Annotated in this window: 46 protein-coding genes and 7 pseudogenes (1 of these 53 running past the window's edge); 20 read left to right on the top strand and 33 right to left on the bottom strand. The window is 39.4% G+C overall.

From position 1 onward, the window contains the following. From IPK31_12715 to IPK31_12675, 9 genes are all read right to left on the bottom strand, one after another. A protein-coding gene (locus IPK31_12715; GenBank protein MBK8088728.1) for a TonB-dependent receptor crosses the window boundary here: on the bottom strand, nucleotides 1-758 show its start. It extends 1336 nt beyond the left edge of the window; only the first 758 of its 2094 coding nucleotides appear in the window; it begins with the start codon at nucleotides 756-758; the stop codon falls past the left edge of the window. A gap of 104 nt (nucleotides 759-862) precedes the next feature. Beyond that, nucleotides 863-1888 carry a carboxypeptidase-like regulatory domain-containing protein gene (locus IPK31_12710; GenBank protein MBK8088727.1) on the bottom strand — a complete coding sequence of 342 codons (1026 nt, stop codon included), beginning with the start codon at nucleotides 1886-1888 and terminating at the stop codon, nucleotides 863-865. Between the two features lie 275 nt (nucleotides 1889-2163). After that, nucleotides 2164-3048: a hypothetical protein gene (locus IPK31_12705; protein ID MBK8088726.1), complete on the bottom strand. Its 885-nt coding sequence runs from the start codon at nucleotides 3046-3048 to the stop codon at nucleotides 2164-2166. Between the two features lie 42 nt (nucleotides 3049-3090). Beyond that, entirely contained in the window at nucleotides 3091-3534 is a 444-nt protein-coding gene (locus IPK31_12700) for a RagB/SusD family nutrient uptake outer membrane protein (protein MBK8088725.1), read from the bottom strand. Nucleotides 3535-3759: 225 nt separating this feature from the next. Beyond that, on the bottom strand, nucleotides 3760-5202 hold the full coding sequence (locus tag IPK31_12695; GenBank protein MBK8088724.1) for a TonB-dependent receptor: 1443 nt from the start codon (nucleotides 5200-5202) through the stop codon (nucleotides 3760-3762). Nucleotides 5203-5245: 43 nt separating this feature from the next. Then, entirely contained in the window at nucleotides 5246-5530 is a 285-nt protein-coding gene (locus tag IPK31_12690) for a hypothetical protein (protein ID MBK8088723.1), read from the bottom strand. Next, the gene (locus IPK31_12685; protein MBK8088722.1) at nucleotides 5520-6878 is read right to left on the bottom strand and encodes a TonB-dependent receptor plug domain-containing protein; all 1359 of its coding nucleotides are present in this window, start codon (nucleotides 6876-6878) and stop codon (nucleotides 5520-5522) included. The genes IPK31_12690 and IPK31_12685 overlap by 11 nt, the downstream gene beginning before the upstream one ends. A 147-nt stretch (nucleotides 6879-7025) precedes the next feature. Continuing rightward, nucleotides 7026-9023, bottom strand: coding sequence for a helix-hairpin-helix domain-containing protein (locus IPK31_12680; protein ID MBK8088721.1), 1998 nt, complete (start codon nucleotides 9021-9023; stop codon nucleotides 7026-7028). Nucleotides 9024-9068: 45 nt separating this feature from the next. Beyond that, the gene (locus tag IPK31_12675) at nucleotides 9069-9887 is read right to left on the bottom strand and encodes a hypothetical protein (protein ID MBK8088720.1); all 819 of its coding nucleotides are present in this window, start codon (nucleotides 9885-9887) and stop codon (nucleotides 9069-9071) included. A 158-nt stretch (nucleotides 9888-10045) separates the two neighbouring features. Between IPK31_12675 and IPK31_12670 the strand changes: the two genes are divergently transcribed. The 4 genes and pseudogenes from IPK31_12670 to dprA all read left to right on the top strand — a co-directional run bounded on the left by IPK31_12670 (nucleotide 10046) and on the right by dprA (nucleotide 14719). Continuing rightward, the gene (locus IPK31_12670) at nucleotides 10046-10924 is read left to right on the top strand and encodes a bifunctional 5,10-methylene-tetrahydrofolate dehydrogenase/5,10-methylene-tetrahydrofolate cyclohydrolase (GenBank protein MBK8088719.1); all 879 of its coding nucleotides are present in this window, start codon (nucleotides 10046-10048) and stop codon (nucleotides 10922-10924) included. A gap of 68 nt (nucleotides 10925-10992) precedes the next feature. Next, nucleotides 10993-11589, top strand: a complete 597-nt coding sequence (locus IPK31_12665; protein MBK8088718.1) for a radical SAM protein — start codon at nucleotides 10993-10995, stop codon at nucleotides 11587-11589. Between the two features lie 106 nt (nucleotides 11590-11695). Next, nucleotides 11696-13600, top strand: a complete 1905-nt coding sequence (locus tag IPK31_12660; protein ID MBK8088717.1) for a PD40 domain-containing protein — start codon at nucleotides 11696-11698, stop codon at nucleotides 13598-13600. 16 nt (nucleotides 13601-13616) lie between these two features. Continuing rightward, nucleotides 13617-14719 (top strand): annotated as a pseudogene (dprA, locus tag IPK31_12655) (DNA-protecting protein DprA). A 41-nt stretch (nucleotides 14720-14760) separates the two neighbouring features. Here dprA and IPK31_12650 read toward each other — a convergent pair. Further along, complete coding sequence (locus IPK31_12650; GenBank protein MBK8088716.1) at nucleotides 14761-15330, bottom strand: hypothetical protein; 570 nt, start codon at nucleotides 15328-15330, stop codon at nucleotides 14761-14763. Between the two features lie 186 nt (nucleotides 15331-15516). Between IPK31_12650 and guaB the strand changes: the two genes are divergently transcribed. From guaB to IPK31_12605, 9 genes are all read left to right on the top strand, one after another. Beyond that, nucleotides 15517-17013 carry an IMP dehydrogenase gene (gene guaB / locus IPK31_12645; protein MBK8088715.1) on the top strand — a complete coding sequence of 499 codons (1497 nt, stop codon included), beginning with the start codon at nucleotides 15517-15519 and terminating at the stop codon, nucleotides 17011-17013. An 82-nt stretch (nucleotides 17014-17095) separates the two neighbouring features. After that, nucleotides 17096-17587 (top strand): hypothetical protein, encoded by a 492-nt coding sequence (locus tag IPK31_12640; protein MBK8088714.1) that lies wholly within the window; start codon nucleotides 17096-17098, stop codon nucleotides 17585-17587. Then, nucleotides 17545-18693, top strand: a complete 1149-nt coding sequence (gene lnt / locus IPK31_12635) for an apolipoprotein N-acyltransferase (protein MBK8088713.1) — start codon at nucleotides 17545-17547, stop codon at nucleotides 18691-18693. Before IPK31_12640 ends, lnt begins: the two co-directional genes overlap by 43 nt. 200 nt (nucleotides 18694-18893) lie before the next feature. Then, nucleotides 18894-19727, top strand: coding sequence for an alpha/beta hydrolase (locus tag IPK31_12630; protein ID MBK8088712.1), 834 nt, complete (start codon nucleotides 18894-18896; stop codon nucleotides 19725-19727). 100 nt (nucleotides 19728-19827) lie between these two features. Continuing rightward, nucleotides 19828-20241, top strand: coding sequence for a DUF1801 domain-containing protein (locus IPK31_12625; GenBank protein MBK8088711.1), 414 nt, complete (start codon nucleotides 19828-19830; stop codon nucleotides 20239-20241). A 68-nt stretch (nucleotides 20242-20309) separates the two neighbouring features. Further along, on the top strand, nucleotides 20310-20750 hold the full coding sequence (locus IPK31_12620) for a VOC family protein (GenBank protein MBK8088710.1): 441 nt from the start codon (nucleotides 20310-20312) through the stop codon (nucleotides 20748-20750). A 110-nt stretch (nucleotides 20751-20860) separates the two neighbouring features. Next, a complete protein-coding gene (locus tag IPK31_12615) occupies nucleotides 20861-21484 on the top strand; it encodes an NUDIX hydrolase (protein MBK8088709.1) in 624 nt (207 codons plus the stop codon). A 170-nt stretch (nucleotides 21485-21654) separates the two neighbouring features. Next, nucleotides 21655-22497: a hypothetical protein gene (locus tag IPK31_12610; GenBank protein ID MBK8088708.1), complete on the top strand. Its 843-nt coding sequence runs from the start codon at nucleotides 21655-21657 to the stop codon at nucleotides 22495-22497. 59 nt (nucleotides 22498-22556) lie between these two features. Further along, nucleotides 22557-24194 (top strand): hypothetical protein, encoded by a 1638-nt coding sequence (locus tag IPK31_12605; protein MBK8088707.1) that lies wholly within the window; start codon nucleotides 22557-22559, stop codon nucleotides 24192-24194. Nucleotides 24195-24262: 68 nt separating this feature from the next. Here IPK31_12605 and IPK31_12600 read toward each other — a convergent pair whose 3' ends face one another. Further along, nucleotides 24263-24931: a LamG domain-containing protein gene (locus IPK31_12600; protein ID MBK8088706.1), complete on the bottom strand. Its 669-nt coding sequence runs from the start codon at nucleotides 24929-24931 to the stop codon at nucleotides 24263-24265. Between the two features lie 46 nt (nucleotides 24932-24977). Further along, nucleotides 24978-26540: a pectate lyase gene (locus IPK31_12595; GenBank protein MBK8088705.1), complete on the bottom strand. Its 1563-nt coding sequence runs from the start codon at nucleotides 26538-26540 to the stop codon at nucleotides 24978-24980. Nucleotides 26541-26873: 333 nt separating this feature from the next. On the opposite strand from IPK31_12595, the gene IPK31_12590 reads away from it, so the two are divergent. From IPK31_12590 to IPK31_12575, 4 genes are all read left to right on the top strand, one after another. After that, on the top strand, nucleotides 26874-27218 hold the full coding sequence (locus IPK31_12590; protein MBK8088704.1) for a cupin domain-containing protein: 345 nt from the start codon (nucleotides 26874-26876) through the stop codon (nucleotides 27216-27218). A gap of 277 nt (nucleotides 27219-27495) precedes the next feature. After that, on the top strand, nucleotides 27496-28749 hold the full coding sequence (locus tag IPK31_12585) for a divalent metal cation transporter (GenBank protein MBK8088703.1): 1254 nt from the start codon (nucleotides 27496-27498) through the stop codon (nucleotides 28747-28749). 74 nt (nucleotides 28750-28823) lie between these two features. After that, nucleotides 28824-29582 (top strand): SDR family NAD(P)-dependent oxidoreductase, encoded by a 759-nt coding sequence (locus tag IPK31_12580; protein ID MBK8088702.1) that lies wholly within the window; start codon nucleotides 28824-28826, stop codon nucleotides 29580-29582. Nucleotides 29583-29773: 191 nt separating this feature from the next. Beyond that, nucleotides 29774-30262: a hypothetical protein gene (locus tag IPK31_12575; protein MBK8088701.1), complete on the top strand. Its 489-nt coding sequence runs from the start codon at nucleotides 29774-29776 to the stop codon at nucleotides 30260-30262. A 99-nt stretch (nucleotides 30263-30361) separates the two neighbouring features. Here IPK31_12575 and IPK31_12570 read toward each other — a convergent pair whose 3' ends face one another. The 21 genes and pseudogenes from IPK31_12570 to IPK31_12470 all read right to left on the bottom strand — a co-directional run bounded on the left by IPK31_12570 (nucleotide 30362) and on the right by IPK31_12470 (nucleotide 53038). Continuing rightward, complete coding sequence (locus IPK31_12570; GenBank protein MBK8088700.1) at nucleotides 30362-31537, bottom strand: O-succinylhomoserine sulfhydrylase; 1176 nt, start codon at nucleotides 31535-31537, stop codon at nucleotides 30362-30364. Between the two features lie 214 nt (nucleotides 31538-31751). Then, a complete protein-coding gene (locus IPK31_12565) occupies nucleotides 31752-34334 on the bottom strand; it encodes a TonB-dependent receptor (protein MBK8088699.1) in 2583 nt (860 codons plus the stop codon). Nucleotides 34335-34583: 249 nt separating this feature from the next. Continuing rightward, a pseudogene (locus IPK31_12560) lies at nucleotides 34584-36100 on the bottom strand (TSUP family transporter). Between the two features lie 12 nt (nucleotides 36101-36112). Next, a complete protein-coding gene (gene hemB / locus IPK31_12555; protein MBK8088698.1) occupies nucleotides 36113-36877 on the bottom strand; it encodes a porphobilinogen synthase in 765 nt (254 codons plus the stop codon). Next, nucleotides 36805-37107: a hypothetical protein gene (locus tag IPK31_12550; GenBank protein ID MBK8088697.1), complete on the bottom strand. Its 303-nt coding sequence runs from the start codon at nucleotides 37105-37107 to the stop codon at nucleotides 36805-36807. Before IPK31_12550 ends, hemB begins: the two co-directional genes overlap by 73 nt. Next, the gene (gene hemC, locus IPK31_12545; GenBank protein ID MBK8088696.1) at nucleotides 37068-38594 is read right to left on the bottom strand and encodes a hydroxymethylbilane synthase; all 1527 of its coding nucleotides are present in this window, start codon (nucleotides 38592-38594) and stop codon (nucleotides 37068-37070) included. Before hemC ends, IPK31_12550 begins: the two co-directional genes overlap by 40 nt. Continuing rightward, the gene (hemA, locus tag IPK31_12540) at nucleotides 38539-39783 is read right to left on the bottom strand and encodes a 5-aminolevulinate synthase (protein ID MBK8088695.1); all 1245 of its coding nucleotides are present in this window, start codon (nucleotides 39781-39783) and stop codon (nucleotides 38539-38541) included. Before hemA ends, hemC begins: the two co-directional genes overlap by 56 nt. Before the next feature lie 238 nt (nucleotides 39784-40021). Continuing rightward, nucleotides 40022-40933, bottom strand: a complete 912-nt coding sequence (locus IPK31_12535; protein MBK8088694.1) for a bifunctional molybdenum cofactor biosynthesis protein MoaC/MoaB — start codon at nucleotides 40931-40933, stop codon at nucleotides 40022-40024. 3 nt (nucleotides 40934-40936) lie between these two features. Beyond that, complete coding sequence (locus IPK31_12530; protein MBK8088693.1) at nucleotides 40937-41377, bottom strand: molybdenum cofactor biosynthesis protein MoaE; 441 nt, start codon at nucleotides 41375-41377, stop codon at nucleotides 40937-40939. Then, nucleotides 41377-42501 (bottom strand): HesA/MoeB/ThiF family protein, encoded by a 1125-nt coding sequence (locus IPK31_12525; GenBank protein ID MBK8088692.1) that lies wholly within the window; start codon nucleotides 42499-42501, stop codon nucleotides 41377-41379. The genes IPK31_12530 and IPK31_12525 overlap by 1 nt, the downstream gene beginning before the upstream one ends. Before the next feature lie 2 nt (nucleotides 42502-42503). Beyond that, a complete protein-coding gene (locus IPK31_12520) occupies nucleotides 42504-42731 on the bottom strand; it encodes a MoaD/ThiS family protein (protein MBK8088691.1) in 228 nt (75 codons plus the stop codon). A 30-nt stretch (nucleotides 42732-42761) separates the two neighbouring features. Next, nucleotides 42762-43498: pseudogene (locus IPK31_12515) on the bottom strand (sulfite exporter TauE/SafE family protein). A 5-nt stretch (nucleotides 43499-43503) separates the two neighbouring features. After that, complete coding sequence (locus tag IPK31_12510) at nucleotides 43504-44682, bottom strand: molybdopterin molybdotransferase MoeA (GenBank protein MBK8088690.1); 1179 nt, start codon at nucleotides 44680-44682, stop codon at nucleotides 43504-43506. Nucleotides 44683-44722: 40 nt separating this feature from the next. After that, entirely contained in the window at nucleotides 44723-45331 is a 609-nt protein-coding gene (locus IPK31_12505) for a nucleotidyltransferase family protein (protein ID MBK8088689.1), read from the bottom strand. Next, nucleotides 45321-46478 (bottom strand): XdhC family protein, encoded by a 1158-nt coding sequence (locus tag IPK31_12500; protein MBK8088688.1) that lies wholly within the window; start codon nucleotides 46476-46478, stop codon nucleotides 45321-45323. Before IPK31_12500 ends, IPK31_12505 begins: the two co-directional genes overlap by 11 nt. Nucleotides 46479-46518: 40 nt before the next feature. After that, complete coding sequence (locus tag IPK31_12495) at nucleotides 46519-46941, bottom strand: cytochrome c (protein ID MBK8088687.1); 423 nt, start codon at nucleotides 46939-46941, stop codon at nucleotides 46519-46521. Nucleotides 46942-47008: 67 nt separating this feature from the next. After that, nucleotides 47009-49264 (bottom strand): annotated as a pseudogene (locus IPK31_12490) (xanthine dehydrogenase family protein molybdopterin-binding subunit). Between the two features lie 57 nt (nucleotides 49265-49321). After that, a complete protein-coding gene (locus IPK31_12485) occupies nucleotides 49322-49648 on the bottom strand; it encodes an antibiotic biosynthesis monooxygenase (GenBank protein ID MBK8088686.1) in 327 nt (108 codons plus the stop codon). A gap of 110 nt (nucleotides 49649-49758) precedes the next feature. Beyond that, nucleotides 49759-50216: pseudogene (locus tag IPK31_12480) on the bottom strand ((2Fe-2S)-binding protein). Nucleotides 50217-50463: 247 nt separating this feature from the next. Continuing rightward, a pseudogene (locus tag IPK31_12475) lies at nucleotides 50464-52637 on the bottom strand (xanthine dehydrogenase family protein molybdopterin-binding subunit). After that, nucleotides 52571-53038, bottom strand: coding sequence for a (2Fe-2S)-binding protein (locus tag IPK31_12470; GenBank protein MBK8088685.1), 468 nt, complete (start codon nucleotides 53036-53038; stop codon nucleotides 52571-52573). Before IPK31_12470 ends, IPK31_12475 begins: the two are co-directional and overlap by 67 nt. Before the next feature lie 332 nt (nucleotides 53039-53370). Between IPK31_12470 and IPK31_12465 the strand changes: the two genes are divergently transcribed. From IPK31_12465 to IPK31_12455, 3 genes and pseudogenes are all read left to right on the top strand, one after another. After that, nucleotides 53371-54009, top strand: a complete 639-nt coding sequence (locus IPK31_12465) for an SAM-dependent DNA methyltransferase (GenBank protein ID MBK8088684.1) — start codon at nucleotides 53371-53373, stop codon at nucleotides 54007-54009. A 1-nt stretch (nucleotide 54010) separates the two neighbouring features. Beyond that, nucleotides 54011-55546 (top strand): Eco57I restriction-modification methylase domain-containing protein, encoded by a 1536-nt coding sequence (locus IPK31_12460; protein ID MBK8088683.1) that lies wholly within the window; start codon nucleotides 54011-54013, stop codon nucleotides 55544-55546. Further along, nucleotides 55547-57671, top strand: a pseudogene (locus IPK31_12455) (DEAD/DEAH box helicase family protein).

The following is a 57671-nucleotide window of genomic DNA, read 5'->3' as shown; positions in this document are numbered from 1 at the left end:
TACCCTAAAGACACTTTGCTATATAAACTGTTTACTATTTTCTTTTGATAGTCCCGTGTGCTTATTGGGCGTGAAACTGAAGCTCCAATATCAAAAAAGTTAGCTGAGCTTAAACCGCCCTGAGCTGCCTGATATAATTTACTGTAATTTTCCTGGCGATTGTTTGCACCAGCCAAGGCATCTACAGTAAATTCACCAAACCTGTTTTTGTAAATCAGGTTGGTTTCGTAATTCATTTCCTTATATTGATTCTGCAGAATTTCATAGCTGTCAAGATTTAATCCGCCAGTCGCAACACGATAATCATTTTCGTTGCTGTAACTGTTCATCCTGGCATTCGACTGCAGATTCAAATGGCTGTTGATTTTTATGTTCAAACCAACATTACCAACTAACCTGTTATTTTTCTTAGTTCCGTAGTTTTCTTTAATTACAAAATATGGATTGTCCCAATATTGTGGTGCACCATATACATCCAGATCACTGGAAAAATTCGGATCACCAATATTCCATGAGTTAAGACTGCCATCAGGCTGGCGATAAGTCTTCATTTTTTTCATATCCAGCTGGCGTTGATACCATTGGTTAAAATTCTGAGTTACATTTAAACCATCCAATCGGTAACCTTCTAAAGGCTGTCCCTGGGTATTGGAAGTAGTATAGGTCATATCTGACGACACAGTTATAAATTTCCCGATGTCATACGACCCGTTTATTCCAAACTGATGTTGATCACGGTTTGCACCAGGGATAATCAATGTTCTGTTTTGATTACCTTAGGTCATTCTGAAATTATAATCTACGTCAGAGTTTGTAAAAGAAATACTGTTATTCAGATTAGTACCGGTTTGAAAAAAGTCTTTCACGTTATTTGGCTGAGCTGTAAGAGCGACAATTGGCCAAACTCAGCACCCGGATACCATGAGTAGTAAGGGCGGTACATTTGCCCGTTAATTTTAGGACCCCAGCTTTCATCGGCACCATATTCAAGCATACGTTGTCCATTAAAAGAGGCCCAGCTTGCAGGGTGAACTGCTGGATTATATTTGAAAATATAAAAACCTTCGCTATCAAGATAACCTGCACCCAATGAAGCACTGCTTGTATAAGAAGACGAATATCCTCCGGCATATTGATTCTGGTAAGGTGGGATGATTGAAAGTTTTTCAAATGTTACACCAAGATTTACTTCAACACCTGATGTTTTTTTGCGAGTCCCTTTTTTAGTTGTAATAACAACTGCACCATTGGCAGCACGTTGCCCGTACAATGCCGTTGCAGCAGGTCCTTTTAAAACGGATACGTTTTCAACGTTATCCATAATCACTGCCGATTGGTTGGTTATTGTTCCATCAACAACAAAAATGGGAGCCGCTACACCTAATCCTGTTACTCCTCTGATAATGATATCAGCATTATCAAAAGTAGAACTGGGTGAACCTACCAGCTGAACTCCAGAAACCTTTCCAACAAGAGAAGAACTTACATCAGTTGACTTAGCTATTGTGAGATTTTCTCCCTTTACCTCCTGAATTGAATAACCCAACGCTTTTTTATCTCTTTTAATTCCCAAAGCTGTTACCACAACTTCGCTCATGCTTTTTGCATCATTCGCCAGAGAAATTGAAATATTATCAGACGCAATTACCTCTTTATCTTCAAAACCTGTTGCGGAGATAATTAATGTGGACCCAAGTTTTACTGTCAATTTGAAAGTACCATCATTTGCGGCCATTGTACCGTTTGTTGTACCTTTTTCTTTGATAGAAGCTCTTGCTACAGGATCTCCTCCTGCATCCAATACCTTTCCCGAAATAGTAGTTTTTTGTGCTACGGCTGTATTAAAAATACAGGCACATAATAGCACCAGAAGTGATAGTTTTCTCATGTCTTTGTTGATTTGATTTAAAAATACTCTCAAATATAGGGTTTCTACTTAACTGACAAAAAAATGTTAAAATAGTTTTTTTGACCCCTAAGCAACAAATGACAACATTTTCTTAACAATTGCTGCATTCGTTCAATAAAGTAACCAGGATTTAAATCCTTCCTTCAAAAAATTGAGTTTTGCAAATTCTGAACACTCATTTTATACCTATTAAGCAAATTATTAATAATATGACTTCATTATTTCTCATATACTTATTTTTTGTTTGTTATTAATCAAAATATGAATTTTAATTTCTTGCGTATTAAAAAGGCCGCCTCTTTCGAGGCAGCCTTTGCAATTATACTTTTCAGATCAAAGATTATCTCCAACCTGCATTTGAAGTTCCAATACCATCTGCTTTCGCTTCCGTTCCAAATGTGTAAAATGGAGGATAAACGGAACAATTCCAATATCTTGGCTGGAATTGGGAAATGCAAAGGTGTACCTTTTTGAAGAAGATTCAACTTGCGCATTTCAAAGAATTGCACACCCATGCCAGTTGTATAAAGTTCAACATGTCTTTCATGATGAATTGCTGCTACAATATCAACAAGGTTTGCTGCTACTGGAGCCATACCACCCCTAGTAACACGGGTTCCAGCATTGATAATTGCCGCTGCACCAGCTAAATCGCCTGTATAAGCACGGGCTTCAGCTTTGAGCATATCATTTTCAGCTTTCATTACTTCTGCTTTTTCTCCAATTGCGGCTACATAAATCGCATCGTAACGGGAATTTCTGTAATTAGAGAAATGGTAATAACCCCTCGCAGCAAGAAAGTCATTTGAAGCAAGATATTCAAAATCAGTATTCAACCTGTTGTCAATTGGGCTGGTTGATGCCGGAGGATGAGGAAAGGAAGCCACATCATCCCAATGCTTTGGTTGAGTTGGATCCATCATATTTACAACATACATATCTGTACGACCCCAACCTGGGTAAGTAAGGTAATCACCTCCTTCAAAATACCATGTAGATGTACCATCCATTACAATTTTCCAATCAGAAGTGATACCATTGTCTGCATAAGTTTTCACTTTTGCCCAATCAACAGCAGCTAATTCTGTCTTGTTTCTTGGAACATAAGAAAGTATACGTGCAGCTGCTGTATTACACATCTTTTTAAAATCCGCACTTGAAATAGCCGCAGGCGTACCAAATCAACTTGCAGGGATTGTAAAAGTAGAATTAGCTTCGATAATTGCTTTGTCAAGATAAGAAATTGCTGCAGTAGTAACCTGCTTATAAGTCAATGCCGTTTCAAGAACACCATCCACAGAAGTGACCTCATCTACAACATGAGCTTTATCGAATAATAAAGCAAGATTGCCATAAGCTATTCCCTGAATAAAACGGGCAACCGCAATAGATCTGGCATTCCCTGAACCATTATCACCGATGTCAACTCCCCCATCAACTGCTTTTATTACTTTATTAGCAGTTGAAATAGCAGAGTACATTTTATCGTAAGTAGCTTTTAAAGATGGTCCATTAGTGTAACTGGGAGCGTTATTCCAGGCGGAATTGCGTGGTTCCCAAGACATATCTCTCATACCTGCGTTACCCCAAGAACATGTTGCATGGTCAGCCGCTACAGCTGTCATCATTTCAACACCAGTAAAATCATGTTCGCCATGAAAAACTGTATTGAAAAGACTTGCTGCAACATTTTCAACATCCTCGCCTTTGCATATACTTTCAAAAAATCCGGGTCATTTTCATTGGGAACATCCAACAGGTTTTTTTTTACAACCCGCCAGCCCTACAGAAAGCAAGGCTATAAAAAATAGGTATCTGTTAATCTTTTTCATATAAAAAAGTTTATGTTTTTAAAAATTAAACGAAAGTGAAAATGCAATATTCCGATAAATTGGATTAGCACTAATGCCATCAACAGGGAATCTGATTGTACCAACCTCAGGATCATATCCGGAATACTTAGTAAAGGTTAACAAGTTTCTACCTACAACTTTTGCATTGATTCCTTTTACAAAGCCATTAAAGATGCCGCTTAATGTTTTAGCAGGCACTGTATAACCTAAAGAAATTTCACGAACTTTTAAGTAACTGGCGTCTTCAACCCAATAAGCATTGGCATTATTACCGTCATACATACCGGCACCCCAGTAAGCAGCTGCTTTTTTCTCAGCTGCAGGAACATTAGTCATATCTTGTTTTGCACTGATGTAGTTAAATACAAGACGTTGTTCTTTACCATTGTAGACATCACCTCCTTGTTTCCAATCCAGTAATATATAAAACTGAAAGTTTTTGTAAGTAAAAATATTAGATATCCCTGCTACAAAATCAGGATTACCATTACCTATTTTACCATACCATAAAGAACCATCTGCATTCAACCTCTTAATTGGCAACTCTGTAGTTTTACCCTGTGTTCCCTTTGGAATAACATACCCTTCGCTGTTTACTTCATAATCAGCAATTGTCTTTCCTGCAGGAAGCTGGGTAGACATTTCGTCTAATGTACGTACCATTTTATACCCATAGATTGCTCCATACAACTCCCCTTCTTTAATATAGAATATGTTCTGATCACCATTGAAATCCTGACCACCAGCTAAATAAGGAGCAATTGGCAATTCTGTGATCCGTTGTTTCACTCTTGAGAAAACCACATTGGTTTTCCAGGAAAAATTCTTGTTCTTAAGCCACGTTGCTCCAAATGTAAATTCAAGAGTATTAGATTTTACAGTACCGGCATTTTGCCACTGACTGTTAAATCCATCGTTCAGGAAAGGAATCAAAGGCACATTCAAGAACTGATCTCTTGTTACTGATTCTGCGTAAGTTATCTCTAAACTCAATTTTTTCAAGAAATCGACATTTAAACCAATTTCTTTTTCTTCGGTTGTAGAAGGTTTCAACAATGAATTACCTTTTTGACTTGCTACTGCATTGCCATTTGACAAATCATATACCTCATACTGCCAATCAAACCCAGGGCGAATACCCGCTGTACCATATGCGGCTCTGATTTTCAATTCATCAATTCCTTTGATTTTAAAATCTTCAGAGATACGATAAGCAGCTGAAGCTCTGTAATAAGGGTTCCAACGTGCCTGGGATCCAAATAAAGAAGACCCATCGTAACGAAACATACCGTCAAAAAGAATCTTCTCTTTCCAGTCCATACCTAAGATTGCAAAATAGTTTTGAGCTTTTTCATTCTCAATGTAAGAGGATGCATCGTTGATGCTTGAAAAATTTTCAAAGTTTTCAATACCTGAAATTCTGAATTGAGAAGCACTGATGAAATTGCTTTCGTAACTTCTGTTTTCGTAGAGATATGATAATTTACCTCTGGTGGAAAAAAATTACCAAATTTTGAGCCAGATTAAGGGTTAATTGAGTATTACTTGTTTTTGATTCGTTGGTTGATTGGGACATACTGCCTCCAGAGTAAGACATACCCATTGTTGCAGGTGTACCACCAGATCTTGTCCACGTATTTTGCGGGTTAATGGTAGACGAACGATTGGTTTGGATTTCCATTGTTTGTGTTACATCCAGATCTGCCCAACTGGTAAAACGGATATTCGCATTATAATTTGCTAACCATCTGCGTGAGTTAGAAGCCACCTTTTGCTTTATATAACTGATATAACGGGTTGGTAACTTCTGCATTAAAATTGTTAATACGCAAATAATATGGTTGGTCATCCGGGTTTAACCCACTCAGGTTAACATCCTTCTCCATTCTGGCAATGTTATAAAACAGGCCACTTGCGGCACCAGCCGTACTTGCGGTTCTGTTAATATATAAATTTGAAGCACTGAAACGTAACCAGGGTGTAATGTTCTGATCGATATTAAATCTGAAGTTTTGTCTTTGATAACCGTCTGTAAGTTTTACAACACCTTCCTGCTTATTGTTTTCAAAAGAAAGGTAAACGTTATTTTTTTCTGTACGATTTGCTACAGATATAAAGTTTACAATATTCATCCCTGTTCTGAAAAACTCAGCTTGCGGGTTACGGTAAACACCAAACGGATTATCCATATACCCATCTGTATCAATACCTCTGCTTCCCGCAATACCAGGATTGAAACCGGCACCAATGTAATTGGCCGGGTAAGTAACACCGGCATACTTTGTATATTTTCCCTGGGCTGTTTGCCAATCGCTTGCTAAAGCATAGTAATGAGATTCCGATGTTTTCAGGTAATGTGACAAATCCTGCATACCAACCTCATTTCTTACTGTGATTACTGGTTTATTGGCTGCAATTCCCTTACCTCTTTTAGTAATAACAGAAATTACACCATTACCAGCTCTTGAACCATATAAGGCTGATGCGGCTGCACCTTTAACCACTTCTATTGATTCTACATCATCAATATTGATATCTGCAAGACTACCAGACATAATAATACCGTCTACAAGAATAAGTGGGGCAGAACTAATATTCAAGGCATTATCACCTCTTAACAATAAATCAGCCCCTTGTCCGGGGTTACCGTTTACAGAAGATGTTTTTAATCCGGCCACTTTCCCAGCCAACGCATTTGCAGCAGAAGATGCGGGTACAGTCTGTAATTGTTCTGCACCTACTTTGGTAACAGATACTGTCATTTTCTTCCTTGTTGTTGCACCTGCAACACCAGTTACAATTACTTCAGACATTTCCTGTCCGGAAGAAGCCTTTAAACTGACTGAAAAATTTGTACTTGAACCGATACTGATTTCTTCATTGTCGAATCCGACCGCTGAAATGACCAATGTTCTGGCATTGGCAGAAATGGCTAGTTCAAAACTACCCGTAGCATCGGTAGATGTACCTTTAGTGGTACCTTTTACTAAAACAGAAGCTCCGGGGACAGGGTTTCCTGAACCATCGGTCACTTTACCGGAAATCTTTTTTCCCTGCGCCATTACGAATAGCGAGGCAAAGACTGCTCCGAAGAGTAGCAATACAATTTTTCTCATGTTGTTTGGTTTAGTTTAAAAAATACAGCCCCAATTTAAGCGTTTCCTGAGTACTGCCAAAAAAATGTTAAAAGGTTTTATCGGTCAATAAAGATTATGACACCCCTTTTTTATCAATTGCTGCTTTATGACAGGAAAGAAAAACAATTAAAAACTCCACATCATCTGCATTTTCAGTTCTGTACGCCTGTTTCCGGCTATTTCATCCAATCCAGACCCAACTATTCTTCTGTCAGCGAACAGTAATTGCGTCCAGCGAAACCAAAAACTGATTTTTTCCGACACATCATAATTAATATTCATGTAATATTTATACCCCTTTCCTGAAAAGGCCGGAATTGAAAATCCATACAAAACATCATTTTCGTAGGCATAAATACGGCTGTCATAATTATCTGTTTCAAAATATTGCAGCCGGATATTTCCGGCAAATGGTTTTAGTTCGGGCTTGTAAAAAATGTCAAAAAAGGTAAGGAACCCCCTGCTTTCCAGCGGACCATTTAAGTCATACCACATCGCATCCAGTCGGTAGCGGAGCGAAACAGTGGGACTGACCTTATATAGTATCTGCGTTCGCCAGTTTTTCCGTGATACAGGAGATACAAGAGCAGTATTCAATTCTCCATCGGCAGTATAATTCAAGGCTTTACTTTCCTGCCGGTAGCGGGTATAGATTTCGATTTGTTTGTTGGGACGATGTGTCAATTGAACAAGATAATCGGCTCCATTTGATGGCGCATCCACTCGGTACCTAAGAAAAGGAAAACGATAAATGTCCATATAAGCATCGAGTTTCCATTTTGAACTTGGTTTGATGGAAGCCCCTGCAAATAACCCTTTTTCATTTGTCGGGAACGTGCCTTCAGTAAAAGCATTTCCAAAAATGGACTGGTAGCCAGTTTCAATATTCCTGTAAACAACAGACAGATCAATTTTTGGATCAACAGCCATCAGCAACCCACTCATCAGTGCATAGTAACTGCTGTTATGACTGGCTGCCTCGCCAAACCAATGCAGGTTTCGCCAGGTGTATGACCAGTCAACACTGAGATTGGACAGCTTCTTTCCACGGAAAGCGAAGTTGTTGTAAGGCTGAGAATCCCTGTTGTACGGTGGGTTGAACTGAAAGTGAACAGCATTCAATCCAACATGCAGGTTATTTACATTATAACTGAAGTTGCCGCCAAATGAATTCATCTGCACAGCATTTCTGTCAGCCTGTTCATTTTTGGTTCTGTGTAATCCTGAAGTGATTAGTGATGAAAAATAATCTTCAGCATTCAGCGTATCAGTAAAAATATTTCCACTCACTTTCCTGAAAGAAGCAAATCCCGTTAACTGAAAATGATTCTTTTCAAGAGTAATACCAACTCCACGGTTAAAGAAATATTCGCTGGTAGAATTGAATGGACGAAGAATGGAAGCCTGCCGTTTTATATTCGTGATCTCAACACTTTTCCTGAATGCAAGTGATTGCCACTGCATCAAACCCTGACCCATATTGACTGTGTAGTCACCAATTGCAAGGTTTTTAATAATACCAACATTCCTTACAAACAGATGAGCAGAATAATAATCAAACCCATATTTCTGTGCTCCTTTAAACCATTGTTCGCCGGGATCTTTTTCTACAGTTATTCCATATTGCAACAAATTTCGGTAGATATATTTATACCTGAACAGCAGCCTTTCTCTACCTCCCGGATAAAAACTCGTAGCTGAAGTATCGTTCTTTCGGCGAAACCCTTCAGACTTTTCCAGCACATAAGTAAGTCTTGATAAAACAGAGTGTTCTCCTCCTGAGAGCCGCAGCCTGAAATCCTGTCGAGCAGTTATCGCAGAACCTACAATTATATAAGGAAGGAATTTTTGAATGGTTTCTTCATCCCAGGAAGGAACTGCCTGCAATTCATACAGGTTAATCAACCTGCCAAACAGTTTACGGTAATTCAAAAAATTTGCGATCTGTAACGGAGAAAGAAAAGGAAAATCTTTCAGTTCTGTTTCTGTTGCTGTATTCAGATTCAGTTTATTCTTTTTATAATGCTGCAGAGATTGCAGATAAGAATCGTCTTCAGTTTCTGCCTCATCAACTTCGGTGAGGTTTTCAATTTGCTGTTCAGCAGTTGGAATTTCCTGCGCCACAGAAATCAATCCTGCAAAAAAGAAATGATATCAGCAATAGCTTTCTCACTCTTTATTGCTTTCCTTTTGTTTAAAATCAAAGAGCAGCATCACAGCAGGTGAAACACCTAACTGCTGATGATAAGAAGTAGCAACATCAACCCTGAACTGCCCAAACTTTAAACCCACTCCCACAAAAGGTTGTGTATTTACGGTGTTGATTCCTGCTCTTATCAAGAGCTGTTTTACCAATACATATTGAAAAGCAGCATTCACACCAACATTCTTATTTTCTTCTTTAATCAGTTCAGCACTGATAAAGAATTTTTCTGAAGCTTCATACCCGATTCCACCACGATATACCGATGCAATTTTTTCATTAGCAGTTTTATTCAATACACCACCAACAGGATTGAATACACTGAAGCCTGCATGCAATTTTTCACTTAAGTGCATTAGCACACCTGCTTCGAAATGAAAGGTTGATGCATTAGCATAAGCGGGTATCCGTAAGTTGTAGTAATTGAATTTCACACCTACATCAATCTTACTGCCTAATGAACGGGCATAGCCCAAACCAAGCTGCGTTTCATTATAATTGCTGTATCCAAAATAATCAGCCTGTAAACCAAATGTGCCTGATTTGGTTTGAAAACCTGCAACTGCTGTGTATTGACTGAAAGCATTCAGTAAAAACCTTCTTTCACTGTAAACACCTGCTCCACTTTGTTGCAAATTGGAAAGTGCTGCGGGATTAATAATAAAAGAGAACTGATCTGTTGACTGTTTGCTGTAGGCTCCAAGCCCCGGATAACTGCTCATCAACGGCTGCCTTACCGTTTGTGCATTTGCATTACAAATACAAAAATGACGAGAGTCAGGCATTTTTCGCTTAATTTTGCCCAGATGCCAAAATCCTGTCCCAGGCATTTTTTCAAGCAGGCAGTTTTTGATTCAGAAAAATAAGTGTTTGTTTTTGCTTCTGCAACGGATTAATTTTTTTAGCCTCATCAACCAATGCTTCTGTACGTTATTTTTGCAGCATGCAACTACTCGACGGTAAACTGGCAGCCCAGGCCATTAAAGAAGAACTTAAAAAAAAGACAGCATTAATAAGAACAAGCGGAAAAAGGGTACCACATCTTGCTGCTATTTTGGTCGGTACAGATGGTGCCAGTGAAACCTATGTGGCTTCTAAAGCAAAGAATTGTGAGGAAATTGGTTTTCAATCAACCCTGAAACGTTTCCCTGAAACCATCAGTGAAGAAGAATTGCTGCGTGAAATTGACAGGCTGAATAATAATGATAATATAGATGGCATCCTGGTTCAGCTCCCTTTACCGAAACATATCAGTGATGATAAGGTGATCAATAAAATCAATCCTTCAAAAGATGTGGATGGTTTCCACCCGGTAAACCTGGGGAAAATGGTGATCGGCTCCCCCACTTTTATTCCGGCAACTCCTTATGGAATTTTATTGCTGCTACAGCATTATAAGATAGAAACAAAAGGCAAGCATGCCATTGTTATTGGCCGCAGCAATATTGTTGGTACGCCCATGAGTATTCTGCTCAGCAGGAAAGCGAATCCGGGCAACTGCACGGTTACTACCTGTCATTCTGCAACCACCAACCTCAAAGAAATTTGTTTACAGGGCGATATTATAGTTGCTGGATTGGGCAAGCCCGAATTCTTAACAGCCGATATGGTGAAAGATGGTGCGGTGATCATTGATGTTGGTATTACAAGAGTAGCTGATGCTTCCAAAAAAAGCGGCTTTGCATTAAAAGGCGATGTAAAGTTTGATGAGGTTGCTCCCAAAAGCAGCTATATCACCCCTGTACCCGGTGGTGTGGGATTAATGACCATTGCCGGTTTATTGATGAACACCTATAATGCTTACCAGCAAAAGAATTCCTGAGCATCTATTTACCTTTGCAAAGAATGACTGAACAATTGATTGATACAACTCAACAGGTATTGCCTGTAATGGAATCTTTCTATACCCTGCAGGGAGAAGGATTTCACCAGGGCAAAGCAGCCTATTTCATCCGTCTTGCCGGATGTGATGTTGGTTGTGTATGGTGCGATGTGAAAGACAGCTGGGATGCGGAAAAGCATCCCCGCTTCAGTATTGAGGAAATTGTTGAGAAAGCCAAACATGAATCGGGTAACAGCAAACAGCAAATTCTTGCAGTAGTAACAGGTGGAGAACCTTTGATGCATGATTTGACTCAACTTACTAAGGCATTGCATGCAGCGGGATTTCAAACCAATATTGAAACCTCAGGATCAAGCCCTCTGAGTGGTGAGTGGGATTGGATCTGTCTGTCACCAAAAAAATTCAAAGCCCCGTTGCCGGAGCTTGTTCCGCATGCACATGAACTGAAAGTAGTGATCTTTAATAAAAGCGATTTTGACTGGGCCGAACAATATGCAGCACTTGTTTCACCGCAATGCAAACTCTTTCTGCAACCCGAGTGGGATAAAGCTTCACAGGTAACACCACTCATTATTGAATACATCAAAGCAAACCCTCAGTGGGAATTGAGCTTGCAGATTCACAAATACATCAATGTTCCTTAACAACTGAGTAATCTTCTTAAACAGGTATGCCATACCTCAGAGGTATGGCATACCTAAACAACATCGGCCATCTTTTTTCGTTATATTGAAGCTCAAATTCAATACATTGAAAAGATTCTTTACGATTTTAAGTTTACTTGTCTCCCTTTCAGTTTCAGCGCAGTGGTACGACCCAACAAAAGTTGAGTTGAAGCTTGGCTATAAATATGGCGAAGCGCTGAACGAAGCAAAAATCAGGAACTATACAAAAGCACATCAGTTACTTGATGAATGTATTGCAAAGGATTCAAAGTTTGTTGATGCATGGTTAAGCAAAGCAGGCATTTTTTCTGAGCAGAAAAAATACAAACAATCAGTTGAAACTTATCGTAAAGCATTCAATCTGGATTCAGTTTATTTTAAAACATTTCTTCTTCCCTATTCAATTGCACTGGCAGGCAACGGTGAATTTAATGAAGCGTTAACTGCTGTCACTACTTTCTTACAAAAGCCAAATCTCAATGAACGTTTACAAAAATCTGCAGCATACAGAAAACGCTGTTATGAATTTGCAGTTGATTATCAAACAAAATTTCCCGTTGGTAATTATGTATTCACTCCGCAGAATTTAGGTGACAGTATCAATACCAAACAGCTTGAATATTTTCCATCGATTGCCATTGATGGAAACTCACTGGTGTTTACAAGAAGAATTGGACAGGAAGATTTTTTTGAAAGTGAAAAGAGAAATGGTGCATGGAGTAAAGCTGAACCTTTACCCGGCAATTTGAATACAGAAGAAAACGAAGGTGCACAAACCATTTCGCAGGATGGAAAGATGCTCATCTTTACCGGTTGCAATATGCAGGATGGTGAAGGAAGTTGTGATCTCTACTTTTCTTATCTCACAAAAAATGGCTGGGGCGAACGCATCAACATGGGCCGCATCATCAATACAGAATACTGGGAAAGTCAGCCAAGTTTATCGCCTGATAAAAGAGCATTATATTTTGCAGCCCGTGATCCATCCGGTTTGGGAGGAAGTGATTTATTTGTGAGTTATCTCCAGCAGAACGGAACCTGGGGAACACCGCAAAATATGGGACCGGGCATTAACACTACTGCTGATGAAAGTTGTCCTTTCATTCATGCCGATAATCAAACATTATATTTTACATCCAAAGGTCATCCCGGATATGGCGATGCTGATTTATATTTTGTAAAGAAGCAGGCCGACGGAAGCTGGGGCAAACCACAGAACCTGGGCTATCCCGTAAATACAATTGATGAAGAAAGTTCACTGATGATTTCCAGTGATGGTAAAACAGGATTCTATGCCGGTGATGGTGCAGACAGTCGTGGTGGTTTGGATATTTACAGTTTTGAATTACCGGTGCAGGACAGGCCAAACAAAACATTATGGGTTAAAGGGAATGTATTTGATGATAAAACAAAACTCGGTTTACCTTCTGCTGTTGAGCTCATCAATTTAGCAACTGCACAAACCATCAGCAAAGTACAAACCGATGAAGAAGGAAATTATCTCATAACACTTCCTGTTGGTAATGATTATGCCTTCAATGTAAACCGAAAAGGATATTTATTTTATTCAGGGAATTTTTCACTGAAACAGCATTCAACTGATACAACTTATACCATCAACATTCCATTGATCCCAATTGAAGTAAATGCAAGTATTGTACTGAAGAATATTTTCTTCGATACCAAACAATCAGAATTAAAACCTGAATCAATGATTGAGCTTGACAAAGTGATTCAGCTGCTGAAAGACAATCCCACTATTAAGATTGAAATCGGCGGCTACACCGATAATGTTGGCAAGCCTGCCGACAATCTTGTACTATCAAACAGCCGTGCAAAATCGGTCATCAACTATTTTTTGTACAAAGGAATCCCCATTGGGCGTTTAACTTCAAAAGGTTTTGGCGAAACCAACCCGATTGCTGATAATAAAACAGAAGAAGGCCGGGCAAAAAACAGGCGCACAGAGTTGAAGGTATTGAGTAAATAATGTATTTTGATCATGAATGAACGCCGACCTTTTATACCAGCTCGCCTTAACACAGGTGCCGAATATCGGTCTTGTGCATGCAAAAATCCTTGCTGAAAATTTTGGCACAGCTGAACAGATCTTCAAAGCAAAAAAATCAACACTTGAAAAAATTGAAGGCATTGGTGAAGTAAGGGCCAACAGTATTAAACGTTTTGCTGCTTTTACTGAACAGGAAGAAGAAATGAAGTTTATTGAAAAGTACAAGATCAAAACCCTGTTTCTTTCGGATGATGATTATCCCAAACGTTTACTGCATTGTTACGACCCTCCCACTCTTTTATTTTACAGGGGCAATGCCAATCTCAATACGTCAAAAATCATTTCTGTTATCGGCACAAGAAGCAGCACAGACTACGGAAAGATGATGGTTGAAAAATATTAGAAGAACTTGCTCCTCATCAGCCATTGGTTGTAAGCGGTCTTGCTTATGGTGTGGATGCTCTTGCACATAAGTATTGTGTAAAAAACAATCTTCCTACTGTTGCTGTGCTTGCACATGGGTTGGATAAAATTTATCCATCACAACACACAGCGCTTGCAAAAGAAATGATCATCAATGGCGGAGGGATCTTAACAGAATTCAGAAAAGAAATTAAACCCGACCGGCATAATTTTCCCGAACGCAACCGGATTGTTGCAGGTATGTGCGATGCAACAATTGTTATTGAAACCGGAATTAAAGGAGGCAGCATGATCACCGCTAATCTTGCATACAGTTACAACCGGGATGTATTTGCAGTGCCCGGCAAAACAACTGACTCAAAAAGTGAAGGCTGTAATTATTTAATACAAAGTAATAAAGCTGTGCTCATCCGCAATGGTGAAGATATGATTGAACAGATGGGCTGGCAACCAAAACAAAAAGACAGCAAAGCAAAACAAAAACAACTGTTCATTCAGTTAAACGATGAAGAAAAAATCATTGTTGAACTGTTACAGCAAAAAGAATCCATTTCAATTGATGAAATCAATCTTACCTGCACCCTCAACAGCAGTTCAATTGCCGCTGCATTGCTTACACTGGAATTACAGGGAGTTATTGCAAGTCTGCCGGGTAAAATGTATGCACTAACATAAAAACGGCACTCCTGTACCGGAGTGCCTGTTTGCAAAGAATTTTATTTCTCATTTGAGCCTTCCGCTGGAATTTTAAACAATTCTGTTACCTGTGTATAACTCATTGCCTTTATCTGTTCAATTGTATAACCTGCTGCAGCACCACTGGTAAATCTTCCGCCTGATACTCCACCCGGCACAAGGATATATCGAAACCGTGTTGTTGCAAAACTGGAGATGACAGCATCTGTAGTATATCTCATTTTGATTGTTCCAACTACTGATGAATAACTCATTTCAGATACACCAAATGAGAAAGGAAGCTGATATAAGGTACCTGCAAACTCCCAATACACCAGTATTATCCCCTGATTATAAATAGTTGTTGTAAGACCGGGTGCTGAAAGATTATAATTAATGACAGCTCCTCCTATACCAGACCATTGAGCTTGAGTAACAGTTGTCCATCCTGAATAAATCACATTTGCTGAACCTGTTACGCCGGCAGGGCCTTGTGGCCCGGTTGCTCCTGTTGCACCCGTTGCTCCTGCAGGACCTGCTTCGCTTTTACAAGCTGAAAAACTAATAATTATACTTAAAATAACAACGCCTGTTGAAATAAAATTTTTCATACTTTTTTCTGTGTTTAATGATTATTGTACAAAGCTATCACCACATAAACTCAGAATCAATTACACAAAAGGGTAAGCTTTATACAACCAAACAGTTATTAATACTTGCAGAAGCTTACCAAATGCTGATTATTGCCATACAATATGCATATTTGTTTTTTTTACACGGCCACCTTACCTTTGCTCATGGCAACAAGAAATAATTCCTCTCTCAGCAAGGCTGTTCTCAACAAATTTTTCGGCGAAGGTTATACGTTTGATGATGTTCTCCTTATGCCCGCTTATTCCCAGGTTTTACCGAGGGAAACAAGCATTACCACTCAACTTACCAAATCAATTCAGCTCAATATCCCCATGCTTTCAGCAGCAATGGATACTGTAACAGAAGCCGGATTAGCCATTGCATTGGCAAGAGAAGGCGGCATTGGTATTCTGCATAAGAATATGAGTATTGAAGAACAGGCAGCACAGGTACGGAAAGTGAAAAGAAGTGAAAGCGGTTTGATTCTTGACCCCATCACCCTTCATGTAAATGCAACATTAGCTGATGCGTTGCAGTTGATGAAAGAAAATAAGATTGGTGGTATTCCTATTGTTGATCTCAAAAACAAACTGGTCGGCATTCTCACCAACCGTGACCTGCGTTTTGAAACAAACTATAAAAAGAAAGTAAGTGAGGTAATGACATCAACCAATCTTATTACTGCACCGGAAGGTACTGATCTCAAAAAGGCACAAACCATCCTCAGTCATCATAAAATTGAAAAACTTCCGGTTGTAAAAAAAGATGGAACGCTTGCAGGACTTATTACTTACCGTGATATGCTGCAGGTGCAAAGCCATCCAAGTGCAGTAAAAGATTCCTTCGGACGTCTACTCGTTGGTGCTGCCTTAGGCATTACTGCCGATATGCTCGACAGGGCGGCAGCTTTACAGCATGTAGGTGTGGATGTAGTAAGTCTCGACAGTGCACATGGTCATAGCAAAGGAGTGATTGATTCATTGAAGAGTTTGAAAAAGAATTTCAAAAAGCTGCAGGTCATTGCAGGTAATGCAGGAACAGCAGCTGGTGCAAAAGCATTGGCCGATGCAGGAGCAGATGCAGTGAAGATTGGTATCGGTCCCGGTTCTATTTGTACAACACGTATTGTTGCAGGTACAGGTGTACCGCAACTCACCGCTATTATGGAAGCAGCACATGCCATGAAAACAAAAGGCATTCCTGTTATTGCAGATGGCGGCATCCGTTATACAGGTGATCTGGTAAAAGCGTTGGCAGCAGGTGCATCAAGTGTAATGATGGGAAGTGTATTTGCAGGAACAGAAGAAAGTCCCGGCGAAACCATTATTTATGAAGGAAGAAAATTCAAACAATACCGTGGTATGGGTTCCATTGGTGCCATGCAGCAGGGAAGCGGCGACCGTTACTTCCAGGATGTGGAAGATGGAATTAAAAAATTAGTACCTGAAGGAATTGAAGGCCGTGTACCCTTTAAAGGAAATGTGAGTGAAATTGTTCACCAGTACACCGGCGGACTTCGTGCCGGGATGGGTTATGTGGGTGCAAAAAATATCAAAGATTTGCAGGGAGCACAGTTTGTAAAGATCACCAATGCAGGCATGAAAGAAAGCCATGCACATGATGTGATTATTACAAAAGAAAGCCCGAATTATTCCAGGTAATTCTAACAGTATTAGAATCTTTTAACATAGAGAATGCCGGAAATATCAGTCCGGCATTCTTATTTTTACAAAAACCATTTACTTGAAAAAGTTTCAGCCACTTCTGCTTTCCATTCTCTCCGGTTTATTATTATTCATTGCGTGGCCAATGACGAATATTACCGTTGCCATCTTTATTGCATTCATTCCATTATTCATAATAGAGCGGCTCAATTTATCAGGTCTTAAGTTTTTCGGTCTTGTTTATTTGGCACTCTTCACCTGGAATATTACAACTACCTGGTGGATATGGAATGCATCCATGATTGGTGCATGGGGTGCCATTTTTGTAAACAGTTTGCTCATGTGCATTCCATGGATGGGCTTCCGATTTATGAACAAAAGGTTTGGTGCACTCATCGGTTATTCATCATTCATTATTTTCTGGCTTGCATTTGAATATCTGCATTTGCAGGATTGGGGATTCAGCTGGCCCTGGTTAACACTCGGAAATGTTTTTGCCGGAAAAACAGATTGGGTGCAGTGGTATGAATGCACAGGAACAAGCGGGGGAGTTTATGGATATTACTGGTGAATGTGTTGTTGTTCAAAACCTTTCTTGATGTAAGAAGTACGATGAATGATGTACGAAAGTGGAAAGCGGTTGCTGTATCAGCCGTATTACTTTTACCATTCGCTATCTCACTACTCATTAAAAATAATCAGAGTGACGTACATCGTACATCTGACATCGAACGTGAAACATCAAATATCGTTGTCATTCAACCCAACATTGATCCTTACGAAAAACTGGCAACAGGAACATTTGAGATGCAGCTGCAGAAGCTGATTCGCTTAAGTGAATCAAAGATCGACAGCAACACCACTTTACTGGTATGGCCCGAAACAGCTTTGTATATAGCCAATGGTTTTGATGAGACCCTGATGAAACGGAATTTCTTTCTTGTTCCCTTATTTGACTTTTTGCGCAAACATCCAAAGCTGAATTTATTTACAGGTATTGAAAGCTATCGTCTCTTTGATAAAAAAGTTTCGCCTTATGCAAGACTGATTGAAGGAATGGGCATGTTTTACGAAGTGTATAACGGCAGTGTATTACTCGACAGCAGCGGCCCAATCAGCTTTTATCATAAATCCATGCTGGTACCCGGAGTGGAAACACTGCCCCGTTTTTTCATGTTCCTCGGGCCAGTGTTTGAAAAATTAGGTGGCACAGCCGGTGGATACGCCAGGCAGAACGAACGGACTCCTGTAAAAACGAAAACCGGCTATGTCATAGCTCCTGCAATCTGCTATGAAAGTATTTATGGAGAATACATGAGTAAGTTTATTGACAGTGGTGCCAATATGATTGCAGTAATCACCAATGATGGCTGGTGGGGAAATACTCCCGGCTACAAACATCATATGCTTTATGCAAAGCTCCGTGCCATTGAAACAAGAAAATGGGTGTTACGAAGTGCAAACACCGGTATCAGTTGTTTTATTGATCCGGCAGGAAATGTATTTGAACAGCAACCCTGGTGGACAGAAGCCGCCATTAAAATGCATATACCCATCGACAATAAAAAAACATTCTATGTACGGTACGGCGATCTCATCAGCAAACTGGCACTCATACTTTCTGCGTTAATGATCTTACTTGGATTCTATAATAAGTTTCTGCAAAAAAAGAAATAAACACTATTTGCTGCCGGAAAGACGGGAAGGACAAAAAGATAACCCTAAATGCATTTTAATTCTTCCCGCCCTAGTGGCTTATCCCTGTAATCTCAAAAAACAATCCCGTTCATACATTTATTCTGCTGCTTCAAACAAAAACTCACTTTCTTATTATCCACAAGCAGATTCGTACAGTTTCTTTTCTGTAACTTTCTGAAATGCAAAAAAGCCTTACAACAGGAAACAGCACCCTCTCCTACTCAATACATGGAAATGGTGAACCGATTGTATTGATTCACGGCTTTGGTGAAGACAGCCGCATCTGGAATCAGCAGGTTGAATACTTACAAAATAATTACCGGCTTATTGTTCCTGATCTGCGTGGAAGCGGCGGTTCAACACTGAATGAAAGTTTCCTTAGCATTGAATCAATGGCAGAAGATATCTGTTTGATCCTTGACGAAGAAAAGATCAGCAATTGCATCATGCTTGGTCATTCAATGGGTGGATATATTACACTGGCCTTTGCAGAAAACTATCCTTCTTACTTAAAAGCATTTGGTTTAATTCATTCAAGCGCTTATGCTGACAGTGATGAAAAAAAAGAAGCCCGTCGCAAATCCATTGCATTCATTAAAGAACACAGTGCGTTTGAATTTATGAAAACAACAATTCCAAATCTGTTCGCAGCAGGTTTCAATCAATTGCAAAAAAACAAAGTGGATGAACTGGTGGAACAAAGCAAACAGTTCAGCAGCGAAGCTGTGATTGGATATTATGAAGCAATGATTGCAAGGCCCGACCGCACAATCGTATTATACAATACAACTGTTCCCGTTTTGTTTTTCATTGGTGAAGAAGATAAAGCAGTCAATCCCGGCGATGCAATCAAACAATCTGCACTGCCCGCCATTTGCAAAGTAAAATTGGTAAGCGGCATTGCACATATGGGAATGCTGGAAGCAACAGACGAACTCAATAAAGCCATTGCTGAATTTATCAACACTGTACAGCAGCTTGCCTATCTTTCTGATCCCGTTTCAGCACAATAAAAAAATTGTCCTTGCAAAAGTCTTGAACGACCCTTTCTTTGGCCATTTTACAACTTGCACAATTCAATGATTACTGTATTTTAGTAATCAAATCTGCAATATGGCAAAATCAATCAAACTTACAGACAGTGAACAGGTAACTGAGCATATCAAAAAGCTGGAGCCTGCATTTGGAAATGTCATTGAAGCCATCAGGCAGGTGATTTTAAAAAGCGACAAGGAAGTTGGCGAACACATCAAATGGAATAACCCCAGTTTTTATTATACTGGTGAAATGAAGCCATTTGATCCAAAAGAATATAAGCGGGATATCATTGTGATGAATCTCTATAAGGGAAGGATCATGCTTGTTTTTCCCAGCGGTGCTAAAATAAAAGACACATCAGGATTGCTTGAAGGTGATTACACAGATGGCCGCAGAACGATGATTTTTACAGACCTGAAAGATGTGAAAGCCAAAGAAAAAGCTTTACAGACCCTCATAAAAGAATGGCTGAAAACTGTTGAGAAATAACAAATAACTAAACTTAATTTCTGTTGTCCGCATCATAATTGTAAATTCTAACATTAAAACTTTACATCATGGCAAGAGTAAGCACCTATCTCAACTTTCCACGCAATACGGAAGAAGCATTCAAATTTTATCAATCAGTATTTGGCGGCGAATTTGCAAGGGGCGGTATTGCACGTTTCCGTGATATCCCGCCATCAGACGATGCTCCACCCATTGCAGAAGCCGATAAAGACCTGGTGATGCATATTGAATTACCCATTGCCGGTGGTCATATACTGATGGGAACAGATGCACCCGAATCAATGGGCTTTAAAGTAAACAAGGGCAACAACGTACACATCAATATTGAACCTGATTCAAAAGCTGAAACAATTAGATTATTTGATGCATTAGCTGATGAAGGAATCATTACTATGCCACTGCAGGATATGTTCTGGGGTGCTTACTTTGGAAGCTGTATTGACAAGTTTGGAATACAATGGATGTTTAGCTTTAAAGAAAGCAAATAAAGCGGCGAATTACTCAACGCTGAAATAATATATCTTCATACCGGGGCCTGGTTTACCAACTCCGGTTTTTTTATTCCATTACACATAATATTTAAAGATGAAAGCTGCATATGAACGTACATGATCAACTGAATTTATTGAAACGGATTAAGGCAATTGCTGATACTGGTTTACTGTACAGCACCAATGAATATGATAAAGAACGCTATACAGAACTCCAGGAAATCAGTTTTCAGCTACTGCAGCAAATCAGCGGACATCCACTTGAAACATTAAAGGAACTATTTCCAACAGCTAATGATTATCCTACAGTAAAAGTTGATATTCGTGCATTTGTTCTTTCTCCCGATCAAAAAATATTATTGGTGAAGGAAACAACAGATGGCAACTGGTCATTACCCGGAGGCTGGGCCGATATTGGATTCAGTGCGAAAGAAATTGCGGTAAAAGAATGTAAAGAAGAAACGGGGCTTGATGTGATTCCTGCAAGATTGCTGGCAGTGTTTGATAAGAAATATCATGCTAATCCTCCCGAACCCTTTTATGTGTACAAAATGGTTATTCAATGCGAAGCTGTTTCATTCGAAAGCAACAGCGGTTTTGATATTGCTGATGTTCAGTATTTCAGCATCCGTGAACTTCCCGATCTGTCTGAATTCAGGATTTTAAAAAGCCAGCTTGAATTACTGTACCGAATTGCGTTAACACCCGGCAACGAAGTTTACTATGATTGAGAAGGAAGCAGTACATATCCTTTCAATTAAATTCCAGTGTATCTTCATCTTGCTTCAATTTCAGTTTATGAAAATCATTCTCACCAATATAACGCCTAACGACCAGGAAAAAGCAGTGAGCTTTTATCTTCCTGATTTGGAATCAGACAGTTCAATTTAAAAAACAAACCATGTGTCAGAAATTTCATACTAATATTTCACTCCTGTTTATTCTTCTGTTTCTTTCTGTTCAGAATTTTGCAGAGGCACAGAAGAATAATTTGACTAAAGAGCTGGTATTTTATGGAGACTACATAGTGTATAAGGGCAAAAGAATCACACTTGGGCCAAATGAGTTTTATATAGATGCACAGCTCCCGCTTGCAGAGGTTACAAAATATAAATACGTTTTTAATTCGGTAAACGAAGCTGCAAAACATTTAACAAATGGCACGGAGAAATTACCTATGGTACTTAATATAGCACCTTATGTATATTGGATTGATGATCCGGATGATACTACTGTTCGTGTTCCAAAACCGGGAAACAGTTCACCTTTTGGTCTTGAAATTAAATGCGAGTGGTTAAAATTTTACGGTCTTTCTGATGATGCCCAAAATGTGGTGTTGGCATCCAATCGTGGTCAAACGATGGGTGCCAAAGGAAATTTCACCATGTTTAAAATATCCGGACAGGGCACCAGTGCTGAAAATATTACTTTCGGGAATTACTGCAACATTGATCTTGAATATCCGCTAAAACCAGAATTAAACAGAAAAAAAAGAGGATCAGCCATTGTACAGGCTCAGCTTGTTTTTTGTGATGGCGATAAGCTCTTTGCCCGGAATACCCGTTTTGTAAGCCGTTTAAACTTATGTCCATTTATTGGAGGAAAGCGAACGCTGTTTGATCGTTGCCACTTCGAGTGTACAGATGATGCCTTAAACGGTACAGCAATTTACCTCAATTGCAGTTTTGACTTTTACAGCGGGAAACCTTTTGGGGAACATCCGGTACGGGTGCAGTTTTCCTGAATTGCGATATTAATTCATTTACAAGAGGGGAGCAATATTTTACAAAAAGCCATGGACAGGTGGCTGTACTGGATACACGTATTACTTCTAAAACAGTAACATACCTGGGTTGGAGAGACATTCCTGCAAAAGAATTAAGTAACTATCAGTACAATATTCAGCTGAATGACAAACCTGTTTTTACTGGAATGAAGCATCCTCAATCAACAATTGATATGACAGGAAAAACTATTCTCGATGCATATCTTTTTTTTTATAACGGTAAGATCATTTACAACACGTATAATCTTTTACGTGGCAATGATGACTGGGATCCGATGGAAATAAAAAAATTGGTTGCAGCAGCAGAAAAAGAAAGTGGAAGATCATTTACCAATTTACCCACTCAGTTGCTGATATCGCCTACGCAGGATACAATCGTAAGCGGAAGTGAAACTGTTGTATTAAAAACAAAATTGAACAAGTTCGGTAATTATGAATTCAAAGACGGGCAAATAAACTGGACGATTGATCCCGAATACAGATCCTTCGTCAAGCTAAATATTAATGATGGTGGTACCTGCGAAGTCATTCCAACCAATGATAACGACGAAACCAAAGAGGTGATTATCCACGCAACAACAGCTTCAGGACTCGGGGCGGCAAGTGTTCTTTACATTTCTCCATCTATCCTGAAGGCACCGGAATTCAGTACGCTTCCTGAAATAATAAATAATAAAGACGGCAAACTCATTGTTGCCTATAAATTAGATATGAGGTTTGAGGATCAGTCATTGATAAACTGGTATCGCTGCAGCGATGCAAAAGGCAGTAATCCGGTTGAAATTGCCCTATCCCGGTTTAACGTACCAAAATTCAGCTATGTTCTTACAGCAGGTGATGTTGGCTATTACATTATGGCAAAGGTTGCGCCAAAACATATTCGCTGCAGGGCAGGTGAACCGGTTGCGACGATAACAAACGAACGGGTTACAGCCAGCTACGTAAAATCGTATAACAAAATATTGAATGTTGATTTACAGGGAATGTCAACGAAATATCAACCAGAAGTTAAACCTGGGTTTTGGACACTTGATTGTTTTGCTCCTGCTGACACCTACGACTGGGCAGCTGACAACAACCGGGATCCATGGTATTATGGAGCAGGTATTGATGGCTCTGCAAATGATACCGGGTTAGTACAGGCAAACAAAGGAGCCCGGCTGCGTTATACACCTGTTGGAAACAATTTCGGTGATATGAAAATAACTTTTACAGCAGTTCCCTCTAAAACTGCAGGGCAGGGCTTCAGCAGTGCCCGTTCACAATACATGGATGTATTCATTAAATTCAACACAAAAACATTAAGCGGATATGCATTGCGATTGGTTCGTACAACCAAGTATAGTGATGCCATTGATTTCGTTTTAATGAAATACGAAAACGGAATTGCCACACCAATCAGCAAACCGGTATCAGCCTCATGTTACAGGCCGGACTGTTACATCTCAGTAGAGATAAGAGGTAACAAAATGATCGTCCGAGCCGAAACAAAGGCAGCATATTATATCGTTCCCGGCAGACCTGATGTTGTTCAGCATGTGCATATAGAAGCAGAAATTACTAAAAGCAATTTAGGAGGTTTTGGCTTTCAGCATACAGGAACTGTTGGAAGCGGTGCTACATTGATTAAAGATTTGCAAATTGTTTGGAAATAATTTTACATGAGTTTTTACAAAAATCAGTTAAACTAAGTTGATGCACAAAGAAGGGGTTCAACTTATCGTTAGTGATGTTGTAATGCTTTTGCATCAAGACTCACAGGATGAAACCGTATTTCACTGATCTGACCTTTGTACCAGTTCACTTTGTTTAACCGCATGCCTAATGAAATTCTACCTTCTGTCATTGCAGGGAAATCAATTTCACCTTCTAATTCCTTTTGTCCATTTATATAACTGTACATTTTTTTACCATCATAAACTAATGCAGCCCAATACCATTTATTAACCGTATGCAGTTTGGTTGAATCTATCAGCGTAAGACCTTTATTCGTTTTTCCATTTTTCAAAAAAACATCCAGATACCACTGACTGTTCCGGGTTAATCTAAGTTCAAAAGTTCCCCGATTAGATGCAGTATCCTCAAAATGAATAAACCTTGGCGCCGGGGTTCCTTCACCGGCAGGTTTAAATAAAACCTCAATCGTAAATTTCGACCACCCTTCTATCGGAATTACAGGAATAATCAACCCGTCATTTATACCATTAAAATAAAGAGAAGTATCCCCGTTTTCAATTTTAACGAAAGGGTTACCCAGTTTAACCGCCTTAAAATTACCTGCACTGCCTGTGTCCTTTAGCTTCCAGATAATTATTTTACCTGTATTGTAATAAGTTCTGGCCGGAAATACCAGTAATGAAAAAACAAATAAAAAAACAGAAAGTTTATTCATGCAGCATACCAATTTTTTTCAATAGAACTGTGAAGCTTTAAACGGTTTATTTCGCTTTTCTTTTCTTAACTGAATTGAGATAACTTATCAGCAGGTTCATATTCCGGATATATGCAGGTGTTGAAATATACTCCCTGTCTGAAGTATCCCTGTAAGGTGATGTATCAGTTTCATCGCCCACATAAGAGGACGCATACCTGTCAGCAGGTTCTGTATTTTGTCCATCTGTTGTATAGGGATTACTGATCATTACATGTTTAACTAACCAGCGGTTCTGACTGTCGAGTGAATTAATAATTTCATTTGCTTTTGTTTCTGAAACTTCTGCTGTCTGCACATAACCCCGATCAAGATTATAGTAGTATTTTGGTAAAACGTCCCCTTCAAACCGGGCTGGTTTCAAAGGAGAATTTTTTGTTGCTTCTGAAGCGGATAACATACTTACTCTTGAATATTCATCTTTCAGTTTTTGAATATCAATATTTCCTTTGCCGTACATATGTCCGGGTAATTTTGTATCACTTGAATCAATATAATAATAGCCATATGTAACATTGGAACCCTTCCTGTGTACAAAAATCGGTTTGTCAGTACCCACCTCTACATAAAGGGAATGAGTATACTTCCCCTTTTCTGTCATACTTTCAGGAAGTTTTACTTTCTCCAGCCACTTAACAGCGTCAGGAATCCGTGATAGATATTTACGATCGCCGGTATATTCATAAAACCTCAGCAGCAAAAAAGAATTCCAAAAAGTTGTACGTGGCAAATAAGCAACCGGTTCATATGTTCTTGCCCCGGCTACTTCCATGTCTGAATTATACTGTTGCCCCCATGCTCCGTTTGCACCTTGGGAAATGTAATAAAAATTCATTCCTCTGTGAATGGGATCAAGAAATCTTTCTTCGCCTAATGTTTCATAACATTGAACAAGAAAGTTGACATTTTCCCATATTACATCATCATTAAAAGTATAAAACGAAGAATAGTCCGGATGGCCGGTTTTCCTAAAATCATATTTCAACGGATACCGTTGCGGCCATCCCCCCAAAGAGTACTGGCTTTTAAGTATAAAATTAATTGCTTTATCAAGAGCCGGTTTATATTTTGGATCTAACTTTTCCAGGTACATTCTTAAAAGGAAACGTGCAGCATCTGATGTAACATCATCATCATAAGTATCATTGCCATAATAATGCTGAAACTCTTCAAGTCTCCATCCATTTTTACCAATCGTATTATACCAGTTTTTAAGAGATCTATCCCCGGCAAAATCAATCATATAATTCCAGCCGCCTTCATTACTTTGTCCCCATATCATTGCTGCGGCCGCCTTTTCTGCAGACTGATAAAAGTACTCATTGCCCGTTGCATGGTAAGCATCCAGCAGCATATGCCCTGCACTGACTGTGCCTCCATCCTGCACCCAAATCATTGTATTATATGCTTCCATTTCACCCCATCTCCTTGAGAAATCAGGCAAATAGTACCACACGTATCCTCCATTAGTGCTAACCTCATCAACCATAAATTTTGTAGCTTTCAGCATTGCCTGTTCAGTTCGCTCTGTAAGTGTTTGCTTTTGCGCAAATAACGTATTCGCTGACATAAAAATCAATAGAACTGCCATCCGGGAAAATATTTTGACAGAAAGAATTAAGCTGAGAAAAAAAGAAACCGAAATCCTGTCTTTCATTACTTTCTGACCAAAGACAACTGAACAATTTTTCATATTATTATACTTTAAGCAAATCGTTTCTATTTATTAGCTTAATTGGGTGTCATCCAAGTCCTGCTTTCTATCCTGTAATCTACGTAAATGATCCCGAATAAATGATGACAGGTGCCAGGCAGCCAGCCCGGAGATTAAACCATTTATAATTTCGAAAAGCGTTAAACTTATGAACATAAAACTATCTTTATATAAACTAAATATTCAGCTATGGAATCTATTGACAAAAACACTTTTGTTCAGGCAGAGAAAATTGAATGGGAGAACGCAGACAGTGGAGTTGAACGAAAAATCCTCAGTTATGATGATCAAATAATGATGGTCTGTGTTCGTTTTGAAAAAGGAGCTATAGGCAGTCTTCATAAGCATTTTCACCGCCAGGTATCCTACATACAGACAGGACGTTTTGAAATAACAATTGATGGTCATAAACAAATACTTGAGCAGGGGGACTCTTTTTTTGTAGCGCCTGATTTACTGCATGGAGTTATCGCTCTCGAGAAAGGTGTTTTGATTGATGTTTTTACCCCGGCCCGAATGGATTTTCTAAAGTAAAGAGATTTCTGTTTAACAGTTAGTCTTTTCGTTTAGAGAAAGTTATTTGCCTAAACAGAATAACTTTAAAGTGATCATTTTTTTCTGAATTACAACGTTGGCAATGAAGTTTACTTTGACTGAGCAAAAAGTCCCTTTCACTTTACTGGCATCTTCCTTGCCAACCAATATGGAATCTGTAACCGACGCTGTATTTGATGACACCTTCGGCAACCTTATTTAGATTGCACATCAATAAAGATTTACCTGAAAATATTCACCACACAAAAACAAAAGCATGAAGATCAACGAACGGATAAAAAAGATCTTCAAAGCCATAGGTCCCGGATTAATTACAGGTGCCAGTGATGATGATCCATCAGGCATTGCCACTTACTCACAGGCTGGTGCAAAGTTTGGTTCACAACTGTTATGGACAGCTATTGCTACTTATCCGCTCATGGTTGCCATACAGGAAATGTGTGCAAAGATCGGCCTGGTTACAAGGCATGGTTTAACAGGAGTTATTAAACACTATTATCCCAAATACATTTTATATTTAATTCTTCTTGTCAGTTTTCCATCAATCACGTTAAACATTGGTGCTGATATTGCAGGTATGGGGGCCGTTGGTACACTACTCTTTCCGGCAATACCCTCTTATCTGTTTTCGGTTGCTTTTACCATTCTCTTAATGGCCGCAACAATCTTCTGGAGTTACAAACGAATCGCTTTTATTTTAAAGTTTCTCTGCATTACATTATTCTGCTATTTAGTAATACCGTTTATTGCTGATACCAACTGGCGTGAAGCACTAAGAAGTACCTTCTTTGTTTCCTGCCAGGTTTCATCCGAGTATTTTATGGCACTGGTTGGTATCCTCGGTACTACTATTTCACCTTATCTTTTTTTCTGGCAGGCCTCCATGGAAGTGGAAGAAGAAAATCAAAACCACCTGGTGGTTGATAAAACTATTATCGGCAATATGAAGATTGATGTAAGGCTGGGCTTGCTGCTCACCAATCTTGTGTTTTATTTCATCATCCTTGCAACAGGTACAGTATTATTTAAAGCCGGCATTCACCAGATTGATACAGTTGAGCAGGCAGCACAGGCATTAAAACCGCTGGCAGGCGATGGGGCTTATATTCTGTTTGCAGTCGGTGTTCTTGGCACAGGTGCACTGGCCATTCCTGTACTTGGAGGCTCATTAAGTTATATGATGGCCGAAATTTTTGAATGGGAGGAAGGGCTCGATAAAAAATTCTATCAGGCAAAAGGCTTTTATATCACCCTGATCATTTCTATGCTGATTGGGTTAGTGATCAACTTCGTCGGAATCAGCCCTGTTAAAATGCTGTTCTACACTGCTGTTTTATATGGTTTGATTGCCCCGTTGTTAATTGCGCTGATTCTGCATATCAGTAACAACAAAAAAATCATGGGCGAATATACCAACAGCCGCTGGGCAAATATTCTTGGTATTGCCAGTTTTATACTGATGTCGGGAGCAAGCCTCCTGCTGATCTGGTCGATGCTGACAGGAAAATAAAAAGAGTGAACAATTATCATCTATTTCAGTAAAGATTTTATCCATCCAATTCAGTTTCTAAGTACTTTCATTCCATGAGTAAGACCATTTTTATTACCGGAGCCACTTCCGGATTTGGCAAAGCCTGTGCAGAATTATTCGCTTCCAATAATTGCAGCTTAATTCTCAATGGCAGAAGAAAAGAACGCCTGGAAGAATTAAAACATGAACTGGAAATAAGATTTAAAGTGCATGTTCATATTCTTGTCTTTGATGTACAGAATAAAAAAGAAGTATTTGATGCTATAAGTCATTTACCCGAAGAGTGGAGGAACATTGATGTATTGATTAATAATGCCGGGCTTGCTTTGGGTCGTGATTATTTTGATGAAGCAGATTTTGATGACTGGGAAACAATGATCAACACAAACCTGAAAGGCCTGCTGTATGTAAGCCGTGCTGTAATCCCTTTTATGATTCATCATAAGAAAGGACATATCATTAACCTTGGTTCAACTGCCGGCAAAGAAGCTTATGAAAAAGGCAATGTGTATTGTGCAAGTAAAGCAGCTGTTGACAGTATCAGCCGGGGAATGCGGATCGATTTGCTGCGGCATCAAATTAAAGTTACTTCAATACATCCGGGTGCAGCTGAAACAGAGTTCTCAATGATCCGTTTTAAAGGCGATGAACAAAAAGCTGCTGCTGTTTATGAAGGATACAAAGCTTTAAGTGCAAAGGACGTTGCAGAAGTCATTTATTATACAACAACTCTCCCTCCGCATGTATGTATTAACGACCTTGTACTGACCTGCACAGCCCAGGCCAATTCCTTCTATACTTATAAAGGTTAGGGCTTGCATTTGGGCATATTTATTGTTATCTTGACATGGTAAAAACCACATATTTAACCATAAGAGTTCCTACGTAGTAATAAAACATAGCCATGAAAAGCTTCCAATATCATATTAAATGCGGTATCTTGTCTTTGAAAACGTATCCAAATCCTCTGATAGACAGCAGAAAAATTAATAATCCGCCCAAAATGAAAAACTTACTTTTCATCATTGCCCTTACTCTGGGCGTCTATACTTCACAAGCACAGGATGTTATTCGTCAGCGCAGTTGCGGCAATCAATCTATTTCAGCACAGGTAGACAGTTTAAAGAAAACGTTTGAGAGCAGTGGGTTTGTTGTATTAAAGGAAGCCAGCATGAGCATGGAAAGTGAATTTGAAATGCCTGTGATTGTTCCGCTTACACAGGGTGCATGGTACCAGATTGTTTTCATCGGCGATCCCAGCAGTAAACTGCACGAAGTAAGAATGTATGACTATGATGAAAAACAGGTGTATTACAAAAAATTATACGGCTATTCAGAAGGTAATATTATTAGCTATGGCTTTATGCCCAAAGTATCAGAATGGCATATGATTAAGCCCGTTCAGGTTAACAAAGGAAAGAAAGATTGCTGCGGTTATATTATGCTGCTGAAAAAAGTAAAAGGAAATAACGAAACGATGACTTCTAAATAAGATGTTTTGGTTTTATCAGGTGATATAGATTCCCGGCGCATTTTTGGCCGGGGATTTTTTTTATAATAAGTCTGGCCGCATTGAGCGGCCTGACTTCTATTAACACTTCTCCAATGCCTGTTCAATATCTGCAATAATATCACTGATATGCTCTAAACCAACAGAAATACGTACAAGACCATCAGTAATTCCAACTGCTCTCTTTTCATCAACTGAAAGTTTTGAATGTGTTGTGGATGCAGGATGAGATGCAATGCTTCTGCTGTCGCCAAGATTATTTGTCATCGACAACATTTCCAGTGCGTTTAAAAACTTCCTTCCGCTTTCTATTCCACCTTTTAATTCAAACGTAACAATACCGCCACCATTACTCATTTGTTTTACAGCAATTGCATGCTGAGGGTGCGATGGAAGAAATGGATATTTCACCCAGTTAAGTTTTGGATTTGCTTCTAATTTCTTTGCCAGCTGTAATGCATTATCTGCATGTTTGTCCATACGGATAAACAAGGTTTCTAAACTCTTCGTTAATACCCATGCATTGAACGGGCTTAATGAAGGACCTGTATTGCGTACAAACAAATACAGATCATGAATCAAATCTTTTTTCCCAACCACTACTCCACCCAATACCCTTCCCTGTCCATCAATAAACTTGGTGGCTGAATGTAAAACCAAATCAGCACCGAATTTAATTGGCTGCTGCACAGCCGGAGTTGCAAAACAATTATCAACTACAAATAAAATATGATGCTTTTTACAAATAGCTGCAACATATTCGAGATCGATGATATCTAATCCGGGATTAGAAGGAGTTTCAACATACAGCAGTTTTGTATTTGGTTTGATAAGGGCTTCAATTGTTTCCGGCGCATTCATATCAAAGTAAGATGATTCAAATCCCCACTTCGGTAAATACTTTGTGAGAATGGTATGCGTAGAACCAAATACCGCCGAAGCAGAAATGATATGATCACCCTTGCTGAGAAAGGTCATGAAGGTAGAAAACACAGCTGCCATTCCTGTGCCGGTTGCGATACCATCTTCTGCTCCTTCTAAGGCAGCAATCTTATTTATAAACTCATCAACTGTTGGGTTAGAAAAACGGGAATAGATATTTACATCAAGACTGTCATCAGCAAAAGCAGCTGCCATCTCTTCGGCAGAATCATAGGTAAAACTGCTGGTTAAGAATAAAGGGGTGGAATGTTCTTTTTCGTTCGTCCGTTTTGTTTGTAAACGTATGGCATCTGTTTGCGGATGTCTTTTGCTCATTGCTTTCTGGTTGATCTGATTGTAAAGCTGCGAAGTTACAGGCTAAAGCCTTTTCAGGAATCAGAAAAACAGATTTTAAGTATACAGTCTATCCTTTTTCGGTAAACTAACGGTAGTGAAATAATTTTCTTTTGTACACATATGAACATCAGGACGGGACGTCTGCTTACTTTTACGATTGCTTGCCATATAAAAACTACTTGACTATTCTTTATTAAAGTGAATAACGTAACGTAATACCATAGATTCTCTGATCACCCAAAACAGCTGCATAATGTCCGGCATTACCACCTGCAGGCAAAAGTTGTTCATAATAGTTTTTATTAAACAAATTACGCCCCCAGATAAAAGCAGAAAAACCATTATTAACTGCCCGGAATCCAATTCTTCCGTTAACAAGTGTATAGCCATCAATATTCAGAAATGTTGAGGGAGACGGGCTTGAAGAGAATGATGAGCGATAGAAACTTTCTAAAGCCACAAAGAATTTACCAGGCTTATTTAAAAAAGAAGTTGCTGTTGTAACCTCTCCACCCAATGATCCCGACCACTTTGAGATACCTGGCAACTGACCCCCTGAAATATCCTTGAACGCAACCTGAACGCCATTTACTGTTGTTCCTGTTTCTTCCAATGGTAATGGAGCATTGGTAAACTTCACATATTTAGCATCTGTATAAGCACCCGCTCCAAAAAATGTAAAATGCTGGTTCAACTTAATATTTACATCAAGCTCAATTCCTTTTACATTCACCTTTTCAGCATTGGCAATATAACCACGGTTTACACCCAACTCCGGTGATTGAACATTTGTCTGGTAATCTTTAATGTCTGTATTATAAAAGGTAAGGTTTAAAATAAAATTATAGCTTGGGTTAGTTTTTATACCAACTTCAAAATGTTTTACACTTTCAGGTTTTATAACCGACAGATTAGTTGCTGCCTCATTATTAACAGTTGGCAAACCGGCAACGTTAACACCAACTGGCTTAAAGCTGGTAGAATAAGTTGCGTAAGTATTAATATGCTTATTGGGTCTGTATGCTGCTGTAAGCTGGTACGTGAGGTTATTCTCATCAGCATTTGCAACATAAGACTGGCTGGTATAAACTCCATTTTTAAAACCCTGCAAAGTAAGTTTTTGAGCAGTTGTTCCATTATATGTGGCAGTATCCAATCCACCTGCAGCTACACGATTGTAGATAACATCTTTTCTATCGTAGTTGTAACGCAATCCCGGTAATATGTGAAAACCTTTTGCAACTTCCCAATCAACGTTTGTGAATACGGCAGCGCTCTTCGATTTAATGGAAGCCTTCGTGTAGATACCGTATCCTTCAAAAAGACCCGGTGTTTTCCAAAGACTGCTTGTTGAGCTTTGTGAAAAACGCCACTGAGCTGAACCTGATTCTTCAGTGCCGTTAATTTTAACTTCCTGATCAATATAAAATACACCAACTACACCACTCAGGCGGGAAGATAACTGACCTGCATAGCGAACTTCCTGCGACAAGTTTCGGTGCTTAGCAGGGTTTTGAGATTTTGCCAAAGTCTGCAAATCGGTAAAGTCTCTGTCGTTAGAAGGATCCCAATCCCAATAGCGCCATGCAGTGGTTGAGGTAAGTGTACCGGCCCCTATTTTTTGTTCAATATTTAATGATACACCTCCGAGGTCATTACCTGAATTCCAGGGAACATCATGATCAATTTTCCTGTCAAATGCATTTCTGCTTGGCAATTGATAATTAAGCGCTGCAATGATTGAATCAAACTGACGGTAACCGGCACGTTTTGTTGTTACAACTCCTGCTACTACCTGTGCATAGCCATCAGGACGCTGTCTGGAGTTATCTGCAGACAGTATTATAGAAGTATTGACTGATGGCTTGAACAAAAGCTGACCATGAAACCCCAGGTTATTAATGTCATTTGTATATTTTCCGGTACGCACATTCTCGATCAATCCGTTACGTTGAGTACCTGAGAAAGAGATGCGTCCTGCTAATTTCTTACTTAATGCACCAGTTATTGAAGCTTTGGCCTGTACATAACCATAGTTACCATAACTCAATTCAAAATTGGCACCCGGGTTAAAACTTGCTTTGCGTGTTGTAATGTTAAATGCACCTGAAGTTGTGTTTTTCCCAAACAGTGTTCCTTGCGGGCCACGCAATACTTCAACCTGTTCGATGTCAATAAAATCAAGTGTTGCTGCTGCTGGTCTGGCAAAATAAACACCATCTACATAGAACCCTACTCCGGGATCAAGACCATCATTGGTGAGCCCGAATGGTGAGCCAAGTCCCCGAATATTGATACCTGTGTTGCGGGGGTTCGATGTATAAAGCTGCACACTTGGTACTAATTCTTTTAAGCGGTTTACATTAAATGCTCCTGCATTTTCAATCTGGGAGCTTCCTATTACAGAAATAGCAATGGGAACATTTTGTGCAGTTTCTATTCTTCGTCTTGAAGTAATGACAACTTCAGACAACTGGTTATTATCAATCAAAACAATATTCAATACAGAATCCTTAAGTGTTGAAATCTCTACTTCGCTGGCATAATAACCAACAGAAGATATAAGAAGTATAAACGGAAGTTCTTTTGGTGCAGGAATACTAAAGCGCCCCTTAGCATCTGCAATAGTTGCAATTGATGATCTTTTTACTTTTACGGATGCAGCTTCAACAGGCGCACCCTTTCCGTCTTTAATATACCCGGTTAAATTGCTTTGCCCATATGCCGCCTGAATTAGCACGGTAAGCAGAAAAAACAGTTGTAAACTCTTTCGCATTATAAAATAGTTTTTAAAGTTTTTATTTTTAAAAATACCATGCCTCTTACAAGGCAGCATGAAGAAATAAAGTATGGTCAGTTATGGCAGAGAAACGGTTAACTATAGGCAATAACAACATCGTATTCCTTTAGCTGAAACTCTGGAAATACCTGTATGACTATTCTGCCTGTTCATAGTATTATACAATGCAAACATAGAAGATAATTATAACCCTACAAAATTAGTAGACTTTTATTTTAAAAAAATTTACCAAATGGCTTTATACAGTATTCGGATGCTCCAGGCAATTACAACCAGCCCCAGAAAAATAAACGAAGCCTTTCTTGGCAATTTGCCTGCTAATCTTGCTGCAATTGGAGCAGCGAGTACGCCGCCAATCACAAGAGCCAGTACAACCTGCCAGTTCTGCACACCGATTAATGCAAAAAAGTAAAGGCACTTGCCAGCGTAACAAAGAACTCAGTGAGACTTACTGATCCCACAACGTACTTTGGAGTTCTTCCCTTCGTAATTAAAGTAGAAGTTACAATTGGGCCCCATCCTCCACCACCAAATGAATCAAGAAAACCACCTGCACCAGCCAGCCAGCCGAATCGTTTGAATTTCTTTTTTTCATTTAATGCACGGAAAGCGTTGCTGAAGATTTTTATACCGAGAATCATTGTGTAAACAGCCATAGCCGGGCGAAGGAATTTAATATGCGTATCATCAAACCAAACCAGCAGCAATGCTCCAAGTACAGCGCCGATAACACCGGGTATGAGTAAGGCTTTGAATAATTTCTTATTTACGTTTCCGAATTTATAATGACTGTACCCGGAAGCACCACTCGTAAACATTTCGGCAGTATGAATACCTGCACTGATAGCAGCAGGGCTTACCTGTGCCGTTTGTAATACAATCGAACTTGTAACACCATAACCCATACTGGTTGCACCGTCTACCATCTGTGCAAGAAAACCTGCCAGCACCATCCAGTGAAAATTCTTATCTAGTGTTTTGTACCAGGCAACAGTATCATCTGTCATTTGCTGCAACGGCAGGTATGATAAAATAAAATGCCCGATCAGCATGGAAGCAAAAATGAGTAATGAGAAAGTGGCAATCTTTCTCCAGCGTCTTGCACTGTCAGTAGTATCCTTTTCCACCAGTACTTTAGTAATGGAGTTCAGCTTCTTCACTTTCGCTTCAAAGTTTCCATTTAGCCTGTTCCTTACTTTTTGCAGGTTATCAATTACTTCATCCAGTTCACCAGGTAATGCATCATGTAACACTTCCTTAATCCGCTTGGCAGCAGTAGGTGATTTTCCATTAGTAGAAATAGCAATCTTCAGGCTTCCCTTCTGTACAATACTTCCAAGATAAAAATCACAAAGATCAGGGGTGTCAGCTACGTTCACTAAAATTTTCCGTTGAGCAGCCATCTCTTTTATCCTTATATGCAGTTCCCTGTTATCTGTGGCAAGAATGATTAATTCTTTACTATCCAAATCAGACTCTTCAAATTCTTTTTGAACAATGGTGCAGGAAGGATGCTTCCAAACCAAACGTCTTACTTCTTCTTTTACTTCAGGTGCAACAATTGTAATTTTTGCTTCCGGTGAATTAGAAAGTAATGAATGCAGTTTTTCCAGCCCTACATTTCCGGCACCAACAAGTAATGTATTCAGCTGTTCGAGTTTTAAGAAAACAGGATACAACTGATTTTTCTTTTTACTCTCAGTTTCCGCCTCCGTTAAATTCTGTTCAATTTGATTATCCATGCTTCTCTTTCTTTATATACTTACTTTTTCAATCCATTCCTTTGCATTTCTTGCTGCATAAGAAATAATAATATCTGCTCCGCTTCTTGTTAATGCGGCCCATGTTTCAATATGAGCAGCTTCACGGTTTAATAAATCCTGTGCCGCTAAACTTTCTATTGCTGCATACTCACCACTTACATGATAAGCAGCAACAGGTTTCAGTGTTTGCTGTTTCAACTTCGCAATTACATCTGTATACAATGCTGCTGGTTTCACCATCAAAATATCTGCTCCTTCTTTTTCATCACGCAATGCACTGGCAATTGCATCATTGATATTGAAAGGCGACATCTGGTAGGTTTTCCTGTTCTTTAATCCCTTGCTGTTGGGTGCTGAATGACAGGCGTCACGAAACGGACCATAAAACTGTGAGCTGAACTTTGCTGCATAGCTCATGATACTTACAGTATCATATCCAAATGCATCCAGCGATGTTCTGATTGCTTCGATCCTACCATCCATCATATCACTTGGTGCAATACAATTGGCTCCGGCATTTGATAACTGTACAGCATACTTCGCCAGCACTTCCACTGTTTTATTATTGATTAGTGCTGAATGATTTTTATTGAGAATACCACAATGTCCGTGTGTTGTATAACTGCAAAGGCAAACATCTGTACTCAGCCAAACAGCATCAGCAAAGGTTTCTTTTATTTTCTTTACAACCGATGTTGCAAAACTGAAATCAAAATCAGTCTCCGTTTTTTTGCAGGCACCGGAAATAATAAAAATTTACTGACTCCACTTTTAAGATCAGCTTCTATTGTGTGTAATACAGATTCAATTGTATCCACTTCAATGCCTGCCAAACCATTTACTTCTCTTGGGGCCGACAATGATTCATCCACAAACAATGGCTGAATGAAGGCTTTGTGAGAAAGCCTTACAGAAGCTGTCAGCTCCCTGATATGTTCATCGGCCCTCAGGCGACGCTGTGTGGCCGGATAGAAGATCTTCTCCATTCCTCAAATGATTTAATGGTTGGAAAAATAACAGGTTCAATTCCCTGCTGTTTTAATAATGCAGCAGTCTCTCCACCTGCACATGCATTCACTGCAGTTGCTTTACTGAATTGGCCATAAAACTGGTACTGTGAAAAACTGCTCCAGAAGATAAAATCTGCTGCTGCTATTTTCTCCGCAATTGAGTTATTCTCTTCGTCCAGTAATTTATAATTACTCACCGCATGATACCCTTTTTCAATCCATCGTTCAGCAGCTTCTTCATGTGTTAAAATACAAACGTCGTTTTGTTGTATTTGCAGTAACGGCATCTGCAATACGGTGAGGAAACTTTCAAAACCAAGCGCATCTGCACAACCCTCTACCCAATGACCCTGTTTTGCCAATTCATACCAGGTTCTTGTGCCGGAAGCATAAATCTTTTTTCCTGTCAACACTTCTTTTGCTGACTGATGCTGTACAGATTTATAATTGGCAACAAATACAACCGGCTGCTCAACTGCTAATTTTTCATTGCTCCATTCATAACGAAAGAAGTCTTTCATAAAATCAGTGGATGAAAAAATTGCTTCTTCTTTCACAACCATATCAGGCAATACATTCCATTTAAGGAATGTTGTCCCTTCAGCATCTTTTCCTGCTGCATACAGATAGCTGCCGTTTCTAGTATGAATGGTTGTTACACCGAATTTCTGGATACATCCTGCACCATAATTGACTGCTTCCTTTTTTTCAGCAACACAATCTGCAAATAGCTGTTCATCATTTACAGCTTTTAAAATTTCAATTGCACTTGTATTTGTATGATGTGCTTCAGCTGCAATAGCTCCCTGGCAGGGAGCAGGAACGCATTCAATTAAAGGAAGAAGCATTATTTTTTTCTCTGCCAGCAGTTGTTTTATAAGAAGGACATCTTCGTTACTTCTGAGCAAACGGTTGATTCCTGCTGTTGCAAGAATAGTAGCATCGTATTCACCGCCATTAAGTTTTCTTAACCGGGTTTCAACATTACCACGTATCGGTTTCGTTTCAATCCTAATTTTACCTTTCAACTGAGGTAAAGCTCTTTTTAAAAACCCAACAGCCATCTCTTCTCTTCTGGGTGAGCATGTACCGATTATAATTGTTTCACCCTGTTCTATCTTCTTTATTATATCGTTGTTGAAGATGGCAATATCTCTTACATCATCCCTGTCAACAATTGAAAAATAATTATTGCCAAAAAAATGTTCACTGCTCATATCTTTTAATGAATGAACAGCAATATCTGCTTCTCCTTTTTCCAGTGCATCAAAAATATCCTGCGTAAAAAAATCACTGCCGTCTACGGTATGTAAGGGAATTTCCTGCAGTGCATCACCCCTGCTGCTTCTTGCAATCACTTCCACATTCATTTTGGGAAATGCTGTGAGAATTTTCTGTTTCACAATATCAATCTGCAACAGTGATAGCCGGGAACTCCTGCCAATCAGCTTTATGGTCTCCATATAAAATTCGTTTAAGGCTGTAGGCCAGGTGATTGATATGCTTGGGCAAATGCTTTGCAGTTATGATCAACCGCAGACATTCTTCTCCAACCGGCACTGTTGGATAATTGATGGGTTGTAAATAAATACCATGCTGCTTTAATAACTTTTCAGCAACTTCTCTGCAAAGAGAAGCCCCTTCTACCGGCAGTATGGTAATATGTGATAAATTTTGTTTGTAAGCAATATGATTAGCAGACAGGGAAGCTCTGAGTTGCTTTACATTTTCAAAAAACTTTTGCCTGATCGTTTGATCCCGCTGAATAACCTGTATACTTTTAACAGCAGCAGAACAAATAGCCGGCGGTAATGAAGTAGTGAAAATAAAACCACTGCCAAAACTTCTGATGAAGTCGATCATTGTTGCAGAAGCTGCAATATAACCGCCAAAAACACCGATTGCTTTAGAAAGCGTTCCATTTACGATATCAATTTTATCCTGCAATCCTTCCTGTTCTAAAATTCCTGCTCCTGTTGATCCGTATAATCCAACGCCATGCACTTCATCAATGTAAGTAAGTGCATTGTACTTTGCTGCAAGCGCTGCTATTTCTTTTAACGGAGAAATGCTGCCGCTCATAGAGTAAACAGATTCGAAAACAATCAGCTTTGGTTTATCCTGTGGTATGGCTGCCAGTATTTCTTCCAGGTGTTCTAAATCATTATGACGGAAAACTTTCTTTTCGTTTTTGCATCCACGGATTCCCTCAATAATTGAAGCATGATTTCTTTCATCTGAAAGAAAAACAAGACCGGGAATATTTTTGCCCAGTGTTTGTAGTGTGGTAACATTTGCCTGGTAAGCGCCATTGAATAATAAAGCCGCTTCTTTTTTATGCCAGGCGGCCAATACCCTCTCAAGTTCTTTATGATGATTGGTTGTACCTGAAATATTGCGTGTACCACCGCTGCCCGTTCCGCTGCTGTGCGATGTAAAGCTGAGTTTTGAAATAACTTCTTCATTTGTACTCATACCGAGATAGTCGTTACTGCACCAGTTAACTGCTGCATGCGGCACACCCTCCTCATCAGTATAATGAAATTGCGGAAAATGACGGGCACTTTTGTTTACTTCCAAAAAATAACGGTAGGCACCGTCTGTTTTCAGCTGCTGTAATTTTTCAGACAAAAAAGAGTTGTAATCAAACATACTTTCCCAATGTAAACGAATGACAAAAATAGGAGTTTCCTACCTATTTAGTAGACTAAATTTTGCACCAAAACAAACAATAGTTATTTGTTCCCCGAAAGTTATGAGTGATCTGCTAAAAAAAGGGGAAAATCAACAGGAGATATGAGAATAACCGGGATTTTTTTTCTTCAAACTGCCAGTAAACCATTTCTTGCCGAATTCTGGTAAAACTGACTTCATCTCACAAAAAAATCAGTTAATTATGCCTCATTCCACCTGCCACCCGAAATAAATGAAGTACATAAGGGAATAATGCATCCATGGTTTCCTCTGCACCTTTGGTGGAACCGGGCAAAGTAATAACAAGGGAATTGTCAATAAAACCTGCTACCCCTCTCGACAGCATAGCATATGGTGTCCGTTGCTGGCCGTAGCTGCGGGCCGCTTCCATCATTCCGGGTATTTCTCTGTCCAGTAATGGCTGAATTGCATCGGGTGTAACATCTCTGGGCGACAAACCGGTACCACCCGTAAACAGGATGAGGTTATACCCTTCGCTGCTGTATTGTTTTGCTTTTGATTGAATCACATCAAACTCATCGGGAATGATTTCATACACCGATGCTTTGAGTTGATGCTGTTCTAACTTTTGGAGAATGGCTTTACCGCTGCTGTCTTCCTTTGTACCTGCTGCAACAGTATCGGAACAAACGATTACAGCTGTACGGATGCTTTCTTTCAACTCATCTTTGAAATCGGTTTTGCCACCTTTCTTGCTTTCGAGTTTGATAGAAGAAATCTCTACGCCTTTATCCAGGGGTTTCAGCATATCGTACATCGTTAATCCAGTGATGGCCGCACCATGCATGGCTTCAACTTCAACACCTGTTTTATAAATCGTATGTACTTCAACGGAGATACGAATATTCAATCCATTTATTTCATGCTTAATGGAAGCAAACTCAACCGGCAACGGGTGACAATCAGGAATCACATCACTTGTCTTTTTAATCGCAAGCAAACCGGCTGCTCTTGAAAATTCAAACACATCACCTTTGGGAACGGCTTTGTTTTGAATAGCATCAATCGTTTCCTGTTTTGAAACAGTAAGTATTGCTGTTGCGATTGCCTGTCGTAAAGTAGTTGACTTATGTGTGATGTTGACCATTGCTTATTGATTTACTTTCCACTGATGTGTTTCATCTTCAAATAATTCCTTTCCCCAAACAGGCAGTTCTGTTTTGATACGTTCCACCACTTCGTTGCAGGCATCAATTGCTGCACGGCGATGTGAAGACGAAGTAAAGACAAACAAACATATTTCGCCCACTGCCACTTTACCTAAACTGTGATGTACATGCATACAGGTGAGTTCATACTTTGCAAACGTTTCTTCACGGATAACATGCATTTTTTCCAAAGCCAGTTCTTCATACGTTGTGTATTCGATGGCAGCTACTTTCTTGTCATCGATCACATCAGACCTCACCTGTCCTAAGAAAATGCTGTGTGCGCCGATACCAGTTTTCGAACTGTGTTTTGCAATACTATCGGCAATAAATGAAGCTGCAATTGCACCTTGTGTAAATATACTCTTCGGTTTACGTTCCATTACACGGTTTGTTTTTGTTCCTGCATCCATTGCTGAATGCCGCCTTTTAAACTATAGATTTTTTTCGATGCACCAAATAATTCTGTCAACTGTTTTGCCGCCTGTGCACTCCGTTTTCCTGATAAACAAAATACAACAATCGTATCTTCTGTAAGCCATGCTGTATGTTGTTGCAGTTGGTTTAACGATATCTGCAAATGACTAAACTCTGTTACAACAGGTAATTCATCTTTCTCCCTTACATCCACAATCGCTGCTGTTCCCTCAGCAATGATAGCATTGAATGTATTTGCATCAATTTCATTCACTGCAGTTGCTGAACTGCACAGCCATTCATAATCTGTTTGCAGCAATTCATCTTCTGTTGCAGGTATCAGCGAACGTGTTTCAATCCTTGCTGTTAGTTCCAGATCGTAAGTTAGATTATTAAGGGTATTGTAAGTAAGCAAACGATTCACAAGCAGTTTTCCTGTTCCTGTGATAAGCTTGATGGTTTCATTCGCCATCATTGTGCCAATGATACCGGGTAAAACACCCAGCACTCCTGCTTCTGCACAATTCAACACTTCGCCTTTCTTTGGCGGATATGGAAACAGATCACGGTAATTGGCTGAACGTACATTGTTCTGTAACACATTAAACACTGCCACCTGTCCTTCGTATTGTGAAACAGCACCATAGACCAATGGCTTGTTCAATAGTACAGAAGCATCATTCACTAAATAACGGGTGGCAAAATTATCAGATCCATCAACGATCACATTATACAACGAAAGAATACCGGCGGCATTTTGATTTGTTAACCGCTCATTGTAAACAGTAAACTTCACCTGCGGATTCAATTGCTGCAATACTTCAACAGCGCAATTTGTTTTTGGCTTACCAATCATTTGCACATTATACAAAACCTGCCGGTGCAAATTCGAAAGCGACACCACATCATCATCCACAATGCCAATACTACCAACACCTGCTGCAACAAGGTATTGCAACACCGGACAACCCAAACCCCCTGCACCGATCACCAATACAGAAGCCAACAGTAATTTCTGTTGTGCTTCTGCACCAAATCCTTTGAGGATGAGTTGCCGCTGGTAACGTTCATATAGTTGGTCGTTGTTCATGTTTATCCCCCTGAGAATGGTGGCAGTAAAGCTACTGTAGAATTATCGCTGAGTGTTGTATTAGAGCTGATCATTTTCTTATTGACTGCCATCACAAACTTTTCACTTGCAAGCAAAGGATATTGTGCATGCAGTTGTGCCAGCAATTCATCTGTTGAAGATACCTTCTGCACTTCAACTGAACTTTCTGCAACCTCTGCCAGCTTACCAAAAAATAAAACAGTGATCATTGCTGCAAATTTATCGCTATACTTGGTTTACTAAGCCTGTGTGAACAATAATTTGAAAGAAGCGATACCTAAAACCGCTGCAAGCATGAAACTTAATGCTTTTTGTTTGAAACGTACGGACCCGTAGTAGGCTCCAAATAACCCACCAACAAAAGCGATTCCCACATACATGTACATATCCTGTGTAAAATGAATGCCCTTTGTTAACTGACCTGCTAATCCTGAAACTGAGTTCACAAAAATGAACAGGGCGCTGATGGCTGCTGTTTGCTTCATATCTGTCCAGCGCATCAGCAATAATATCGGTGATAAAATAATTCCGCCCCCAATACCAATCAAGCCAGATAAAAAACCAATAGCTGCACCGATCAATACTGCTATGAGGATGTTCACCTGTTTTCGTTCATCCACTTTTATATTGCTGAAGAATAAAAAACGGATCACAGGTATCAGCAACAGTACTCCCAATATTTTTTATAAATAACTGCGTCAATCGTTACCAATCCACCAACAAATGCCATTGGCACCGATGCCAGAGCAAACGGCAGAAATATTTTCCATTTGAAATAACCACCTCTGTAAAATTGTATGAATGATGTTAGCGATACAAAAAGGTTCAGCAATAACGCCGTTGGCTTCATCACATCAGGCGCAATACTGAAGATAGCCATTAATGCCAAATAACCACTTGCTCCACCATGACCAACTGATGCATATAAAAAAGCAACAAGAAATAAAAGAATATAAAAAAGATAAATAAAGTCCATTGATGTTAAACAGGTAAAAGATGAATAGTGACAGAATCATCTGCAAAATACTCTTCTTTTTCGCCATCCAGTTGCAGCAAACAGTTGGCTGTTGCAAACGAATTTAATTTGTACGATTCCTGTGCTGTTAATGACAACACCGTTTTTCCATCATAATAGGCTTTTTGAAAATGTGTAAGCCCCGGTGCTTTTTTACAGTCTTTCGCTAATACTGTTTGTACTGACTTTAATTCCAACGAACGTTTTGTCTGTATTGCCAAAGCCTCGGTTACATATTCATAAAAACAGGTAAGCACAGATGAAGGATTGCCCGGCAAACCAAACACTACTTTTTCATTCTTGGTACCAAAGAACAAAGGTTTACCCGGTCGTTGTTTTACCTTATGAAACTGTTGAGTTACGCCACATTTGTTCGCTGCCTTCAACACAAAATCATAATCACCAACACTTACACCACCTGTTAACAATACAAGATCACTTTCATTCAATGCCTGTTGCAAAATCGCCGTTAATACTTCCGGATCATCTTCTGCTTTGTAAATACGATGAACAGGAAGATGCAGCGATTCCAATGCTGCTGTTAAACCAAAAGAATTGGATTCATATACTTGTCCATACGACAAAGGTTTACCCGGCTCCTGTAATTCGTTGCCGGTAAGAATAATACTGATCGCAGGATCAGGAATTACCAACACTTCTGTAAGACCGATGCCGGCTAAAAAACCAATCGCTGCTGCAGTTAATAAACTTCCTTTCGGCAAAGCGAGTTCACCTGCTTTTATTTCTGAGCCAATCGGCCGAACATTACTGTTGCGTTGCAGCTTGTCATCTTCAATAATTAAACCACCATTTTCGATTTTCACTTTCTCTTGCATCACAACTGTATCAGCTCCTGCCGGAACAGGTGCACCTGTAAAAATGCGGATAGCTTTACCTGCTGCTACTTCAATTGCTGAAGAACTTCCTGCTGCCATTTCTCCCTCAATCACCAATTCATTTTGCAGATCATCAAATGCAAAGGCATAACCATCCATTGCTGATTGCGGAAAAGCTGGAATATCAACTGTTGCATACACATCAGCAGCCAAAACCTTTCCTCTTGACTGTAATAAAGAACCCGTAACAGGTTTTAATACTGTTACGTTATTTGAAATAATATGTTTTGCTTCTGTTACGGTGATCATTTGTTTACTGAATTTTCCGTCAGACGGAGCATGCCATCAATTATTTTTTCGAAAGACTTTCATAATCTTCCTTTGTATCAATATCAATCTCTCCTTTCGGAAATGAAACAAATGCGGTTTCGCTCATATACTTTCGAACCAGGCTTTTTGCTCCCACATCACCTGCTAATTCCATCAGTTCCGGAAAGAACCGTTTGGCAAATAAAACAGGCGTTCCAAAAATAGTTCCATATTTACTGGCAACAATGCTGCGCTGTTCTTTTCTGTTCACATCCATCAAATTATTTAATAAATCAGCTGTTACAAAGGGCTGATCGGCTACCATAAAAATAACAGCATCCACCTGCGGATTCGTTTCACCCAAGGTTTGTAATCCGTAGCGAATGGTTGATGCCATCCCCTCTTTCCAATCTGCATTTACAATTACGTTAGCAGTTGTAGTTTTTAATCCATGTTTGATTGCATCTGCATTTGCTCCTAAAACAACAAAAACGGGGCCCGCATTAGAAACCTGCGCCACTTCAATGGAATGTTGCAACAATGTAGCACCTGAATAAATCAATAATTGTTTGGGAGAACCTAAACGGGATGATTCGCCTGCAGCGAGTATAACAACTCCGGTATTTGTATAACTTTTATCATCTGCCATTGCTGCTGCTATTCTGTAATTCCAATTCATTACGGGTATGAATACTAACCGAACGGTTTTTCAGAAAACCTCCTTCCCGATTTGCAAACACCGCTTTTATTTCTGCAAGAACAGATAATGCAATTTCTTCTGCGGCTTCTGCGCCGATGTCTAAACCGATCGGCCCATGGATCATATTTCTTTGTTCATCTGTTACAGCAATACCTTCTTTCTTCAATTCTTCAATCATCCTTTCCAAACGCTTCTTTGGCCCAAGTGTACCGATGTATCTGCAGTTGATTTGCAGCAACAGTTTCATCATTGCCAAATCATACTTGTAATTGTGTGTCATCAACAGAAACACCGTCCATTCGTCAATGACAAGTTGCTGAATAATATCTTCCGGTTTCCCTGCTATCAATTTCTGTACGTTGGGAAAGCGTTGAACATTTGCATGTGTTGTTCTTCCGTCTGCAACAATTATCTGCCAACCTAAAACCCCCGTCATTTCAACTAATGGAAATACATCGTTGCCTGCGCCGATAATAATTAAAGAAACTGGTGGCTGCAGCAATTCAATAAAGCCAGTCAAATCAAACGCACTGTATTCTTTTATGGACGACGCTCCAGCTTTAAGCACAGACGAAGCATCTTCAAGAACAGTCACATCTAATCCTGCATTATCAATTTTACTGTACGAACTTTCTTCATCAAGAAAAAAACAAGTACCGGGCTGATGACCGTGAAAGTTGTGCAATGAAAATAATGTTACCAAAACTGTTTCTTTTCGAAACAGCTGTGATCTCTCCAGCAATGCGATAGGATTATTATCATCCTGCGGATCAATCGGTTCAAATAAAATATGTACAATACCATTGCATCCTAACTGTACACCAAACTCAACATCATCTTCTTCCAGTGTATTATAAGTAACCAGTTTGTTTTGTTGCTGATGAATTGCCAGCAACGCTTTGCGTAACGCATCACCTTCCAGGCATCCGCCGCTTATTGCGCCGGTCATTCGTCCATCGTCTTCCACCAGCATACGGGCACCGGGCCTTCTGTAGGAAGAACCTTCAACGTACACAACAGTAGCAAGGGCCGTTTTATTTCCTTTTTGTTGTGCCCGTTTATAAGCAGCAATTATTTCGTTTATTTCTTTTGTCATTCTCCTTCAAAAAGAAGCACACTGTTTACGATTACTCTCTTTAATACTTTTGATATCCTTTTATCTGAACCTTTAATGCAGGTTGCACCTGTGACGGTAAAATAGCAGGAGCTTTATTGCCCCATGAATTACGAACATAATTTGCAACATCTGCTGCCTGTTCATTGGTAAGAACGATGGCGGCCATTTCCCCATTATAATCTACACCATTCACTTTTGACGGCCCTCTCATACCCTGCACAATCACTTTAATCAAACGATTTTTATCAGCCATATTTGATTTTACTAAAGGAGGAAAAACGCCTTCAAGCCCTGTTCCCTCTGCCATGTGGCAGGTAATGCAACTTGTTTCGTAAATGGTTTTACCACGTTTAACACTCGCTTTTAAATCAAAACTCTGATCAAAGGATAACAATGTTATGGCGAATGTAGAAACCGCAAAGGTTATAAGTATCAATTTCATATTCCGCTTAAGTTTTTTTGCTTTTATACTTCTGGGAAAAAGCACTATCTGTAATTTTTAAAATCTGTTACGGTTTTTTTTGAAGCTCTGTTGAAAAAGGTTGATTATAAAACCGTTTCCCTGTATTCTTATACAATGCATTTGCTACTGCTCCAAATACCGGCGGAAAAGGCGGTTCGCCTAACCCTGTTGGATTAATATCATTTTGCACAAAATGAACATCAATCTTTTTAGGTGCCTCCCGAAGGCGGATCATCCTGTAACGGGTAAAATTATTTTGCTCAGGAACTCCTTCCTTAAATGTCAATCCACCATACAGTGCATTTCCAATTCCATCAACCACAGCTCCTTCAACCATGTTGATCGCAGCATCAGGATTGATCACTATACCGCAATCAAGTACACTGGTAACTCTTTCCACAAAAGGCTGTCCGTCTTTCTTAACCATGTCAACCACATGCGCAGCATAGGAGTTGTGACAGAAATAAGCAGCCACACCACGGCTGTACTTTTTGTTTTCCGGTTTATTCCATCCCGATTTTTCTTTCACCAGTTTCAAGACACCTGCATACCTGTCTGCATCGTATTCATTGTTTTTACCAACAGGATTTTCTTTGGCACGTTTCAATAATTCCAGTCTGAATTCAATGGGATCCTTACCCATTGCTTCTGCTAATTCATCTAAGAACGATTGCTCGGCAGCTGCATTGAAATTAGATCGTGGCGCTCTGAATGCACCAATGGTAATATTGGAAGGTATTTCCCATCCCTCTGCTAAATAATTATCAACAGCACCTGCAGGAAACCTGTTTGCATGAATGGCATGTTCAGGAATACCGCCACCCTTTACATGAAAGGCAATTAAATTTTTATTTGCATCTAATGCAGCACGGTAAGTAGCTGTGTACATGGGGCGATAGATGCCATAGGTCATATCATCTTCACGGGTGTACACAAGCTTGATTGGAACTTTTGCTTTTTTAGAAATAAGTGCTGCTTCTGTAACATAATGTCCATATGCCCTGAGGCCAAAGCCGCCACCCATCCTGGCCATTCTTATTTCAATCTTATCGGCTGGCAGATTTAAAATTTTTGAGATCGTTGGTTCTATCCAACCCGGTGCCTGGTGAGGTCCTATCAGCAACGCTTTTTCATCTGTAACATGAGCGAAGAAATTCATCGGCTCCATACAGTTGTGTGGTAAGAACGGAGCATTGTAAGTGCGTTCAATAATCTTTGCTGCGTTTTTAAAAGCCGTTTCAGGATCACCGTCTTTTCGTAATTGCTGTGCAGGTTTCTTTGCATACTCCCGCATTTGTTCAAAATGAGTGCCTGTACTTTCCAATGCGCCGGGAACAATCACTTCATTCTTTCCGCCTCTGCCTGCCATCGTATCTTTTGTATCTCCTTTCGGCTCCCAGGTTACTTTTAGTTTTTTGCGGGCATTCATTACTTCCCATGTGGTATTGCCCACCACTACCAATAAGTCGTTGAATGTACGTGTATCGAATCCGGCCTGTTCATATCCATCTTCCTATCATTTCACCGTAAACACATCTTTGATGCCCGGCATTTTCAAGGTTTCAGCTGCATCAAAGCTTTTAAATTTCATTCCGAATGCAGGCGGATGATGAATCATGGCAATCAGCATTCCTTCCTGTGTGTAATCCAATGCAAAAAGAGGTTTACCGGTTACAATTTTTAAACCTTCTACATTCTTCTGTGAGTTTCGTACAACATTAAAATTCTTTACTTCTTTCAGCTTTACATTTTTTGGTATCGGAATGCCTGAAGCTTTTGAAGCAAACTCGCCATAGGTTCCTGACTTACCAGTTTTTTCATGATAGAGCATTCCTTCTTTCGTTGTTATTTCTTCCACGGGTACCGCCCATGTTTGCGCCGCAGCATCCATTAACATGGCACGGGCAGCAGCTCCTGCATCACGAAGTGGTTTCCAGTACATCCGTACAGAATTACTTCCACCGGTAAATTGCGGACCTAATTTCATATTGTCGTGTGGCCCCATTTCTACTACTACTTTTTGCCAGTCCACATCCAGTTCTTCAGCCACAATCATAGGGAGTGAAGTCATTACATTTTGTCCAAATTCCGGATTAGGGTTTAAAATTTTTATGATATTATCTGGCGTGATTTTGATATAGCCTGTTATTTCATGCCATTGTTCCGCCAGGTCGGCCGGATTTATTTTATCCTCGAGGCTCAACTCTGCCAAACCGCTGAAACTAATCATCATACCACCACCTGCAAGAAAGGATGATTTTAAAAATGCTCTTCTGTTATAACCAGTTTTGAACTTTTCCATTGTTGATGACTTTAAAAATTTAAAATTCTGAACAGTTGACTTTCTGTTGGATGTGTTTTACTTATTTATTTTACGAAATATATCAACCATCGTCTCTGAATCTATGTTGTTCATATCTACAAGTTTCAAAGACTTTACCATTTTAACCGTGCTTGTTTTATATTTTAGAAAATGAGGCGTTTTTAAATGTGCCTCATAAGCCTCCCTGTTTGCATATATTTCTAAAATCCGTACCTGCGTTGGATTAGCCTTTTGATACATGGGATAAATAGCAATCACTCCGGGTTCTAATTGAACTGAAGCCCTGGATTCTTCCTGAAGGATTGAATTATATTCTTTCAGATAGTTTGAATCTATTTCAATTTCGGATATACGAATCATCATATCTTTTGATTGCGCAAAAACGTTACTGTATGTGAAAATCAAAAAAACTAATAAATATTTCATTTAAAGGATGCTTAGAAAATTTTATTGAATACAAGACTCAACTCATTTTATTTTTGTTTCGCTGCTGTTTTAATTGCTTCTTTTATCCGCAGGTAAGTTCCGCACCTGCATATATTACCACTCATGGAAGCTTCAATTTGTGCATCTGTTGGATTGGGATTACTTTTCAACAATGCAACCGCACTCATGATCTGTCCCGTTTGGCAGTAGCCGCATTGCGCCACATCGTGTTCCAACCAGGCTTTTTGCACAGGGTGGTCGCCCTTCTCAGACAGCCCTTCAATTGTTGTGATCTTCTTTTCGAAACTGTTGAAACAGGCAACATACAGGAACGTACAGCCACATTATCGAGCATGATGGTGCATGCTCCGCACTGTGCTACACCACATCCATATTTGGTACCAACAAGATTTAAATGTTCCCTCAGCACCCACAGTACAGGTGTTGCAGGATCGACATCAATTGATACCGTTTTACCGTTTACATTCAAACTTATTACTGGCATAGCGGAATACTTTTATGAAAGTTAGTGATTGAAAATTTGATCTGTTTAATTCGTACTAAAACATTTGAGGCCGGTCATAAAACAATGGCTGAAATATTTTACTTATTTATACGCATTAAATTTCTTTACTTTTTCTGTTTGATGGGTATACAGATTACGGATTTACCTACCATAATTACTGATTGGGATATGATGAGTAATTACAATACAGAACCGGATATGATCCCCGCAAAGAAACGAAACCGATTTAAGCCAACTGTTCGGCGAATGGTAACTTGCGTAATCGTTTTCTGGTTGCTGCAAAATTGCATTTGCAAGAGCAGCTGCAACAGGCGGTAAAGCAGGCTCACCTAAACCGGTTGGGGCTTCATCTGATTCCACAAATTGTACATCAATTTCTGATGGTGCATCTTTCATGCGTAGAAACTTATAAAGATGAAAATTTGTTTCGGCCACAGCACCATTCACAAATGTAATTTTCGGGAACATAGCATGGCTGATGCCATCAACAATTGAACCCTGCACCTGGTTTTGTGCCCCGCTCAAATTAATTACACGACCACAGTTTACCGCACAAAATACTTTCTTAACCTTCGGTCGGCCGTTTACCATTTGCACATCAACCACCTGCGCTACATAAGAGCCAAACGAAAACCAGGTTGAAAAACCTCTGAATACGCCGGGTGTTTTTGTACCCCACTTACTCATCTTCACTACAAGTTCAATCACACTTTTATATTTCTCCGGATCGTAATTTATTTTTCCGACAGTTTGTTCTTTTGCTTTTTTCAACAATTCCAAACGAAATGCAACCGGATCTTTTTTCAATGCGGTGCATACTTCGTCCATAAAACTTTCGGCAACAAATGCTAATGTGTTTGCACCGGGTGCTCTCCACCAGCCTGTTGGTGTATTGCTTGTGAAGCCTTGCCCCTCTGCACGGTAGTTTGCAACAGCTCCTGCAACATAACTATCACCCCTCACACCACGACCAATACCAACACCTGATTGATGCCATGATAATAAATTGTCGACTGAAAGTGACGCACGGTATCTCCACATTTCTGCCGGACGGTAGAAATCATTTTGCATATCATCTTCACGAGTCCATTGCACCTGCACCGGGCTTTGTGCTGCAGCGGAGATCAACGCAGCTTCCACAGCATTATCAGTCATTAACTTTCTGCCAAAACCACCACCCTGTCGGGGCGATGAAATGGTTATATTTTCTTCCGCTATTCCTAATTGTTTTGATACTTCGCTTCTTACTGAACCTGGCACTTGTGTTGGACCAAACAATTCCACTTTCCCATCTTTCACATTCGCATAAAAATTAAGCGGCTCCATCTGTCCGTGCGACAGTGCAGGTATTTCGTATGTTACATCCAGCAATTTAACTGCATTTTGTTTTGATGCATCTACATCGCCATCGTTCCTGGCGGGTGCTGTTGGTGCTGGGCTTTCAAGCAATTTTTTAAATTCGGCAAAATGTTCTGCACTGTTTTCTAATTTTTCTCCTGCATTCCATTGAATCACCAATGCATCTCTTCCTTTTTTGGCAGCCCATGTAGATGTTGCAAGCACAGCAACCGCATTCTTGATCTTCACTACTTTTTTTACCCCTTCAATTTTCAACGCAGCGGCATCGTTTACTTCGCCCAATGTTTTTCCATAGGCAGGAGCACGGCTTACCATGGCGAACAGCATTCCTTCTCTTCTTGTATCAATTCCAAACAAAGGCTGACCGGTTACAATCTTATGTGCATCTACATCATTCACTCTTGTGCCAATCAATTTAAATTCTTTCGGATCTTTTAAGGTTGGTTTAGCCGGCACTTCCAGTTTAGCAGCTGCAGAGGCCAACGATGCATAACTTAATTTTTTTCCACTTGCAGTATGTATTACTTCTCCATTTTCAACTCCGCATTCAGTTACAGGAACATTCCATTGCTGTGCTGCAGCAGTCGTTAACATTTCACGGGCTGTTGCTCCCACTTTACGCAACTCTGTAAATCGTCCTCTTACTGATCCGCTTCCACCAGCTGTTTGTCTGCCCATTTTACTGTGTAATGGTGCTAATTCAACTTGAATTTTTTTCCAATCAACACCCAGCTCTTCTGCGATGATCATTGGGAGGGATGTTTTTACACCCTGGCCAATTTCCGGGTTCGGTGCCAATAACACAATCGTACCGTCAGCAGCAATTTTGATATAAGCATTCGGAGTAAAAATCATTTCTTCCAATGCATTTGCTTCTGCAGGCAGGTTGAACAAACTGAAACCGATGAGCATACCACCACCTGATAAAGCAGATACTTTCAGAAAGTTTCTTCTTGTATGTGTTGTTGCCATAATTATTTTTTGCTTTGTTGTTTGGCTGCTAAATGAATTGCTTTTCGGATACGGACATGCGTTCCGCATCTGCAGATATTTCCCGACATCGCATTATCAATATCCTGATCAGTTGGCTTTGCATTGCGTTTTAACAAGGCAGCGGCACTCATGATCTGGCCCGCCTGGCAATAACCACATTGAGAAACATCGAGTTCTTCCCATGCCTGTTGCAGCGGATGATCTCCTTTTTCGCTTAACCCTTCAATGGTAACAATGGCATTATTTTTTACAGATGAAACCGGCAATGAGCAGGAACGTACAGCTACACCGTTTAAGTGAACGGTACATGCACCGCATTGTGCCATGCCGCAGCCAAATTTTGTACCAACAAGATTTAAATGATCTCTCAGCACCCATAAAAGAGGTGTTGCCGGATCTACATCAACCGATAGCGTTTTACCATTTACGTTTAAATTGATTGCTGTCATGGAGGAATACTTTTAGGTAAGTTAGCTATTCTCCAAAACATAAAACACAAAATACTATACAATTACAGGAATGGTTTCCTCCTTTAGGCCAAAGGGTATTAAACTGCTGGATCGTTGTGATGATGTCAGAATTATTGGAACCTACAATAAGACAATTTCCATTTATCAATTCTTTGCTTAAGACTTCTGTAGTCAGAATGTACTATAACACCATATTAAACATCCCACACATATACAAACATCCAAGGCTTTACAACCCAACTGACCTAAGTATTTTAGTTCTTTAGACTTAACTTAGCAAAAAAACAGAAGTGGACGCTGTAACGAATGATATGAGCGATACTAAACAAGTAAAAACAAAAAAACGGGTTGCAGACCATGGAGAAGTATTTACAAGTGACCGTGAAGTTAACGCCATGCTCGATTTGGTGAAGCAGGAAACAGAACGAATTGATTCCCGCTTTTTGGAACCTGCTTGCGGTAACGGTAACTTTTTAGCTGAAGTATTGAAAAGAAAGTTAGCAGTGGTTGAAAATAAATACCGAACAAGTCAGGTTGAATGGGAGCGGAATTGCTTAATTGCAATATCAAGTATTTATGGTGTAGATATTTTGGAAGATAATACTTTGGAATGTCAGGAAAGGCTATTTATAATATTTTCCAAAATATATGTTGACAGTTTTGGCATTAATGCCAAAATAGAATTATTAAAAAGCATAAAATTTATTTTAAAGAGAAATATTTTGTGGGGTGATGCTTTAGACTTTACCAATCCTGTTACAAAAAAACCAATCGTTTTTTCTGAATGGAGTATGGTAAATGAGAACATGCTAAAAAGAAGAGATTATGTTTTCAAATTTTTGGTAGAACAAACCCACCAATTCTCAATGTTTAATGACGAAGGAAACGCTGCGGCAATTGATGAACCTGTAAAAGATTTTCCACTAATTCATTTCTTAAAGCTCGGCTAAGATGATACAAACAAATTATAATCCCGATGTACTCTCTTGCCTTGCTAATTTGAGCAATGACGAAGTGTTTACACCACCGGGCTTGGCAAATGACATTTTAGATTTGCTGCCGGCAAGTATTTGGCGAAACCCGAATGCTACTTTTTTAGACCCCGTTTCTAAAAGCGGTGTGTTTTTAAGGGAAATTGCAAAACGGTTAGACAAAGGACTTGAAACGCAAATACCCGACAAGCAAAAAAGAATCAACCATATATTTACAAAGCAAATTTTTGGGATAGCCATAACTGAACTCACTTCTTTGCTTAGTAAAAGAAGTGTGTATTGCAGCAAAACAGCCAATGGCAAATATTCTGTTGTGGACGCATTTGAAAATGAGCAAGGCAATATTCATTACAAAAAACTGAAACATACTTTTAGCGATGCAAAATGTACTTATTGCGGAGCAAGCCAGGAAGTGTATGACCGTGAAGATGCTTTGGAAACTTACGCATACAATTTTATTCACACGGACAAACCGGAAAAAATATTCAATATGAAATTTGACGTTATCGTTGGCAATCCGCCATATCACTTGAGTGATGCCTGGCAGAGCAGAAGTGCAAGTCCTCTTTATCACAAATTCATAGAACAAGCCAAAAAATTAAATCCAAGATACTTGACTATGATTGTTCCTGCTCGTTGGTTTGCTGGAGGTAAAGGTTTGGATGATTTTCGTTCTGACATGCTGAACGACAAAAGAATTAGAAGGCTTGTTGATTTTGAAAATTCCAATGAAGTGTTTCCCGGAGTAGATGTTGCAGGAGGTATTTGTTACTTTTTGTGGGACAGAGATAATCCCGGACTTTGTGAGGTAACTAATTTTATTAATGGAAATCAAGAAAAATCCGAAAGAACACTAAATGAGTTTCCAATTTTCATTCGCCATAGCAAAGCAATTCCAATTATTAGAAAAGTTTTAGCAAAAAAAGAAAATGGCGGTAAAAATCTGAGTGAAGTAGTTTCGCCTTCAAAACCATTTGGAGTAAGGGGTCATCATACTCCATCTAAATCTGGAATCCCTTGTTATTTCACTCAAAGACAAGGATTACTTTATATAAAGAAAGAGGAATTATCAGACAGCTATAATTTGCTTAATAAATATAAACTTCTCATACCGAGAGCACCAATTGCAGGTCAAACAGACTTCTCCAAACCAGTTGGATTTTATTATGATGGTAATACAAGAATTGCCAAACCCGGGGAAGCCTGCACTGAATCTTGGATTGTGGCATTCGCAGCAAAAACGCAAAAAGAAGTAATATCATTTAAGTCATTTTTATTTACAAAAATTTTCAGATTTCTTTTGCTGCAAACTGTCGTTTCGCAAGATGTAACAAGAGGGAATTTTCAATTTGTTCCTGACTTGGGAAAATATGAAGGAGTTTATACAGATGAATTATTATGTAAAAGATGGGGCATCACTAAAGAAGAATGGAAATTTATTGATTCAAAAATAAAAGCGGTAGGCGAAACTGCAAATACTGATGCCGATGAGTAAATGAAATTCTTTCCGCCACGACCACTAACTAATCCGACTATCTACGCTTACGAGTTGCTTGGTGTGGCAACGCATAAAGGTTTGCTCAAAATTGGTTTTACCGACCGAGATGCAAAAACTCGTATTAAAGAACAACTGGGAACAGCCAAGATTGAACATAAAATTGTGTTTGAAGAATCGGCTATGAAGAAAGATGGCAGTTCGTTTACCGACCATGATGTGCATCGGCTTTTAAGAGAATGGAAAGTAGTTAATGCAAGTGGCGAATGGTATAAATGCAACTTGAATGATTTGCGGAGAGCCATTCATCAAATAAAGACAGGTGAACAAACCGAAGAAAATCGGGTGCTAAATTTCATCATGCGACCAGAGCAGGAAGAAGCTGTTAATAAAAGCATCCAATATTTCAAAAGCTATAAAAAAGAAAATCCAAAACAAACGCCTCACTTTCTATGGAATGCAAAAATGCGTTTCGGAAAAACCTTTGCCAGTTATCAATTGGCAAAGAAATTGGGCTGGAAAAAAATTCTGATTCTAACTTTTAAACCTGCTGTTCAAAGTGCATGGGATGAAGATTTAAAAACTCATGTTGATTTTAAAGGATGGCAATTCATTGCAAGAAACGGATTGAAGTTTGAAGATGCAGACCCTAAAAAACCAATTGTATGTTTTGGTTCTTTTCAGGATTATTTGGGAAAGAATACAAGCACCGGAGGTATTAAAACTAAAAATGAATGGGTGCATGCTACCAATTGGGATTGCGTAATATTTGACGAATATCATTATGGTGCATGGCGTGAAAATGCCAAAGAATTATTTGAAGCCGAAGGCAAAAAAGAACTGGAATTTGGCGAAGGTGAAGGCATAGAATATTTTGATGAAGAAACAATGCCTATCACTACCAATCATTATTTATACTTATCAGGTACACCTTTTAGAGCCATCGCTTCAGGCGAATTTATTGAAGAACAAATTTTCAACTGGACATATTCAGATGAACAGAAAGCAAAAGAAAACTGGAAAGCCCCAAACAATCCTTATGCAGCATTGCCAAGAATGGTTATGCTTACTTATCAGCTACCAGACACTATAAGGCAAATAGCCATGCAAGGTGAGTTTGACGGATTTGATTTGAATATTTTCTTTACCGCAGAAGGCGAAAGACGAAATGCCCGATTCAAATATGAAGATGAAGTACAAAAATGGCTTGACCTTATTCGTGGTGATTTTAGAGAAACAACTGTTGACAATTTAAAGATGGGTGCAAAGAAACCACCGTTACCATTTTCTCATGCACCATTACTCAAAGTGTTGAATCACACATTTTGGTTTTTGCCAACTGTAGCATCATGCCATGCAATGGCAAACATAATAAAGCAACGACAAAACAAATTCTATCACGACTATACAATTGTTGTGGCAGCAGGAATTCAGGCAGGAATTGGTGTAGAAGCAATGCCGCCAGTATTAGATGCCATGACAGATAATCCGCTGGAATCAAAAACAATCACACTTTCATGCGGAAAATTGACAACAGGGATTTCAATAAAACCGTGGACGGGAATTTTCATGTTACGAAATTCTTCCAGTCCAGAAACTTATTTTCAAGCAGCTTTCCGTGTGCAAACACCCTGGGTAATTAGAAATCCCGACAGCAAATCACCCAACAAAGAAGAAATCCTGAAAGAAGAATGTTACGTTTTCGACTTTGCACCAGACCGGGCATTGCGACAGATTGCAGATTATAGTTGTCGGCTAAATGTGAACGAAACAAATCCCGAAGCAAAGGTTGCCGAGTTTATCAACTTTCTACCTGTGTTAGCTTATGACGGCAGTTCCATGAAACAAGTCGATGCCGCAGAGTATTCTTGATATGGCAATGAGTGGCACAACAGCTACACTTTTTTTAGCAAGACGTTGGGAAAGTGCGTTGCTCGTAAATCGTGGACAATAACACATTAGCACGTTTAATGGCAAACGAAGAAGCCATGAAGGCTTTAATGAATATTGCAGGTTTCAGAAATTTGAATCAAGATATTGAAACCATCATCAACAAATCTGAAGCCGTAAAAAAAGCAAAGAAGGAAGCTAATGACAAACAACTTTCTGACAAAAAGAAGAAAGA

Source organism: Chitinophagaceae bacterium (assembly GCA_016713085.1).
In the GTDB taxonomy this organism is placed as follows: domain Bacteria; phylum Bacteroidota; class Bacteroidia; order Chitinophagales; family Chitinophagaceae; genus Lacibacter.
This window is presented reverse-complemented; position numbering and strand designations above follow the sequence as displayed.

Bases quoted from the DNA above. Each gene is read 5' to 3' on its own strand.
- IPK31_12710 (MBK8088727.1), bottom strand. From the start codon at position 1,888: ATGAGAAAACTATCACTTCTGGTGCTATTATGTGCCTGTATTTTTAAT.
- IPK31_12705 (MBK8088726.1), bottom strand. From the start codon at position 3,048: ATGTGTAATACAGCAGCTGCACGTATACTTTCTTATGTTCCAAGAAAC.
- IPK31_12700 (MBK8088725.1), bottom strand. From the start codon at position 3,534: ATGACAGCTGTAGCGGCTGACCATGCAACATGTTCTTGGGGTAACGCA.
- IPK31_12685 (MBK8088722.1), bottom strand. From the start codon at position 6,878: ATGAGAAAAATTGTATTGCTACTCTTCGGAGCAGTCTTTGCCTCGCTA.
- IPK31_12675 (MBK8088720.1), bottom strand. From the start codon at position 9,887: ATGCCTGACTCTCGTCATTTTTGTATTTGTAATGCAAATGCACAAACG.
- IPK31_12670 (MBK8088719.1), top strand. From the start codon at position 10,046: ATGCAACTACTCGACGGTAAACTGGCAGCCCAGGCCATTAAAGAAGAA.
- IPK31_12665 (MBK8088718.1), top strand. From the start codon at position 10,993: ATGGAATCTTTCTATACCCTGCAGGGAGAAGGATTTCACCAGGGCAAA.
- IPK31_12650 (MBK8088716.1), bottom strand. From the start codon at position 15,330: ATGAAAAATTTTATTTCAACAGGCGTTGTTATTTTAAGTATAATTATT.
- guaB (MBK8088715.1), top strand. From the start codon at position 15,517: ATGGCAACAAGAAATAATTCCTCTCTCAGCAAGGCTGTTCTCAACAAA.
- lnt (MBK8088713.1), top strand. From the start codon at position 17,545: ATGCACAGGAACAAGCGGGGGAGTTTATGGATATTACTGGTGAATGTG.
- IPK31_12630 (MBK8088712.1), top strand. From the start codon at position 18,894: ATGCAAAAAAGCCTTACAACAGGAAACAGCACCCTCTCCTACTCAATA.
- IPK31_12625 (MBK8088711.1), top strand. From the start codon at position 19,828: ATGGCAAAATCAATCAAACTTACAGACAGTGAACAGGTAACTGAGCAT.
- IPK31_12620 (MBK8088710.1), top strand. From the start codon at position 20,310: ATGGCAAGAGTAAGCACCTATCTCAACTTTCCACGCAATACGGAAGAA.
- IPK31_12615 (MBK8088709.1), top strand. From the start codon at position 20,861: ATGAACGTACATGATCAACTGAATTTATTGAAACGGATTAAGGCAATT.
- IPK31_12610 (MBK8088708.1), top strand. From the start codon at position 21,655: ATGTGTCAGAAATTTCATACTAATATTTCACTCCTGTTTATTCTTCTG.
- IPK31_12600 (MBK8088706.1), bottom strand. From the start codon at position 24,931: ATGAATAAACTTTCTGTTTTTTTATTTGTTTTTTCATTACTGGTATTT.
- IPK31_12595 (MBK8088705.1), bottom strand. From the start codon at position 26,540: ATGTCAGCGAATACGTTATTTGCGCAAAAGCAAACACTTACAGAGCGA.
- IPK31_12590 (MBK8088704.1), top strand. From the start codon at position 26,874: ATGGAATCTATTGACAAAAACACTTTTGTTCAGGCAGAGAAAATTGAA.
- IPK31_12585 (MBK8088703.1), top strand. From the start codon at position 27,496: ATGAAGATCAACGAACGGATAAAAAAGATCTTCAAAGCCATAGGTCCC.
- IPK31_12580 (MBK8088702.1), top strand. From the start codon at position 28,824: ATGAGTAAGACCATTTTTATTACCGGAGCCACTTCCGGATTTGGCAAA.
- IPK31_12575 (MBK8088701.1), top strand. From the start codon at position 29,774: ATGAAAAACTTACTTTTCATCATTGCCCTTACTCTGGGCGTCTATACT.
- IPK31_12570 (MBK8088700.1), bottom strand. From the start codon at position 31,537: ATGAGCAAAAGACATCCGCAAACAGATGCCATACGTTTACAAACAAAA.
- IPK31_12565 (MBK8088699.1), bottom strand. From the start codon at position 34,334: ATGCGAAAGAGTTTACAACTGTTTTTTCTGCTTACCGTGCTAATTCAG.
- IPK31_12550 (MBK8088697.1), bottom strand. From the start codon at position 37,107: ATGGAGAAGATCTTCTATCCGGCCACACAGCGTCGCCTGAGGGCCGAT.
- hemC (MBK8088696.1), bottom strand. From the start codon at position 38,594: ATGGAGACCATAAAGCTGATTGGCAGGAGTTCCCGGCTATCACTGTTG.
- hemA (MBK8088695.1), bottom strand. From the start codon at position 39,783: ATGTTTGATTACAACTCTTTTTTGTCTGAAAAATTACAGCAGCTGAAA.
- IPK31_12535 (MBK8088694.1), bottom strand. From the start codon at position 40,933: ATGGTCAACATCACACATAAGTCAACTACTTTACGACAGGCAATCGCA.
- IPK31_12530 (MBK8088693.1), bottom strand. From the start codon at position 41,377: ATGGAACGTAAACCGAAGAGTATATTTACACAAGGTGCAATTGCAGCT.
- IPK31_12525 (MBK8088692.1), bottom strand. From the start codon at position 42,501: ATGAACAACGACCAACTATATGAACGTTACCAGCGGCAACTCATCCTC.
- IPK31_12520 (MBK8088691.1), bottom strand. From the start codon at position 42,731: ATGATCACTGTTTTATTTTTTGGTAAGCTGGCAGAGGTTGCAGAAAGT.
- IPK31_12510 (MBK8088690.1), bottom strand. From the start codon at position 44,682: ATGATCACCGTAACAGAAGCAAAACATATTATTTCAAATAACGTAACA.
- IPK31_12505 (MBK8088689.1), bottom strand. From the start codon at position 45,331: ATGGCAGATGATAAAAGTTATACAAATACCGGAGTTGTTATACTCGCT.
- IPK31_12500 (MBK8088688.1), bottom strand. From the start codon at position 46,478: ATGACAAAAGAAATAAACGAAATAATTGCTGCTTATAAACGGGCACAA.
- IPK31_12495 (MBK8088687.1), bottom strand. From the start codon at position 46,941: ATGAAATTGATACTTATAACCTTTGCGGTTTCTACATTCGCCATAACA.
- IPK31_12485 (MBK8088686.1), bottom strand. From the start codon at position 49,648: ATGATGATTCGTATATCCGAAATTGAAATAGATTCAAACTATCTGAAA.
- IPK31_12470 (MBK8088685.1), bottom strand. From the start codon at position 53,038: ATGACAGCAATCAATTTAAACGTAAATGGTAAAACGCTATCGGTTGAT.
- IPK31_12465 (MBK8088684.1), top strand. From the start codon at position 53,371: ATGAGCGATACTAAACAAGTAAAAACAAAAAAACGGGTTGCAGACCAT.
- IPK31_12460 (MBK8088683.1), top strand. From the start codon at position 54,011: ATGATACAAACAAATTATAATCCCGATGTACTCTCTTGCCTTGCTAAT.